Annotated in this window: 62 protein-coding genes (1 of these 62 running past the window's edge); 17 read left to right on the plus strand and 45 right to left on the minus strand. The window is 65.2% G+C overall.

Features of this window, described 5'->3' with window-relative positions; translation table 11 throughout:
* On the plus strand, positions 1-871 hold an 871-nt coding region (locus AB7P10_RS13875; RefSeq protein ID WP_428294430.1), incomplete at its 5' end, for a DNA-binding protein.
* 79 nt (positions 872-950) lie between these two features.
* On the opposite strand, the gene AB7P10_RS13880 is transcribed toward AB7P10_RS13875, so the two are convergent.
* From AB7P10_RS13880 to AB7P10_RS13900, 5 genes are all read right to left on the minus strand, one after another.
* Complete coding sequence (locus AB7P10_RS13880) at positions 951-1,874, minus strand: S-4TM family putative pore-forming effector (protein ID WP_428294431.1); 924 nt, start codon at positions 1,872-1,874, stop codon at positions 951-953.
* 45 nt (positions 1,875-1,919) lie between these two features.
* Entirely contained in the window at positions 1,920-2,780 is an 861-nt protein-coding gene (locus AB7P10_RS13885; RefSeq protein WP_428294432.1) for a nucleotidyltransferase domain-containing protein, read from the minus strand.
* Between the two features lie 374 nt (positions 2,781-3,154).
* A complete protein-coding gene (locus tag AB7P10_RS13890; protein WP_428294433.1) occupies positions 3,155-3,649 on the minus strand; it encodes a hypothetical protein in 495 nt (164 codons plus the stop codon).
* A complete protein-coding gene (locus AB7P10_RS13895) occupies positions 3,646-4,914 on the minus strand; it encodes a nucleotidyltransferase domain-containing protein (RefSeq protein ID WP_428294434.1) in 1,269 nt (422 codons plus the stop codon). Before AB7P10_RS13895 ends, AB7P10_RS13890 begins: the two co-directional genes overlap by 4 nt.
* Before the next feature lie 1,010 nt (positions 4,915-5,924).
* On the minus strand, positions 5,925-6,773 hold the full coding sequence (locus AB7P10_RS13900) for an ATP-binding protein (RefSeq protein WP_428294435.1): 849 nt from the start codon (positions 6,771-6,773) through the stop codon (positions 5,925-5,927).
* 202 nt (positions 6,774-6,975) lie between these two features.
* Between AB7P10_RS13900 and AB7P10_RS13905 the strand changes: the two genes are divergently transcribed.
* The 3 genes from AB7P10_RS13905 (at position 6,976) to AB7P10_RS13915 (ending at position 8,780) form a co-directional block, all read left to right on the plus strand.
* Positions 6,976-7,230, plus strand: a complete 255-nt coding sequence (locus tag AB7P10_RS13905; protein WP_428294436.1) for a hypothetical protein — start codon at positions 6,976-6,978, stop codon at positions 7,228-7,230.
* 117 nt (positions 7,231-7,347) lie between these two features.
* Positions 7,348-7,818, plus strand: coding sequence for a hypothetical protein (locus tag AB7P10_RS13910; protein WP_428294437.1), 471 nt, complete (start codon positions 7,348-7,350; stop codon positions 7,816-7,818).
* A 584-nt stretch (positions 7,819-8,402) separates the two neighbouring features.
* Positions 8,403-8,780, plus strand: a complete 378-nt coding sequence (locus tag AB7P10_RS13915) for a hypothetical protein (RefSeq protein ID WP_428294438.1) — start codon at positions 8,403-8,405, stop codon at positions 8,778-8,780.
* 209 nt (positions 8,781-8,989) lie between these two features.
* Here AB7P10_RS13915 and AB7P10_RS13920 read toward each other — a convergent pair whose 3' ends face one another.
* The 22 genes from AB7P10_RS13920 to AB7P10_RS14025 all read right to left on the minus strand — a co-directional run bounded on the left by AB7P10_RS13920 (position 8,990) and on the right by AB7P10_RS14025 (position 18,785).
* Positions 8,990-9,151 carry a hypothetical protein gene (locus AB7P10_RS13920; protein WP_428294439.1) on the minus strand — a complete coding sequence of 54 codons (162 nt, stop codon included), beginning with the start codon at positions 9,149-9,151 and terminating at the stop codon, positions 8,990-8,992.
* Positions 9,148-9,291: a hypothetical protein gene (locus AB7P10_RS13925; protein WP_156037835.1), complete on the minus strand. Its 144-nt coding sequence runs from the start codon at positions 9,289-9,291 to the stop codon at positions 9,148-9,150. The genes AB7P10_RS13920 and AB7P10_RS13925 overlap by 4 nt, the downstream gene beginning before the upstream one ends.
* Position 9,292: 1 nt before the next feature.
* Positions 9,293-9,469, minus strand: coding sequence for a hypothetical protein (locus AB7P10_RS13930; protein WP_428294440.1), 177 nt, complete (start codon positions 9,467-9,469; stop codon positions 9,293-9,295).
* Positions 9,470-9,472: 3 nt separating this feature from the next.
* Complete coding sequence (locus AB7P10_RS13935; RefSeq protein WP_428294441.1) at positions 9,473-9,760, minus strand: hypothetical protein; 288 nt, start codon at positions 9,758-9,760, stop codon at positions 9,473-9,475.
* Complete coding sequence (locus AB7P10_RS13940) at positions 9,757-10,014, minus strand: hypothetical protein (protein ID WP_428294442.1); 258 nt, start codon at positions 10,012-10,014, stop codon at positions 9,757-9,759. Before AB7P10_RS13940 ends, AB7P10_RS13935 begins: the two co-directional genes overlap by 4 nt.
* Before the next feature lie 10 nt (positions 10,015-10,024).
* Positions 10,025-10,711 (minus strand): glycoside hydrolase family 24 protein, encoded by a 687-nt coding sequence (locus AB7P10_RS13945; RefSeq protein ID WP_428294443.1) that lies wholly within the window; start codon positions 10,709-10,711, stop codon positions 10,025-10,027.
* On the minus strand, positions 10,711-11,418 hold the full coding sequence (locus AB7P10_RS13950; protein ID WP_428294444.1) for a hypothetical protein: 708 nt from the start codon (positions 11,416-11,418) through the stop codon (positions 10,711-10,713). Before AB7P10_RS13950 ends, AB7P10_RS13945 begins: the two co-directional genes overlap by 1 nt.
* A gap of 3 nt (positions 11,419-11,421) precedes the next feature.
* Positions 11,422-11,805, minus strand: a complete 384-nt coding sequence (locus AB7P10_RS13955; protein WP_428294445.1) for a hypothetical protein — start codon at positions 11,803-11,805, stop codon at positions 11,422-11,424.
* The gene (locus tag AB7P10_RS13960; RefSeq protein WP_428294446.1) at positions 11,802-12,176 is read right to left on the minus strand and encodes a hypothetical protein; all 375 of its coding nucleotides are present in this window, start codon (positions 12,174-12,176) and stop codon (positions 11,802-11,804) included. Before AB7P10_RS13960 ends, AB7P10_RS13955 begins: the two co-directional genes overlap by 4 nt.
* Positions 12,173-12,370: a hypothetical protein gene (locus AB7P10_RS13965; RefSeq protein ID WP_428294447.1), complete on the minus strand. Its 198-nt coding sequence runs from the start codon at positions 12,368-12,370 to the stop codon at positions 12,173-12,175. The genes AB7P10_RS13960 and AB7P10_RS13965 overlap by 4 nt, the downstream gene beginning before the upstream one ends.
* Positions 12,371-12,374: 4 nt before the next feature.
* Positions 12,375-12,617 carry a hypothetical protein gene (locus tag AB7P10_RS13970; RefSeq protein WP_428294448.1) on the minus strand — a complete coding sequence of 81 codons (243 nt, stop codon included), beginning with the start codon at positions 12,615-12,617 and terminating at the stop codon, positions 12,375-12,377.
* A gap of 12 nt (positions 12,618-12,629) precedes the next feature.
* The gene (locus tag AB7P10_RS13975; protein WP_428294449.1) at positions 12,630-13,460 is read right to left on the minus strand and encodes a major capsid protein P2; all 831 of its coding nucleotides are present in this window, start codon (positions 13,458-13,460) and stop codon (positions 12,630-12,632) included.
* 41 nt (positions 13,461-13,501) lie between these two features.
* Positions 13,502-13,654 (minus strand): hypothetical protein, encoded by a 153-nt coding sequence (locus AB7P10_RS13980; RefSeq protein WP_428294450.1) that lies wholly within the window; start codon positions 13,652-13,654, stop codon positions 13,502-13,504.
* Positions 13,655-13,803: 149 nt separating this feature from the next.
* Positions 13,804-14,412, minus strand: a complete 609-nt coding sequence (locus tag AB7P10_RS13985; protein WP_428294451.1) for a hypothetical protein — start codon at positions 14,410-14,412, stop codon at positions 13,804-13,806.
* Positions 14,409-14,951 carry a hypothetical protein gene (locus AB7P10_RS13990; RefSeq protein WP_428294452.1) on the minus strand — a complete coding sequence of 181 codons (543 nt, stop codon included), beginning with the start codon at positions 14,949-14,951 and terminating at the stop codon, positions 14,409-14,411. The genes AB7P10_RS13985 and AB7P10_RS13990 overlap by 4 nt, the downstream gene beginning before the upstream one ends.
* Positions 14,948-15,259: a hypothetical protein gene (locus AB7P10_RS13995; RefSeq protein ID WP_428294453.1), complete on the minus strand. Its 312-nt coding sequence runs from the start codon at positions 15,257-15,259 to the stop codon at positions 14,948-14,950. Before AB7P10_RS13995 ends, AB7P10_RS13990 begins: the two co-directional genes overlap by 4 nt.
* Positions 15,252-15,452, minus strand: coding sequence for a hypothetical protein (locus tag AB7P10_RS14000; RefSeq protein ID WP_428294454.1), 201 nt, complete (start codon positions 15,450-15,452; stop codon positions 15,252-15,254). The genes AB7P10_RS13995 and AB7P10_RS14000 overlap by 8 nt, the downstream gene beginning before the upstream one ends.
* Positions 15,427-17,442 carry a replication endonuclease gene (locus AB7P10_RS14005; RefSeq protein WP_428294455.1) on the minus strand — a complete coding sequence of 672 codons (2,016 nt, stop codon included), beginning with the start codon at positions 17,440-17,442 and terminating at the stop codon, positions 15,427-15,429. The genes AB7P10_RS14000 and AB7P10_RS14005 overlap by 26 nt, the downstream gene beginning before the upstream one ends.
* 146 nt (positions 17,443-17,588) lie before the next feature.
* The gene (locus AB7P10_RS14010; protein WP_428294456.1) at positions 17,589-17,798 is read right to left on the minus strand and encodes a hypothetical protein; all 210 of its coding nucleotides are present in this window, start codon (positions 17,796-17,798) and stop codon (positions 17,589-17,591) included.
* A gap of 356 nt (positions 17,799-18,154) precedes the next feature.
* Complete coding sequence (locus AB7P10_RS14015) at positions 18,155-18,316, minus strand: hypothetical protein (protein WP_428294457.1); 162 nt, start codon at positions 18,314-18,316, stop codon at positions 18,155-18,157.
* Complete coding sequence (locus AB7P10_RS14020) at positions 18,313-18,528, minus strand: hypothetical protein (RefSeq protein WP_428294458.1); 216 nt, start codon at positions 18,526-18,528, stop codon at positions 18,313-18,315. The genes AB7P10_RS14015 and AB7P10_RS14020 overlap by 4 nt, the downstream gene beginning before the upstream one ends.
* On the minus strand, positions 18,525-18,785 hold the full coding sequence (locus tag AB7P10_RS14025) for a hypothetical protein (RefSeq protein WP_428294459.1): 261 nt from the start codon (positions 18,783-18,785) through the stop codon (positions 18,525-18,527). Before AB7P10_RS14025 ends, AB7P10_RS14020 begins: the two co-directional genes overlap by 4 nt.
* A 438-nt stretch (positions 18,786-19,223) precedes the next feature.
* On the opposite strand from AB7P10_RS14025, the gene AB7P10_RS14030 reads away from it, so the two are divergent.
* Positions 19,224-19,781, plus strand: a complete 558-nt coding sequence (locus AB7P10_RS14030) for a DUF3693 domain-containing protein (RefSeq protein WP_428294460.1) — start codon at positions 19,224-19,226, stop codon at positions 19,779-19,781.
* Here the strand turns inward: AB7P10_RS14030 and AB7P10_RS14035 are convergent.
* Positions 19,711-20,421 carry a Crp/Fnr family transcriptional regulator gene (locus AB7P10_RS14035; protein ID WP_428294461.1) on the minus strand — a complete coding sequence of 237 codons (711 nt, stop codon included), beginning with the start codon at positions 20,419-20,421 and terminating at the stop codon, positions 19,711-19,713. The two genes, AB7P10_RS14030 and AB7P10_RS14035, sit on opposite strands and share 71 nt — an antisense overlap.
* A 312-nt stretch (positions 20,422-20,733) precedes the next feature.
* Between AB7P10_RS14035 and AB7P10_RS14040 the strand changes: the two genes are divergently transcribed.
* On the plus strand, positions 20,734-22,299 hold the full coding sequence (locus AB7P10_RS14040; RefSeq protein ID WP_428294462.1) for a sensor histidine kinase: 1,566 nt from the start codon (positions 20,734-20,736) through the stop codon (positions 22,297-22,299).
* 194 nt (positions 22,300-22,493) lie between these two features.
* Positions 22,494-24,035: a methyl-accepting chemotaxis protein gene (locus AB7P10_RS14045; protein ID WP_428294463.1), complete on the plus strand. Its 1,542-nt coding sequence runs from the start codon at positions 22,494-22,496 to the stop codon at positions 24,033-24,035.
* 85 nt (positions 24,036-24,120) lie between these two features.
* Here AB7P10_RS14045 and AB7P10_RS14050 read toward each other — a convergent pair whose 3' ends face one another.
* From AB7P10_RS14050 to mltG, 8 genes are all read right to left on the minus strand, one after another.
* Positions 24,121-25,632, minus strand: a complete 1,512-nt coding sequence (locus AB7P10_RS14050; protein ID WP_428294464.1) for a tripartite tricarboxylate transporter permease — start codon at positions 25,630-25,632, stop codon at positions 24,121-24,123.
* A 16-nt stretch (positions 25,633-25,648) separates the two neighbouring features.
* On the minus strand, positions 25,649-26,137 hold the full coding sequence (locus AB7P10_RS14055) for a tripartite tricarboxylate transporter TctB family protein (RefSeq protein ID WP_428294465.1): 489 nt from the start codon (positions 26,135-26,137) through the stop codon (positions 25,649-25,651).
* Between the two features lie 118 nt (positions 26,138-26,255).
* Positions 26,256-26,927 carry an ankyrin repeat domain-containing protein gene (locus AB7P10_RS14060; protein ID WP_428294466.1) on the minus strand — a complete coding sequence of 224 codons (672 nt, stop codon included), beginning with the start codon at positions 26,925-26,927 and terminating at the stop codon, positions 26,256-26,258.
* Between the two features lie 17 nt (positions 26,928-26,944).
* Positions 26,945-27,775 carry a TatD family hydrolase gene (locus tag AB7P10_RS14065; RefSeq protein ID WP_428294467.1) on the minus strand — a complete coding sequence of 277 codons (831 nt, stop codon included), beginning with the start codon at positions 27,773-27,775 and terminating at the stop codon, positions 26,945-26,947.
* 75 nt (positions 27,776-27,850) lie between these two features.
* Positions 27,851-28,222, minus strand: coding sequence for a PilZ domain-containing protein (locus AB7P10_RS14070; RefSeq protein WP_428294468.1), 372 nt, complete (start codon positions 28,220-28,222; stop codon positions 27,851-27,853).
* 132 nt (positions 28,223-28,354) lie between these two features.
* The gene (locus AB7P10_RS14075; protein WP_428294469.1) at positions 28,355-29,389 is read right to left on the minus strand and encodes a DNA polymerase III subunit delta'; all 1,035 of its coding nucleotides are present in this window, start codon (positions 29,387-29,389) and stop codon (positions 28,355-28,357) included.
* The gene (tmk, locus tag AB7P10_RS14080; RefSeq protein ID WP_428294470.1) at positions 29,386-30,045 is read right to left on the minus strand and encodes a dTMP kinase; all 660 of its coding nucleotides are present in this window, start codon (positions 30,043-30,045) and stop codon (positions 29,386-29,388) included. Before tmk ends, AB7P10_RS14075 begins: the two co-directional genes overlap by 4 nt.
* A 29-nt stretch (positions 30,046-30,074) precedes the next feature.
* Positions 30,075-31,082 (minus strand): endolytic transglycosylase MltG, encoded by a 1,008-nt coding sequence (gene mltG / locus AB7P10_RS14085; protein WP_428294471.1) that lies wholly within the window; start codon positions 31,080-31,082, stop codon positions 30,075-30,077.
* 146 nt (positions 31,083-31,228) lie between these two features.
* On the opposite strand from mltG, the gene AB7P10_RS14090 reads away from it, so the two are divergent.
* Positions 31,229-32,179 (plus strand): YgfZ/GcvT domain-containing protein, encoded by a 951-nt coding sequence (locus AB7P10_RS14090; RefSeq protein WP_428294472.1) that lies wholly within the window; start codon positions 31,229-31,231, stop codon positions 32,177-32,179.
* A gap of 14 nt (positions 32,180-32,193) precedes the next feature.
* Positions 32,194-33,036 (plus strand): NRDE family protein, encoded by an 843-nt coding sequence (locus AB7P10_RS14095; protein WP_428294473.1) that lies wholly within the window; start codon positions 32,194-32,196, stop codon positions 33,034-33,036.
* 13 nt (positions 33,037-33,049) lie between these two features.
* Here AB7P10_RS14095 and AB7P10_RS14100 read toward each other — a convergent pair whose 3' ends face one another.
* Together AB7P10_RS14100 and AB7P10_RS14105 are read right to left on the minus strand one after the other, a co-directional pair.
* Positions 33,050-33,907 carry a YbgC/FadM family acyl-CoA thioesterase gene (locus AB7P10_RS14100; protein ID WP_428294532.1) on the minus strand — a complete coding sequence of 286 codons (858 nt, stop codon included), beginning with the start codon at positions 33,905-33,907 and terminating at the stop codon, positions 33,050-33,052.
* A gap of 7 nt (positions 33,908-33,914) precedes the next feature.
* On the minus strand, positions 33,915-34,898 hold the full coding sequence (locus AB7P10_RS14105) for an alpha/beta hydrolase (protein WP_428294474.1): 984 nt from the start codon (positions 34,896-34,898) through the stop codon (positions 33,915-33,917).
* Between the two features lie 124 nt (positions 34,899-35,022).
* Here AB7P10_RS14105 and AB7P10_RS14110 point away from each other — a divergent pair, with 124 nt between their 5' ends.
* From AB7P10_RS14110 to AB7P10_RS14140, 7 genes are all read left to right on the plus strand, one after another.
* Positions 35,023-36,159 carry an iron-containing alcohol dehydrogenase gene (locus AB7P10_RS14110; RefSeq protein ID WP_428294475.1) on the plus strand — a complete coding sequence of 379 codons (1,137 nt, stop codon included), beginning with the start codon at positions 35,023-35,025 and terminating at the stop codon, positions 36,157-36,159.
* A 303-nt stretch (positions 36,160-36,462) separates the two neighbouring features.
* Positions 36,463-36,708, plus strand: coding sequence for a response regulator transcription factor (locus AB7P10_RS14115; protein WP_428294476.1), 246 nt, complete (start codon positions 36,463-36,465; stop codon positions 36,706-36,708).
* A 54-nt stretch (positions 36,709-36,762) separates the two neighbouring features.
* Positions 36,763-38,271, plus strand: coding sequence for a hypothetical protein (locus tag AB7P10_RS14120; protein ID WP_428294477.1), 1,509 nt, complete (start codon positions 36,763-36,765; stop codon positions 38,269-38,271).
* A 56-nt stretch (positions 38,272-38,327) separates the two neighbouring features.
* Positions 38,328-39,818 (plus strand): hypothetical protein, encoded by a 1,491-nt coding sequence (locus AB7P10_RS14125; protein WP_428294478.1) that lies wholly within the window; start codon positions 38,328-38,330, stop codon positions 39,816-39,818.
* A gap of 12 nt (positions 39,819-39,830) precedes the next feature.
* Positions 39,831-40,493: a glycoside hydrolase family 19 protein gene (locus AB7P10_RS14130; protein ID WP_428294479.1), complete on the plus strand. Its 663-nt coding sequence runs from the start codon at positions 39,831-39,833 to the stop codon at positions 40,491-40,493.
* Complete coding sequence (locus tag AB7P10_RS14135; protein ID WP_428294480.1) at positions 40,490-41,626, plus strand: hypothetical protein; 1,137 nt, start codon at positions 40,490-40,492, stop codon at positions 41,624-41,626. Before AB7P10_RS14130 ends, AB7P10_RS14135 begins: the two co-directional genes overlap by 4 nt.
* 291 nt (positions 41,627-41,917) lie before the next feature.
* The gene (locus AB7P10_RS14140; RefSeq protein WP_428294481.1) at positions 41,918-44,149 is read left to right on the plus strand and encodes a winged helix-turn-helix domain-containing protein; all 2,232 of its coding nucleotides are present in this window, start codon (positions 41,918-41,920) and stop codon (positions 44,147-44,149) included.
* A gap of 11 nt (positions 44,150-44,160) precedes the next feature.
* Here AB7P10_RS14140 and AB7P10_RS14145 read toward each other — a convergent pair whose 3' ends face one another.
* The 5 genes from AB7P10_RS14145 to AB7P10_RS14165 all read right to left on the minus strand — a co-directional run bounded on the left by AB7P10_RS14145 (position 44,161) and on the right by AB7P10_RS14165 (position 50,575).
* On the minus strand, positions 44,161-45,147 hold the full coding sequence (locus AB7P10_RS14145; RefSeq protein WP_428294482.1) for a rhodanese-related sulfurtransferase: 987 nt from the start codon (positions 45,145-45,147) through the stop codon (positions 44,161-44,163).
* Between the two features lie 32 nt (positions 45,148-45,179).
* Positions 45,180-46,274 (minus strand): patatin-like phospholipase family protein, encoded by a 1,095-nt coding sequence (locus AB7P10_RS14150; RefSeq protein WP_428294483.1) that lies wholly within the window; start codon positions 46,272-46,274, stop codon positions 45,180-45,182.
* Between the two features lie 33 nt (positions 46,275-46,307).
* On the minus strand, positions 46,308-47,108 hold the full coding sequence (locus AB7P10_RS14155) for an HDOD domain-containing protein (RefSeq protein WP_428294484.1): 801 nt from the start codon (positions 47,106-47,108) through the stop codon (positions 46,308-46,310).
* Between the two features lie 142 nt (positions 47,109-47,250).
* Positions 47,251-48,078, minus strand: coding sequence for an HDOD domain-containing protein (locus AB7P10_RS14160; RefSeq protein ID WP_428294485.1), 828 nt, complete (start codon positions 48,076-48,078; stop codon positions 47,251-47,253).
* A gap of 88 nt (positions 48,079-48,166) precedes the next feature.
* Positions 48,167-50,575, minus strand: a complete 2,409-nt coding sequence (locus tag AB7P10_RS14165; RefSeq protein ID WP_428294486.1) for a Tex family protein — start codon at positions 50,573-50,575, stop codon at positions 48,167-48,169.
* Between the two features lie 73 nt (positions 50,576-50,648).
* Here AB7P10_RS14165 and AB7P10_RS14170 point away from each other — a divergent pair, with 73 nt between their 5' ends.
* Positions 50,649-51,710 (plus strand): DUF72 domain-containing protein, encoded by a 1,062-nt coding sequence (locus tag AB7P10_RS14170; protein ID WP_428294487.1) that lies wholly within the window; start codon positions 50,649-50,651, stop codon positions 51,708-51,710.
* Here AB7P10_RS14170 and AB7P10_RS14175 read toward each other — a convergent pair.
* Together AB7P10_RS14175 and AB7P10_RS14180 are read right to left on the minus strand one after the other, a co-directional pair.
* On the minus strand, positions 51,688-53,070 hold the full coding sequence (locus AB7P10_RS14175) for an MFS transporter (protein ID WP_428294488.1): 1,383 nt from the start codon (positions 53,068-53,070) through the stop codon (positions 51,688-51,690). The two genes, AB7P10_RS14170 and AB7P10_RS14175, sit on opposite strands and share 23 nt — an antisense overlap.
* Positions 53,070-54,086, minus strand: partial view of a multidrug effflux MFS transporter gene (locus AB7P10_RS14180; protein WP_428294489.1) — the 3' portion only. The gene runs 201 nt beyond the window's last position; the window shows 1,017 of its 1,218 coding nt (coding positions 202-1,218); its start codon lies beyond the right edge, outside the window; it ends in the stop codon at positions 53,070-53,072. The genes AB7P10_RS14175 and AB7P10_RS14180 overlap by 1 nt, the downstream gene beginning before the upstream one ends.

Consider the following 54,086-nt stretch of genomic DNA (forward strand, 5'->3'; position numbering starts at 1 on the left):
CCGAGGATCACCAAACACCGTGGCGCCCATGCTCGATGCCTGGTACGCCACGTTGGGTAAACGCCTTCAAGCAGACAACGGCGAAGATGGCGCCGGCGAGCAGGGCAGCCTTCCCGCACCAGTGCTTCGAGCGGCCAAGGCACTGTGGGGGCGGGCGCAGCAACATGCCCAAGAACAGGCAGCCGAATCGTTGCGCATTGACCGATCCATGCTGGAACAACAAGTGGAGCGACTGGCGGCCACACGCAATGCGCTTGATCAAGAACAGCAGAAGCTCAAAGAGCGCTCCGAGGCGTTGGATGCAGCCCTTCAGGCGAAAGACCAACAGATCGCAGACCTGGTGCGTCAACTCACCGCCCTGCAAAAAAGCATGGTCGGCCGCGAAGGTGAAGTCGAGCAGTTACGAACTCAAATTGCCGCGACGATAAGCGCGCTGCAGGCCGAGCGGGGACGCCTCGATGCGCTTACCGAAGAACACAGGCAGGAGCGGGGGCGCCTGGAGCAGCGCGCTCACGACCAAGAAAAACGCCTTCTGGAAGACGTTGATCGCGCACGGCAGGAAACCAAGCGGTTGAAGCTCGTGCAGGAAAACGAGAGCCGACGAGCCAACCAGGAGTTGGCAAGCGCGCAAGAGCAGGTTCAATCGCTGCGCGTCGAGGTTGGAGCTTTGCGCTCAGAGAATACTGGTCTTGCCCGGGAAGTTCTTTCAGCCCGAGAAGACCTCCGCACGGCGCAATCTCAACAGGAGCAGTTCCGAAAGGACACCACTGCGTTGCTGGCGGACCTCAACTCGCGTATACCCAAGAACGTTGCAACCGCGGTACCTGCGGCCGCGAGACGATCTAAACTGAAGGCCACGCCAAGTCGCTAGGTTGACGAATCCAGGTGTCGGCGCGCTCATCATGGTCTCTCTGCAATCTACTGGGCGCGTTCCCTCCAACCGTTGAATGTCAAACACGAGCTCCTGATGCATTCATGCAGCGTTCGGCCTCATCGACAAAGTGCTCTGCACCAAAGTTCATTTGCGCCTCGTGGCGATTCCGGAGCGATTTGAAGACAAAGTCGAAAACGGGTGGATTGCGCTTTCGACCGTCGAATATTTCACCTTGCAGAGAACGAGCTTCATTCTCAAGGTTGGGGTCGGCAGGATTCTCGATGGCGTGACGCCATACCCGTTCGGCATGCTCGCGGAGTCGATCAAGACGATCAGCTGCCTCACGATGCTCGACCCATTGCTGATGTGACAACTTCAGCGTAGGCGCCATTGGCACCAGAACAATAAGCAGTAGGTCGGAGACCTGCAACCCAGCGACAATCCCAGCCCAGAACACCAGAATGGCCCCAGCCAACAGCAGCCCTGCCATCACCCCGGCGTAGCTACGGCGTTGTTGGGCGTCCCACCAGCAGTTGGTCCGCTGGCAAACAATACGTGCCAGAGATAGGGGGAGTCGCTGTACGGCTCGCGGATACCAATCGGTAAGGGGAGGCATCTTGGACGCCCATGTCTGGTAAAGCTGAGCTTGCTCGTGAACGAACTCCACCGACTCAGGGTTGCCGACTTTTGTCGCATCCCACCGCAACGCCAGCACATCGCAGTCAAATCGCTCCTGAACTCGTGCACCGGACTCGCGCAGGCGTCGCTGTGCAGGGCCCAGGTACAACGTGTCGAGAAAAAAGATGGTGGCACCCAAAGCCGCCACATACCCTTTCGCGTTTGGATCGAGGATGCCGAAGACGGCGACCAACGCAGCGATTGGCCCGCCGAGGATCAATTGCCACCCCAGCAGAAACTTGGCACGCGCGTAGATCTGACGTTGCGCAGCCAAAAACAGAAGCGCTCGATTTTCGTTTTGCAGCTTGAATATTTCGTTCATCGCAGGAGTTATGGTCGATTCGCTACATAAAGCAAAGCTTGGCGTTCAATAATTTCCGTTGAAAACCAAGTCCCACTGCCGATTCGCCTCGAGGAAATCACGTCGCTTTTCTGCAAGTGAAGCGGCCCGCGCATGCACAAGTGCGAACGAGGCAGCACGATAGAGTGTCTCGCGCTGCGCATAGGTGTCGTTTGGGCTTATCTCTCCAGCAATCACACACGGGTCCAGCAAGGCTCGACATTCCGTGGCGACTAGGTACTCGAAGAAATCCTCCAAACACCCGCCATAAGTTTTCCCGACCGGCGCTCCCAGACCTCCGGTGCAGAGGAGCATGTCGATGTAGAAGCTGCGAATGGGAAGAGGCTGGGTCCTCGCATGCTTCCACCACTTCAACAATTGAGACACTTTACGGAGACGGTTACCGCTACGTTCCTGATGGATTTCGAAATGTCGATCATGTGTTTCCGGACTGGTGCGAAGCCACCCTCCTTGACCATCAGGAATTTGGAAGACTGGCCGAGCACCCGTGAAGCCTAGAAACATCGCAGGCACCACATCAAGGCTTTGCCCCGAGCTGCCAAATACAAGCGAAGCTGCGAGCACATCGCGCCTCACATATGTAGACGGATACCGGTCGCCGAGATCAGTGACAAGTTTGTTCAAGATCGTGTCAGATGAAACCAGGCGACCACCCCAAATGAACTCTTCCTTTCGGAAAACAACCATGAAGTCCAGATCACTGAATCTGTGAATGGCAGTTTGACGCGCATGGCTGCCGATTTTTTTGGCACTGTGCAGCGCGAACGTCTTACCAAGACGCGTTCGAACCGACATGGCATGGGAGCGCGCCGCAGCAAGTGAGCCATCCTGTGGCTGGATACGACCGGCTAAGGCGACTAGGTTCATCTGAGGAGGAAGTTGAGTACGCATGGCCGCTCCCGTTCAGTCAAGCAGTGATCAGCGTTTGCGGCTTGATTGCGAGACGACGGATCCAGCCAAGGTCTGCGTGACCTTAGACGAACCGGAGCTATCCAAGGCGCGAGAGGCAGCGCGCTCGATGCCAGCGCCCGTTTGTGCAGGAGCACCCGCTTGACGCAATGCGGAGCCGGCGAGTGACTTCTGTGTCGCCGAGGAAGTCGAAGAACCGAGAGTTTTGCCTGCGACCGAAGCCACACGCGATGATGTGTGCTTGCTGTTGACTGCCATAATGGACTCCCGCGCCTCGATTCAAAATGCTTGCCAAACCTGAGGCTCAGTTTGGCAAGCAGGATTTCACGGCTTCACGCGCCCGTGAGAGAAGATCGCATTCGAAATTTTCCGGGCCTCCAACGGCACGGGATCTGGACGGGGTGGGCACCACCAGCCAGCCACTCGCGGCTCTCGAGCCACTCCTCGTAGTACCAAAGCCATTCAGCAGTCCAGGCGATATAGCTGTTATCGAGCTTGTGGTGCGGATGCCATTCGCAGTTTTTCGGCCACCAAAGGCACAGAAGACTGCCTCGCCCGTCGTGGTCGTACAAATGAGGAGGGCGCCGCCCCCCTGCAACTTCGACCAAGTCGGGCCGCAGCACGAACATTCGGGGCGGCTTTTTACCCGGGTACACCTGCAGCTCACAGTCGTAGAGGCGGCCAAAGAGTCCGGGTGACAGGCTGAATTTGAAACGGAGCAGCCGGCCTCCTTGCATTGACACTTTGCTTCCTGGCAGCTTGAGCTGGCGCAACTCCAGCGAGCGCTGCGCCAATGTCGGCAACGGCGTTTCATGCTTCGGGCTCACTGTGGTGATCCGAAATTGGTGTTGGCGTTGGCCGACATGCTTGCCAGACCGCCGGTAGCCGTGCCCACCAGAATACGACGCCCAGCTTGCTGCGTCACGGCGGTCGGGGCGGACGCATCGCGCACTGCCTGAGCTGCGCGAGAACCGAATGCGCTTTCGACCAAGCGTTTAATGTTGTCCCCGCCCACTCGCGCCTCAAGGCTGTCCAACAGTTCACCAATCTCCTGCTGGAAGCGAGCGTGCCAGGCCAGAAACGCCTGCTGCTTCTGTGGACTGTCCATTGATGAAGCCAGGTCATCACCAGGCGCCCAGGGATTGGGAAGCAACCAGCGCTCTAGTCCGTTACCCAGGATTTCGCGGCGAAAACCCCTGACCATGGCATCAATGATGTCCAGTAAGAGATCGAGTTCCGTGTCGTGCGGTACCGGTGCCAACTGCGCGTAGGCTTGCGCCATCAGCGTCGTGATAAACAGGGACGATGGAGACAAATCTTCTTGTCCTGCCGGGGAAGCGCCGAAGCTAATGTTGCGATGCACCTTCATCAACTGCACGAAACTGCACAGCAGCCGCAGTGAGACCTCCTGCACGTCTGGCAAAGGCACAACCTCTGAGCGCAGCGCTGCGTCGGCGGTATGCGCTTCCCGGATGATGTGCGTGAGTACGGCTTTCACGCTGGCCGCCTCGTTGAAGCCGCGCACTATTCCCCGCGGGTTCGTGGGCACGAACGTCATCAATTGCCGGTCAGGAATCCTTGAGTGCGTCTCTCCGCCAACAGGAATCGAGACAATAGGGTCTTCGATCACTGGTGCCACATCCACGCGCACTCCATCGCTGTAGACGAGGGTGACACACCGATCCCAGCGCTCTATCTTCAGGCCATGTGCCCTGGCGTAGCGGCTGAGCACCGTGTGAAGATTGTTGATGAGTTGCCTGGCACCAGACACTCCAGGATAGACACCATGCGCTCTGCGCTGTAGCAAGAGAACGGCATCGACGTCAAAACCCTGCTCACGCAAATGCAAGGGCCGAACTAGGGTCCCGATCTGCCGGGAGCCCTGGCCGTAAACCTGGATGACCAGGTCGCCGAATTCGGGGCTGTCCGTCAGAAAATTGCCGATGGATTCGTACGATCGGTCCAGTGCTTCTACTTGGGTGGCCGATGGCAGGAACACGCCAGCGATCAAGCGCGTAAGGTCGTTGAATTGGCGTGCCGCGCGTGGTGAATGCGGCCGACGGACAGGCACAGGAAAATTGTCTCGTTGCATAGCGAGCTTCCAAGGGTCAATGACGCCATTCCAGGGAAGCCCGCATTCCTATTGTTGCTCCGCAGCACGTATGGCACACTGCGGGCTTGTAATCGTCTGGCGGTAACGCTGGGCTTCAGAAACCACCTTGGCGTCAGTCACTGGTGGTTTCTTTTTTTGTAACGAAGACACTATATCTGGTGTCTTGAACACGTGCAAGCCACTACCGGTAGCGTTTGAGCCGGCTTCTGCTCCCAACTGGCGGCAAGTAGTCTTGAAGTCATTTGGTTGGGTACAAGCTGCACAGATCTGCTAGTATTTTTCGCAGAATGAACGTTTCGCAGCCGCGCTAAAGTGGTCTCGATGCTCGAAATCTCATCTTTTCCAACATGCCAAGACGCCTGACAGCAGCTGATGTTTGCGCTGTGACCGGATACACACGGGACGAGCTACATGCGACTCTGAAGGTTCTTCACCCTTACCGTGAAGAGCAGCCTGCTCCACGCGTTGCTCGAGAGTTCACTGCTAGAGACTTGGTGGTTTTGAGCGTTACGCAGGTTTTGGAGCATCGCTTGGGTATGCGTAGAACTGCGCTCGCGACCCTGGGTGCTCCTTTGCGTTCGGCACTGACAGGGCCTAAGACGGCCAGCAAGAGGGCGCGTCTCGTAATTTGTGTCGAACCGCCAAGCGTGGAATACGTGGACCTATCCATCACGGAGAAGGAGGGCATCGTTATCGCGCTCGGCCCGGTTTTTCAGCGTGTTGATGGTTATCTGTCCTATGACGCACAGCCGCAGTTGCCGTTGGCACCGGATTTGTTGGTCGCCAAAACTAGGGCTGGAAGTTAACAGTGCCGGCATGACCCAGGCGGTCACGCCTCGGATTTTTCGGCAGGGTGGCTCGAAGAGAATCAACCAGGAAATTCAGTTGGGAGACCGTGTCGCAGAAGTTGTTCTGGCTGAGGGGGCTGCGGTGGAAGTTGGGGCATTGTGTCGCGGTCAGCCGTTTCTACGCTGGGGATTTATGTCGGCTCAAAAGTCTTCAGCAGATGCCTGGAGTGTGGCGGCGATTACTGGAAAGAACTGGTCAGCCTCCAGTGGTTGGTGTTGCTGCAAAGTGCTCAGGGCCCTCATAAATTCTTCGGGACGGCGACCGAGTAACGCAAACGATTGGCTGGCCACGGGCAGACTGGGGATGACTCTAACGCGCTCTTGCTGCAGTTTCTGGAGCACCCACTGCACGTAATCTTTTCCCAACGGCGGCAACTCGACCGAGGTTGCCCCCAGGAACGCAGTTTTGTCCCCCACTGTCAAACCTTCGATCTGGGCTCGGTTTGACCCGGTGCCAATGAAGATGAAATGGCCGGGGGTGCTGGGGCGAGCGTTGACTGCATCGCGTGCTGCCTTAAAGGCATACAGGAGTGCGAGGCCAGCATCCGAGGTGAGCATGTGCTGGACCTCATCGACGATGTAGACCAGATCGGTTTTGACTTTGTCCACGATTTCCACTGCTGCTTGCGCGATGGTGGCACCTGTTGGAGTGCCGAGGTCAGCGACCTGGAAGTCAAACGTCACGCCTGCGGCGCGGCGTGACTGATTTCTAGTCGAGCTTTGCAGGTCTTTCAGCGACGAGCGCAGAGCGGCGTGGACGAGTTTGCTCGGACTAGCTGTGACTTCGGACCACAGGTCCACGTAGATCACAACTGCGCCGGCATTCTCTAGCGTCGGTATCAGGTCCCGGAGCAGGAAGGTGGTTTTCCCGGTGCGGCGCGGGCCGGAGAGGAATAGGCCGGAACGAAGGCTCTGGTCGAGGACGTTGGGGTTCAATAGCTGGGTGGCGATGTCGCGGGCGAGTTTGGGACGGTGGTGAATGAGACTCATGTCCCTTCCTATCGGTTGTGAGCAGTTATCCATTCTGCATAGGTGTCGCTAACTTGCGATCTCGGCCCTTGGATCACGACATCTGAAGAACAAGTGCCACAGATGATTGTTTGCGATGGTGACATCCACACGAACTTTACGAACTTGACGAATATACCGAAGTGATCGAAAATGTAGGCTAGAGCTGTTAGTGAATCAGGTCGTGAAACATCACGGACTTTCGCCACCCTGGGATGCCATGGGGTTTTCTGTCGACGACGAGATTATTCCCCGCGATGGCACCTTCGCGCCGTTTGAGCCCTTGAAAATCGCTCAAGTCATGACGAAGGCGTCTCTGACGGTGCGCGCCACTACCGTTTTCGGGCAGCTCACCTGCGTTGAAAGGCTTCAAGGTATGTGGCGCGAAATCCTGCCATTTTGGGTTAGCGTAACTGCAATTGATCGAGCAAATAGGTGAGATCGCCCGCGCTTTCTGGCCTCGCAGCAAGGCCAGACCAAGCCGCACCGGTTCTTCGGCAATCGCAAGGCCGACACGCGCAACGCACCCTGAACGAGTGCTCAAGACTCAATCGCCATGAACTCATTGACTTCTCCTTTTTCTGTTGCACTTGAATCTCTCAACCCACGGCATCCCAGTACGTTTGATCTCTACGCGAGCGAGGCTCAGACCACCGTGTTGCTACGCGATGGTGCCGAATACAGGCGCCAACGCATCAATGCCTCGGACATGATCACGACTGAAGAAGCGGCTGAGCTGAGCGGCACAACCCGCGTGACGGTCAATGCTTGGATCAAGGGTGGGCGCTGCATTGGTGTGACGCATTTGCGTCGAGGCTTCAGGATTCCGAAATGGCAGTTTGAGCCCTACGTCTTCCCAGTGATTCAGGCGCTGTCTGAAGCCTTGAGCACCAATGATGGGTGGGTATTGCTGTCGTTTTTGGAAACACCGCATGAGGCTCTTGACGGACTGGCGCCACGCATTGCCCTAGAGCAGGGCGTGCCTGGACGGCGCATTGTTGAACTGGCAACCGCAGAAGGGCACTGATCTGGCAGAAAGTCCGGAGTCTGGCACTGTGCGAATTGCTGCTCAGGGGCACTTGAAAAAATGCGCTCAGAGGCCTGATTGAGTTCATCACGCCTGCGCAGGACGTGTCCGACGATCAGCCGCTTGCCTTGCTTGCGCGACTCTTCAAGAGCCAGATCCGTTGGAGCTGAAGAAGTTGGGAGGGCACCGGCTTACACCATGCGTTGGCCAGAGTCGCTGCGGTCTGATCGCGAAAGGCGCAGCGATCTCGATTGTGTGGGCAGCGCGCTTGATCGCTACTGCGTAACTCATTGAGGGACAAACCATACGCTGTGCAGCGTATCGAGTGCTTTGCACTCGTGGTCCCGTCATCTTCGATGCTAGCCACGCATCGAGGTGAGCTCTGTTGAAAAGAATTTGGCTTAAATATCTCAAGAGATTTAGCTAAGCATCCTGCCGGGAAGGTTGTTGCTGGTTGCTAATGATTCGCGGCTTTAACTTTACATAATATACATCGTGGAACATGGCCCGGATGGCCCGGCTTTTCCGCGCTTTGCTCGCACCGGCGGTGCGCTACCTTGGTGGCCTTTTCACAGGGGGAAAGCATGTTTCTGGCACCGCGTCAACTGCCGCCGCTTGAGGCGCTGTTGCACGATGTTGGACAGCCCACACCGGCCGCGCTAGGCCGGCTGCTGGGCGTCCACGAGCGCACCGTCTTCCACTGGCTGGCCAAGGGCGAAGCGCCCCGGCCGGCCGGCCTGGCGCTGTTTTGGGAAACGTCTTGGGGCCGCTCGGTGGTCGAGGCCCAGGCCGTCAACGGGGAGCGCTGGGCGCGCGGCCAGGTGCACGCGCTGGAACGCGAAAACGCCACGCTGGAAGCCCGCGTGGCCTATCTGGAGAGGGTCGGTCAGTTCGGCGCGGCGAACGCGCCCACGCTGGCCCCCGTCACTTCTTGGAGAAGCGGCCCAGCCGGTTTCGCTTGACCTTGACCGTGATCGTGCGGCACGAACGGCACGGGGACTCACCCCCGGCCTTCGTGCCTTTTCTTTTTGCGCGCTTGGCCTTGGTTTTCACTTCGCCTTCGCCTTCACGATGCGCCCGCCCTTGGCGTAGCGGAAGCCCTTTTTCAGACGGCCCTTGCCCTTGGTGGCGGTCGACTTTTTGACGGTGCGTTTCTTGGTTGCCATGGTGTTCATGCTCCGGGTGGTTGTGCCCCGGCCCACTGCTTTTTGATCCATTCACGGACGCCAGGCAGCTGGCCGATGACGAGGGCGGCCAGCAGTGCGCCGGCCAGGACGATGACGGCCTCTCGGCCGACCTCGGGGACTGATGGGACGATGGCGCGCAGCTTCACGGCTTGCGCTCCAAATGGGCAACGCGGGTCTCCAGGCGGTCAACATCGGCGCGCAGCCAATCCAATTTTGTCGACACCACACCCCACATGACGGCCCCATTCACCAGGGCCGTGACCGCGATGCTCACCAGCTGGCTCATTTCACTCGGCCTTCGGTTTCTCGCCCAGGAAAATGGCGGCCAGGCCGGCCGCACCAGCCACCACCTGGCCGGCCAGTTCGATGGTGCCGGGCGGCAACCCGAACACCAGGCCCAGCACAGAGACACCGGCCCAGGTCGAGGGCTCACGCAGACGGTTCAAGACGTTGATGAATTTCATTTTTCAGTCCCACAGGTAACGAAGAAAGTCCTTTGCAGGACAGGAGAACGAGGCCGCCCAGGTGTCACCTTTTGCCCGGTCAATCTCGCATTGCGTTTTGTTCGTGGCCGGGATGCCGACCACCTCGCCGACACCCACCACCACACCCGACACCGCGCCGTCCACCAGATCGACCGCAGCGCCGCCGATGGCCGATCCCAGGCCCGCAGCCCCACCGGCGCGCGTGGCGGCCCACACGAGCGCACCCAGCACCGCAGCGCCGGCAATCAGGTATGGGGTGGTGATCTTCATGCGCCGCTGGCCTGATAGACCATCTTTCCATCGAAGTAGTAATTCCCGCTCGGGTCGATGGCCGTGCCGTTCTCGAAATAGCGCCAGCCGTTTCCGAACGAGCCGCCCCCGGACTGGAAGATTTCATCCACCCAGCTGGCCGGCTTGCCGGTGTCGCTGGGCTTGTTGGCCTTGGGTGCCTGGCTGCGCCAGATCATGTACACGGCCAGGCCGGCCAGGCCCAGCACGATCATTTCGGTTTGCTGCAGTTTCATGGTGTGCGCCTCATGCGATGGAGCCGCCGGCCGACGCGAATACCGCGCGCGCCGTGGCGAGAGAGATAACGGGTTGACCGTATGGACTGCCGGGCATGCTGGCCCACTCGGTGGCGATCTTTTTCACGGCCACATCGAAGCGGCCCGCCTTGGCGTCCTCGAGCGCGCCGCGCGCCGCGATGCGGCCCACGATGGCGCGGTCCTGGCTGGCCGGCGTGAAGTCCGTCAGGCCCATGATGCGGGCCGTTTCCTGCCAGGTGCTGTAGAGGAACTGTCCGGCACCCGCTGCCGTGCTGGTGATCGACCGACCGCCCAGCGTGCGCGTGATCTTGCGATTCGGGTGCGCGGCGAAGGAATCGAACAACTCGCCACCGAACAGCGTGCGGTAACCCTCCGGGCCTGCGGTGCCCTCGCCGCGACGAATGACGGCCACCAGCGCGCGCACGTTCGGGTGCAGCACATCGGCCGCCGTCACGGTGCGCATTTTGTTCAGGTTCAGGCTCATGGTGATCGTGTCCCACACTTGGACGGCCGACTGGCCGACCTCTTTCAAAACTTCCTCGGTGCTGGTCCACAGGCCCGCCCCGCCCTGCTCTATTTCCTGCTCCAGCGCTGCGGCTTCCTCGGACGTGCGCAGCATCAGCCACCCACCCACAGCGAGCAGGCCGGCGCTGGCGACGAGGATCGATGCGCGCATCACAGCAACGAGTAACGGCAGTTTCGCAACTGGCTTGCGGTTCCAGCTGACGACGAAATGAAGAAGAGACCCAGCCCCGGCGCAATGCGGGTCGGAACCTCGCGCCGCAGCGAAAACACGTTCGTGGTCGATGCAATCGCAAGCCGCGAATGCGCCAAAACTTCACCGTCTGCCACGTTGGCCGGGGCGGTCGCCTTTGCGATGAACGATTGATACATGGCACCGGCCGATGCATCGTCGGCTTCCATGCTCCAGATGATCGCGCCGTTCGGATTCGCGCCCGCCGCGAAGATGGTCAGCGGTGTATTCGCAGCGATCGTTGCCACGCTGCTCCAGCTCGCCCCCGGCAGTCCTGGCCGGTGCTGCAGACTCAGCGCCAGCAGCGTGGCCGCGTCCAGGGCCAGCGGCACGCTTGAGACGATGCTGGTGTCCCCCACCGGTGGCGTGTCATACAGCACGCGGTTGCCCAGGCGCACCACAAATTGAATTGCCTGCGTGGTCGCGCTGGTGATGGCGATGCGGTCGAACGTGCCCAGCCCGAACGTTTCGGCATAGCCTTCCTTCACGCCCGGCGCTTCCGCCACTTCCGCGCCATTTTTGTACCACTGCACCGTTACCGGGTCGGTGGCTTCCATGAGCCGGAAAAAGTCGCCCGGCTCGTAAAACTCCAGGCGCTGGCCCGCGTTGATGATGAGTGTTTGAAGCATGGATCAGCCCCGTTTGTTGAGCACGTACAGGGCGGCCACCACGGCAGCGGCCAGCACGATGATGGTGCGGTTGTCGATGGTCTTGTCCTTGTCCGTGCTGGCCTGGCTGTAGGCATCAGCGACAAGGGTTTGCGTGCGGCCGATGAGCGATTCGCCCACGTCCAGCAGCTTGGTAAAGCCTTCCAGGCCGATGGCATTCGACAGATCAACCGTGTCCAGTGCGCGCGAGACAATGCCGCCGTCCGTGACAACGTTTCCGCTGCCACTGATGCCGATGGTTCCGGCCGTGACGCGGTTGTCTTCGGTGGAGCTTGCGCTCTTGGAACTACCCCCAATGCAAGGGCAGTGATGACCCTGCGCGCGGCGCTTTTCCTGATAGATGTTCACGGCAGAGCCTTCACCAAAATGAACCCCGCGCCCACCTGGCGCGTGATCCGGTATCCATGTTTTTTTGCGCGCTGCACCAGGCCCCGGCGCACCGTCTGGAATCCAACTTTTCGGCACCCCCGCGCAATGGCCTGGCACTCCACAGCGCGCAGCCCTTCGGCCGTCATGCCCTGGCCGGTGCCGGCCGCCGCGTGAATCCAGCCCACGGCATCCGTGAAACTGACCGAGAGGTACAGCGCGCCCGTGTCGGTGTGCAACTCGAAGCACTCCCCCGCAGCTGCTGCGCCCTCGGGCGTTTCGATGCCCTCGGGGTCCAGGCCAGCGCAGGCCGCGAAGGCCCGCGCCGCCTGTTCCCGCGTGGTCGGGGTCATTTCTTGCGCTTGAAGTAGCTGATGGCCACCAGGCCGCCGATGAGCAAGGCCACGATGGGCAGGTATTGCGCCATGTCGCCCGCGCCGCCCGCGTTCAAGCCGCCCGATCCGAAATTGACATTCCAACCGCTCTCGTTCGTGGTGGACGAACCCGAAGGGCCACCACCACCCGCGCTTGCGCTGATCGGCATCATGGTGTCAGTCCTTCAAAGCGAAGACGGCCACGACGACGCCCAGGCCGATCAGCAGCACCATGCCCTGACTCATGCCGAACATGCTCGTAGAGGCCACCGCCTGCGGCTTGCCTTCGTTGTACATGCCCAACGAACCCAGCGCCTGCAGCTGCAGTTTCTGAATCTCGTAAGGCTGCGTGAACTTGGCATCGGCGGCCGACTTGACCACCGACCCTGCCACGTCTTGGAACCAGTCTTCCCAGGCCATGTGGGGCCCCATTTACAGGTTGCCCAGCGGGTCGAGGTATTCCACCAAGACCGTGCCGGAGCCGGCAGCACTGAACGCGATCAGCCATTCCAGGCTGCGCGCGTCGCGGGTGTCGAGCGCCTTCTTGATGTTGCCGTCCAGCACGAAATCGACGGTGTAGACGTTGGCCTGCGGCACGCGGCCGGCCTTGGTCTGATCGAACGAGTTTTCGGCCGCGATGGACTCGTGCACGATCAGGCCGTCCTGCTTCACATCGACACCGGTCACGGTGCCGCTGTGGAAGATGTGCACGCGCTTGATGATCGAACCGCTGTTCGGGCCGAAGGGCAGATTCATCGGCAGCTTGCCGCCGGTGGCCTGACTGAACGGGTAGGCCAGGATTTTGGAAATCAGGCCCGCGAAGGGTGCAGCAGCGCCGGCCTTGTCCTTTTGCTGCGCGCTCTCGATCAGGATGGGCGTGAGCACCGGGGCGGTCGCGCCGGCAATCGTCACTTCCGTGGTGATGTTGCTGATGCCCAGCGACGTATCGAACGCACCGACCATGCGGTCCAGCTCCGAGATCATCGAGTAGTCGGCGAACTGCACATCGAGGAAGGCCACGTCCGTGGCTTCGCCACGATAGGCGTTGATCGACTGCAGCTGTGCGCCGGTGCCTTCGATGATGACCTTGCCATTGGCCTTGACCTTGAGCATGGACAGCATGGCCTTGGTCAGCGCGGTGCCGCCCAATTTCAGGCGGAAGTTTTCCAGCGTGCGGCCGGGCGTGACTTGGTTCGTGGCGGTGCCGGTCGGCACAACGTTGGAGAACGGCAGGCCGTAGCGGGTGAGTTTGCCGACAGACATGTTTTTTCCTTGAAGGTGGTCGGGGTGGTCGGGTCAGCGCTTTACAGCACTTCCTTGACGTAGGGGGTGCGGCGCGCCACAGCGACAGCGCCCACCGCCACCGCAGCGGCCTTGCCCATCGAGCCGCCGTACTTCCACGCGGCGAACAGCACAGCGGCAGCGATGCCGTATTTCATGAGGGTGGCTTGATCCATTTCGGTTTGTCCTTGAGGGTTTGAACAGGTGCACATACAGGGTCGCCGCGCCGGTGAACGCCCTGCGCTTGCGTGGCCTCAATTGGGCGAAAAAAAACCGCCCGTGTGGGCGGCTGTAACCGGTACAGGAAAACCGGGGCAACTGCGGCTCAGAATTTGAGCTTTCCTGTTGTGACCTGCTTTGTCAGGCGGTCGCTGATTACGAATTCCAGCGCCTTCAACGCGCCCAACTGCTCTACCGGAATCAGGGTCTTGCGGTGCATGTAAAACACGTCCTCGCCCCCCATCGAAAAGCACACGTAGCGCGTGGCGTTGCCGATGGCCGTCTTGTCGGCTTCGGCCCATCGCTGAGAAATGGCGAAGATGCTGATGCCGCGCTTCAATCCCCGGCGCAGCAAGATGCCCCAATTGCCCGGGGCCTTGCTCGGCGTGGTCACATCGGCCAATTCTTCCGCGATGAAAACCAGCGGCTCCACGTAGCGGCCGGCGTACATCACGCACGCGCAACAGAAGTCAAATTCCGCCTTGAGGTCGCCCCCTGCGACGTAGGCCAATTTCATCGGGCCGGGCTTCTTGATCGCGGCCAGCAGCGCGGCGCGCGTGGTGATCTTGGTGAACCCTCGCACCTGGCTCCACTGGTCTTCCGGGTCCCACGCGATGATGCGTTTTTCGGCCTTGACCTGGCGCAACGTCCATGCCGTTTTGCCGGAGCGCGAGGCCCCGGCGATCACGTTCAACTCGCCATCGATCGTCTTCATGCCGGACCCACCACGCCGCCGAACGTGACTTGTTTCGACTCGGCCGGCGCTGGCGCTGCAGGCGGTGCCGCCAGGTCGATGCCGGTCGCACTCACCGCCGCATCAGGCTTGCGCCGCGCGATATCGGCGAGGTCATGCTTCACGCCCTTGACGGTGGCAAAGGCGAGCGGGCCGATGATGATCGCGCACGCGATTTCCTCGCCGTACTTCCCCATCATGCCGTCTTGCATCCAGCCGTACTTGTCGCACACCTTCGCCACCGCGCCGGCCGCCAGGTCGGTGGTTTCGTCGGTGTAGATCGTGGGCAGGCTCGGGAACATGGGCGAGAGCACGCCCACGGCCATTTTCACCAGGCCGGCAATCTCGGCGGCCAGGTCCGGACCCTCTTCCTTCTCCGGCTCCACCGGCTGGCCGGCCAGCACCTGGCCGCCGGCCGCCACTTCGAGCGCGGCCAGGTCGGACGCCTGTTCCTGGCTCGTGGCGTTGCCGGCCTCAATGTCGCGCTCCACCTGTTGCGTGTCGGTGCTGCTGGGCTTCATGCTGCACCCCCACCCAGGAACTGCAGGGCATCGGCCAGGCCGGAGCGCTTGCGCGCGACCGGTACGGGTGCAGGCGCGGACACCACGGCCGGCGCTGGTGCCGGCGTGGCGGCCGGCTTCGCCGCGGCGAACGGGTAGCGCTCCACGAACGCGGCCACGCGCTCGGGGTCCGGACCGACGCGCAGCTGCTGCCTGCACGTCGCGGTGCAGAAGCCGAACGGGTGGCCGTTCTTGTCGTTGGTGATGCGCATGCCGCCACTGGTGCCACAGGTCGGGCAATCGATGTAACCGAGCACGCCCTTATCCATGGTTGCGCTCCAACTCGCTGGGGCGGAATTTCTTTTCCACGTCCACCGACTCGCCATCCTTCACGCCCTCAATGCGCACCATCAACCAGCCACCGCCCACACCGGGCAGCTGCTGGGTGATCCGACCCACCAGGCCCGCATACGGCCCCGCCTTGATCCGCGCCACATCATGCAGCTGAAAAATATCCTTCATGGTCTACCCCTTCAAATGGCCCCCCGGCCCCCGAATTCCAGTTGTAGCGCCGGTCCAGCTTGCGCCGTAGGCGCTTGAGCGGTGCGAATCGACCCGCTGAAACTTCCAAAGTACTCCTGTCCAACGTGTCGAGCATCGGCGTCGCCGTGCAGTTATTGACACGGGTCCAAGGCGGCAGCGCTTCGCGCAGCCGCTCCTCATCCTCTCGGCGTTTTTGCAGCTGCTCGATTCGCAAAGCCATGTCGCGCGCGGCCTGCGCGTCCATGGCGTGAATCAGGCCCTGCAGCCGCTCGCAATGCTGCTCGATAGCGTCATCCGCGCTGCCCTTGCTGATGACTACCCACTCCGTGCGCTCGGACTGAATCGCAGTCATGGCCGGCCGGAAATAGCCGCCACCAGCCACGCCGCGCGCCACCAGATGCGCAGGCGCGGCCATGGGCACGCGCCCTGCCCCCACCACACCCACGATGCGCGGCTGCGATGCCTCGCCGTACCGGTTTGCTTTCTCGCGCTGCTCCATGAGCATGCGCACCGTCCAGGCCGCGCGCTTGCAGGTCGGGCCGCCCTGCGTCATGACGTAGCGCTGCCAGGCGACAGCGCGTTTTTCGTCCGGCTCCGTCAGCTTGAGATTGACCGCGGCCGCCGCATCGCGCAGCGTGTCGGCCACCGTCGCCACGTCGCCCAGGTTGTCCGGGTTGAGCCGGCGCAACTCGCGCCACACCGTCACAGGCGGCCCGCCTATTTGCTGGAACTGACGGATGCCCCACACCCGCGACCAGGCCACCACCGCGCGCGACGTGCGCTCGATGTTGTTGCCGAACAAATCCACGTCCAGGCCGAAGCCGTCAACGCCCTTGGCGATGTACTTCGCGATGTAGGCCGCCGCGCTGCCCTTGCTGCTGTCGATGGCCTCGATCTTCACGCGGTGCGCCCGCGCGCCTGGCTCGTTCGGGTGATCATTTTCGAGGAAGTACCGGCGCAGGCCGGCATCGAAAACCGTCACCGCATCGGTCGGCAGCTTGCACAGCTTTTTCAGCTGCACGCGCTCGGTCATCGGCGCAAAGAAACACAGCACATTCCAGTGCGGTGTGGCGTCTTGGTGCGGCTCGGTGGTGCGAAAGCCATAGACCCTCAGGCCCTGGCGCTCCCACCAGGCGCACAGCCGCCGCCACTGCTGCGCCAGGTACTGCTGCGCCGCGCGCGGCTGGGTGCCATCGTATTTTTTGTTTGCGATTGGCGCGCCGTTGCTGGTGTGCTTCCACTTGTGCATTCGGCTGGGGCACGTCAGCACGGCCCAGCGCTTCACATGGCCCAGGTCATCGGCGCACAGTTCGAAGCCGGAAACGCGGGTCATCAATTCGCCACGGCGAATCGTCGGGTTCGATACGCTGCGCTCGGCCACTTCCAGCAGCGTCATTTCGTCGCCGCGCTCGCTCACCGCCAGCGTGTGTTTCAGCATGGCCGCGTTCGCCGCCTGGCGCTTGGTCGCTATGTCCAACGACTCCCGGCTGATGTACGGGTCCGCGCGGCCGTTCACCAGACCCAGGCGAATGGCGCAGCTTTCCACCGTGCGCGCGTGCGCCTTGCGGAACACCCGCCGCCAGAACACCGGATCGCGCAACCGCGCCAGGCGGCCCCGGTCGGTCATGTCGGGGCCATCGGGCCAGAGGTCGGCCACGCCACGGCAGGCCATCAACCAGCGCGCCGTCTGCACCTGTTTGTGCAGGATGCACCGCGCCAAATATTCGGCCGGCATGTGCGCCCACACGACGCGGTAACGGCCCTCAATGTCGGCATGGTGGTCCGCGTGGTCGCGGGCCTCTTGGTCGGCCAGCTGGCACAGGTCGGAATCGCCCATGTTCGGGCGGATGCCGGCGCGCCTGCCGCGCTCCAGTTCGTCGAGCCGGCGCGTCAGCCACACATCGGCCGCGCCGTGCGTGCGGCCCTTGCCGGCCAATTCCTCAACGATGCCGCGCCAGCTGGCCGCCATCTTGTCGGCCCAGCGCTGTGGCAGCGCGAAGAGCCGCGGCTGCGCCCAGTGTGGCGACGTGGGAACGGCCACCAGAGGCGCAACCGCAGCGGCCCCCGAGAAGCCGCTGATGCTGGCGAATGGGCCGATGCCCGAGCCCTTTTTCTTCACCGCGCGCACCTACCCGCCAACTCCACCAGCCACGCGGCCAGCTGGGGGGGGGTGTGCTCGCGCTCGGCCTTGGTTATCTCCGGACGATCCGCGAGGCGCGTACCGTCCTGCCGCCGGCCGCTGGTGCCCACCACATGCGAAGCCCGCTCGATGCTGAATGGATAGCTCGGAATACCCGAAGGCTCGCACCCCACGATGTAGAGCATCGTCCGTTTCTCGGCTCGGTGCCCCCACCAGTTCTGACATATCGGCATGGTCCACCCGCCCCACGCATCCCGCTCCCCTGGCTGCGGCAACTGCTGATCCCCCCATAGCGTGGAAGCGTTTGGATGCTCCAACACGCCGCCCCACGCACGGACCTGCGCAACGGCCCACCGCGCCAATTCCTTTTCATCGGGTCGAGGGTTCGCCATATGGCGCAGTCTGCCCCACGCGCGACAAGGCGGGTGCGCCACGACAGGCACGCCGCCAGGCCATCGGCGCGCGTCGCGCTCGGCGTCCCACACGTCGCACTGCGGCATGGTTTTGTAGGTGCTGTCAGCACGCGCGAACAGGACCGCGATCACGCGCCCTGCCCCGCCTGCTTGGCGTTCGCCTGCGCCCACCGCTTGTCCCATTCCGCGCGAATGGCCGGCGGCAGCTGCGCCCAGCCCACCGGACGCGGCCAGGCGTTCCCCCCGGTCGGCACCAGCACGCCGCCAGCGTTGACGCGCCACGCCCTCATGCCGCCCTCGCCTGCTCGCGTTCGTGCGCGATCAGCGCGGCCTCGGCCGCCATGTCGCCGCCCACGGACAGCGCGCCCCAGGCGTCCGGGGTCATCACCTCGCTGTGAATCACCGTGTTGAACAGCATGACTTCGAACAGCACGCCCAGGCCCTTGCGCGCCGGCTGCACGACGATGGCCTTACCGTTACCGAGCTTGACGGTGGTTTTCATCGCATGCCCCCGGTGCAGATGCCCAGGCACTGGCCTTCGACCGGCCCGTTACAGCCGCTGGCCGCGCACGCGGGCGCGCCGGCCTCGCGGTTGATGCGCCTGGCGCTGGCGGTGCCCTCGGACACCAGGGGGATGCGCCGCTGCGCTTCCGGCTCCACCGTTGCCGTTACAGGCGCGCCGGCCAGGGCGAACCCCTTACGGATGGCCCGCATGTGCTGGCCCGCCGTCGCGTTGATGTGTTTTTTGATGTTGCGCATTGCGGCTGCGCAGGCCAATTCAATTGCCGTGCTCATATGGCCACCGGGACCAAATCGCCGAAATCATCCACCACCGCCAATTGGCCGCCGCTCAAATTCCAGGGCGACGAAACGGACGCGATGACGCTGTAATAGCGCCGGTCTAGCGTGTTTTTCCAATACTCGAATTTGACCCGGTACGCGCACCCAGCGCGCCCCGTTAATTGAAATGACATGGCCCCGCCTTGATTCCCCGATTGCCTTCAAAACGAAGGCCGGGACAGCCCGAAGGCATGGGGGGGAAATCAAAAAAGCTGCCCCGGCGGACCGGACTTTACTGGAACCCATTCGTGTAGGGAAGCCCTTCGTGTGCTGGAAGGCCAAACCCGGTTCGCGTACCCTAACGGTTACAGGCAATCCGCCCGGCCCATTCCCCCTTACGGAAAGCGAGTTATCCACATGGCTATCAACATGGTTTCTCTATTGGACAACGCCAAAGTTGCCCACAGGTTGCCCAGCGACTACAAGTTGGCCTTGGTGCTGGGCATCGATCAGAAGTCCTTGAGGAATTACAGGGACAGCAAGACCCTGCCCGACGCTCGGGTATTGGTAAAGCTTTGTGAACTTACGGGTGATGACCCGGCGATTTTGCTGGCCGAGATCGAGGAACAGCGGGCCAAGACCGACGAGGCCAAAGCCCTTTGGCACCAGATCGCCGCCAGGCTGCAATCGGCCGCCGCTGCTGGCGTTTTTTCAGTGGTGTTTTTGATCGCCGCGATGGGCGGTTTGCCTATGAGCGAGGCCAGCGCGAGGGCTCAATTCGACAGCTTCATTTCCTATACATCGTGGAAGATAAAACCGCCGCCTCGGAAACGGCCCTGCAGCCCGCAAGCCGCCTGGAACGTCCCCGCCAGGCAGATGGCAGGCAGGCATGCGCGGGCGCCGGTCAGTAGCGGGCTTCTGGGCCGGCAGCGTCCGTCGTGGTCAGCATGCCATGCCAGCGGTCGACCTTCTTGAACAGGCCTTTGTCGATCAGGATGGCAATGTGCCGGGCGACGGTCTCGCGGCGTGCCCCCAGCACATTTGCCAGTTCGGTATGACTGGGGATGCGAAACGACGCGCTGCCCGCTTCCGCGGCGATCAGTTGCAGCGCTGCGGCCACCTTGGTGAGGTAGCTGTCCTCGCGCAGCAGACGTGACCAGTCGGCCATGATGCCCAGGAACTCGGCAATCGTTCTGTAGATCGCCTGCTGAAAGGGTTCGTGGTGCATGGCCAAGTCCCTGACGGCCCGTACATCGATTTCACAGACGCGCGTCGGGGTGATGGCGGCCAGGCTGAGCAGTGCCGCTTGCCCGAAAGGCTGTGTGAACCCGATCAGGCGCCCCTTGCCCATCAGCAGGATGGGCTTGCCCTCGTCACCCGGGCGGCTTCGCAAGCCCTTGAGCAGGCCCACCTTGACCACACCCAGCATCTGCCCCTGGGTGCCCTGGATCTCCAGCATCTCGCCGACCGCCACTGTGCGCTCGCGAACGAGGGAGCGGAAGGGTTCGTGTTGCGGCAGCGGCAGCACGGCAAAAAGGCAGCGACCTCGCGTCGAACAATGCTCACAACGTGGCATCACGCCCGGTCCGTTCGTCCGCTGGGAGGGGTTGCTCATGCGTACGGGAAGCTCTCGGAAGTCCTTGCTGGGTCACACGGCAAAAGCGTCACCGGGCCGAAGACGCTTCGCGGGTGGCGCCATCACCGCTCGCGCGAGGCCCATGGTAGCGGGGCCGGGGTCGTGAGCGGACCACAGGCATACAGACGTGTGCGCGTCTCATCACAAAGCATGTTGATTTTGATAGCAGGTCGCCGTCTGCGTGTCGATGATCCAGGTCAGGCGGGGCATGAGCGTGCCCGACGCCAATGCATGCCGGGCTGCCCGGGCGGCCTGAGGACCCCACCCACCCCTGAACAAGGAGTCGACCTTTTGCTCGATGCCAACGACGAACTCGGCGACCTGACCTCCTGGTTGCTGATCCTGGAGAAGATCGTTGAGCAAAGCGCCAACATGGTGGTGATCACCGACGCGGAGCAGCACATCCGCTGGGTGAACCAGACCTACACACAGATCACCGGATGGACGCTGGACGAGGTGCAGGGCAAGACGGCGGGTCAGCTGCTGCACGGCCCATTGACCAGCGATCTGGCGAGTCGGTTCGTGCGCGATCGCCTGAGACAGGGCATGGCGGTGTCCGGTGTCGAGACCGTCAACTATCGCAAGAACGGTGAGCCCTATACCGTGCTGCTGAACATCGAGCCCATCCGCGACAGCCAGGGCCAGGTGCGGGCCTACTTCTCCATCCAGAGCGACCTCAGTGAAAAGCGGGCTCTTGAACGCACCAATGCCCGGTTGCAGCACCATCTGCAGGTCGCCCAGCGCCTGGCGCGGCTCGGCCGCGTCGAATTCAACCCCGACGGGGGCACCATGCAATGGTCCAGCGAGGTGTACACCATTCTTGAGCTGCCCCGGGACGAAGCGCCCAGGACTTTCAAGGCCCTGCTCGGCTTCGTCTGCCCCGAGGCGCAGCAGGAGCTGCAAAAGCGGCTGCAGCGCATCATGCGAAACGGCGACGAGTTCGACCATGAGCTGCCCATCACGACCCACAAGGGGCACCGCCGCTGGGTCCGCTGCCGGGGGGTGCCCGAGCGGCACGGCAACAACATCAGGCCTCCGGGCACCTGGACCATCCAGGACGTGACCGTGTACAGGGAACTGATTGAGCAAAAAAGCCTGAACAACGCTAAGTTGCAGGCCATGGTGGACGAGCCGACCTGCAACCTCGAAGAAGCCAACCGATCACTGGAGGCGTTCTCGCACGCGCTCTCGCACGATCTGAAGAAACCCGTCCGGCACATGGTCAGCTATGCCGAGATCGTGCAGGAGTCGCTGGCCACCGACGATATCCCGTCCGCCCAGGCCTACTGCCAGAAGATCGTCGCCGCAGGCACGCGGCTGCAGTCGCTGATCGACGGCATGCTGGCCTTCTCCCGCATGGGCCGGCGCGGCATCAGCCCAACCTGGGTCCGCATGGCCGACCTGGTCGACGACTGCCTGGGCGAGGTGGCGGCGTCCTTTGGCGGGCGCCGGTTCTGCGCCACGGGTCAGGACACGCTGCCCGCAGTCTGGGGCGACCCCGTCCTGCTGCGCGAGGTCTGGATCAACCTGATCGACAACGCCTTCAAGTACAGCGGCCACCAGGCGCTGACGCGGCTGGATTTCACCCATGCCAGTTCGGACAGCGGCTGGACGCTGTCCCTGCGCGACAACGGTTGCGGCTTCAGTCCTGCCATGCAGTCGCGCATCTTCCAGATGTTCGCCCGCGCCAACCCGGATGCGGCCATTGCCGGTGACGGCATCGGCCTGGCCCTGTGCCAGCGCATCGTGCAGGCGCATGGGGGCCGCATCTGGGCCGAGTCCGCGCCGGGTGACGGCTCGGTCTTTCACGTTGCCCTTGCGCGCCGCTCGCCGGGTGCGAACACGGGCACGCCCTGATCCGGGCTTCGCGCGGCGCTTCCAGTGAGCGTTTGATCACAATGCCGGCGGATAGCGGGAATTACCGATCTTTTCCGCGCTTCAGAGCGCCCTGCCCCCGTCGATGCTGTGGTTTCAACGATCTCGTGATCCACGAATTTTCATGCCTCGTCCGTGGTCCTCGAATCGCCAACCAACCCAACCAAGGACAAGAAATGGGTGTGCTCTCAAACCTCAAGATCGGCAAACGACTCGGCCTGGGCTTCGGCGTGATACTGCTGCTCATCGTCGGCATGGCCGCCACCGGCTTCGTCGGCGCTGCCAGGCTCTCCGCGGAAAGCAGGACCATCTACGAAGACCGCACCGTGCCACTGGGCGACCTCGCCACCATCTACCAGTTGATGGTGACCAACCGCGTGCTCGTCATGGACACGTTGCTCGAGCCGAAGTCCCTGGAGCAGAACCAGGCCCAGGTGCAGGCCAACGCGGCGCGCATCGGCCAGATCTGGGAACGCTATGTGGCGACCCGGCTGAGTCCGCAGGAGGCGCAGCTGGCACAGGCCTATGCGCCGGCCCGCGCCGCCTTTGTCAACGAGGGTCTGCAGGCGGTCCTGGCGGCGGTGCGCAACGGTGATCTCGAGGGTGCGCGGCGGATTTACAGCGACAAGCTCGAACCCCTGGCGCGCACCGCGATCGGCCTGTCCGACCAGCTCATCCAGCTGCAGATCGAGGTGGCCGAGCAGGAGTTCAAGCGCGCCAAGGAGCTCGAAGCGCTTGTCGAGATCGTGATGGTGGCTGCCGCGGCCTTTGCACTGCTGCTGGGGACGGGCCTTGCCATCGGCATCACGCGCTCCATCACGCACCCGATCAACTCGGCGGTGAATGTGGCGCAGACGGTGGCAGCCGGCGACCTGACCTCGCACATCAACGCCAGCGGCAAGGACGAGACTGCCGACCTGCTGCGAGCTCTCAAGGCCATGAACGACAGCTTGGTCGACGTGGTGGGCGAAGTGCGAGGCAACGCCGAGAGCGTGTCGACGGCCAGCGCACAGATCGCGCAGGGCAACGCCGACCTAAGTCAACGAACCGAGGAGCAGGCCTCGGCGCTCGAGGAAACCTCCGCCTCCATGGAACAGATGGGCTCGAGCGCCAGCCAGAATGCGGACAATGCCCGCCAGGCCAATCAGCTCGCATCCAGCGCAAGCGCGGTGGCCAGGCAGGGTGGCGCGGTCGTGAGCCAGGTGGTCGAGACCATGCGCGACATCAACGACAGCAGCCGCAAGATCAGCGACATCATCGGCGTGATCGACGGCATTGCCTTCCAGACAAACATCCTGGCCCTGAATGCCGCGGTGGAGGCGGCGCGGGCCGGCGAGCAAGGCCGGGGCTTTGCGGTTGTGGCGGGTGAAGTGCGCAACCTGGCCCAGCGCAGCGCGGAGGCGGCCAAGGAGATCAAGGTGCTGATCGGGGCCAGCGTCGAACGCGTCGAGCAGGGAACGGCGCTGGTCGATCAGGCCGGCACCACGATGCAGGAAATCGTCTCTTCGATCCAGCGCGTCAGTGACATCGTGGGAGAGATCAGCAGTGCCAGCGTCCAGCAAAGCGCCGGAGTCGGTCAGGTCGGTGAGGCGATCAGCCAGATGGACCAGGCCACTCAGCAAAACGCCGCGCTGGTCGAAGAGTCCGCAGCAGCGGCCGCCAGCCTCAGAACCCAGGCTCATCGGCTGGTGCAAACGGTGGAGCGGTTCAAGCTGTAGACCGCGCCATCAAAAAAAAGCCCGATCCGCTGTGGGAGCGGATCGGGCAGGTGTGTGGCCGGGGCAAGGCATGCCTGCCCCAGGGTCATTCCTCCACGAAAGCTTCCTCGCGCTTCTTCTTGATCGATGGCGAGACCACGACAACCAGCAGCAGCACCGCCGCAGCCAGCAGCGAGGCCGAGATGGGACGCGTCACGAAGACGGTCCAGTCTCCCCGTGAGATCAGCAGCGCGCGGCGCAGGTATTCCTCCATCATGGGCCCCAGGACCAGACCCAGCAGCAAGGGAGCCGGCTCACAACCCAGCTTGATGAAGATGTAGCCGATGAGACCGAACAGCGCCACGATCCAGATGTCGAACACGTTGTTGTTGGTCGAGTACACGCCGATGGCGCAGAACAGCACGATGGCCGGGAACAGCCAGCGGTACGGCACGGTGAGCAGCTTGACCCAGATGCCGATCAGCGGCAGGTTCAGGATCACCAGCATCGCATTGCCGATCCACATGGAGGCGATCAGGCCCCAGAACAGCTCGGGGTTCGAGGTCATGACCTGCGGACCGGGCTGGATGTTGTGGATCGTCATGGCACCCACCATCAGCGCCATCACGGGGTTGGGCGGAATGCCCAGCGTCAGCAGCGGGATGAACGATGCCTGCGCACCGGCGTTGTTGGCGGCTTCGGGCGCCGCGACACCGCGGATATTGCCTTGACCGAAGGGGACTTCACCGGCCCGGAGCTTGGTCTTCTTCTCGATCGTGTAGGCGGCGAAGGCCGACAGCACCGAGCCACCGCCGGGCAGGATGCCCAGCATGGAACCCAGGGCCGTGCCGCGCAGCACCGCAGGGATCATGCGCTTGAAGTCTTCCTTGGTGGGCATCAGGCCCGCCACCTTGCCGGCAAACACGTCGCGCTTGCTGTCGCCATGGGACAGGTTGTTGATGATCTCGCCATAGCCGAACACGCCCATCGCAATCGCCACGAAGCTGATGCCGTCGGTGAGTTCGGGAATGTCGAAGCTGAAGCGCGCCACGCCCGAATTCACGTCGGTACCGACCAGGCCGATCAGCAGGCCCAGCACGATCATGGCCAGTGCCTTGACCAGTGAACCCGAGGCCAGCACCACGGCACCGATGAGGCCCAGCACCATGAGCGCGAAGTACTCGGACGGCCCGAAGCTCAGGGCCACCTCGGTGAGCGGCGGCGCGAATGCGGCGATCACGAGGGTACCCACGCAACCGGCAAAGAAGGAGCCAATACCCGAAGCCGCCAGGGCCGGGCCTGCCCTGCCCTTGCGCGCCATCTGGTAGCCGTCGATCACGGTCACCACCGAGGACGATTCACCCGGGAGGTTGACCAGGATGGCGGTGGTGGAGCCGCCGTATTGCGCGCCGTAGTAGATACCGGCCAGCATGATGAGCGCGGCCACGGGTGGCAGGCCGTAGGTGGCCGGCAGCAGCATGGCGATGGTGGCCAGCGGGCCGATGCCCGGGAGCACGCCGATCAGCGTGCCCAGCAGACAGCCGACAAAGGCGTAAATCAGGTTCTGGAAAGTGAAGGCGACGCCGAAGCCCAGCGACAGATGTTCAAGAAGTTCCATGGAAAGTGTCTCCGGATCAGGCGGTCAGGAACGCAGGCCACACCGGGAACTGCAGGTTCAACATGTATACGAAGGCGCCATAGCTGCCCACGGCCAGGATGGTCGCCAGGATCAACGACTCCTTGATGCTGGAGTTCGGCCGGGCAAAGCCGGAAATGATCACGAGGCCGTAAATCGCAACGATCAGCCCCATGGCCGGCAAGCCCACCGGGGGGAAGCCGACAAGCAGCGCGCCAAACGCGAGGTTCGCGCCCAGAATGAAACACAGAGGACGCCAGGCGATCGCCCCGATCGGATCGCCGTCGGGTGCCTTGCTGCGGAACGACGTCGCGGTGATCACGACACCCAGGAAGGCCAGCAGGATGCCCAGCATCAGCGGGAAGTAGCCCGGCCCCATGCGGGCGGCTTCGCCGACCGTGAAATTGGTGGCACCGACGGCGAACGACACGCCGACGATGGTGAACATCATTCCCGAAAAGAAATCCTTCTGACTGGCCAGCTTCACGGCGTCTCCTCATTGTGTGGGTCAGCCGGCGATTTTGATGCGTCCCGGCCGTCCGGCCCATGTGGGTTACACCTACTTTGCCCCGGCGCGAACCCTGCTTCCGCCGCGTGCGTGGCGACTACCACTTGCCTTTGGGCTGGCGCGCGCGCACGAAGGCCGCAATGATTTCCGCTGACGCAGCGCGGTTGGCACGGTGCGCAAAATCGATGGCGGTGAGCCCCTGCTGGTTGCGCAGCAAGGGATCGGCGCCCTCCTCGAGCAGCAATTTCACCACCCCGGGCTGGCCGTAGTGGGCCGCCATCATCAGCGGCGTCGTGCGATTGGGTGACTCGGCGTCGATGTAGGCGTGGTGTTCCAGCAGCAGGCGCACCATGGCAGGGCTGGCCTCGCCCGCATGGGTGGCCGCATAGTGCAGGGGTGTCCAGCCCGTCTTGTTGACTTCGGCCTTGCGCGCGATCAGACGGCGCATCAGCTCCAGCCGGCCCTTGATGGCCGCCATCATCAAGGGGCTCTCGTCCTTGGCGTTGCGTGCCTCAATGTCCACCGATGGTTCGCCGACCAGATAGTCGGCCACGCCCAGCGCCCCGTCCCGGATGGCCAGGTACAGCGCGTGATCACCCGCTTCATTGCGCGTGTTCAGGTCAAAGCCACGCTGCGCCAGTTGCCGCACGACCACCACGTTGTCCTGCTTGATGGCCATGAAGAAGTCGTCGAACGAACTGGCATGCAGAGATGAGGCGATTCCGAGGAAAACTGAAAATATCAGTTTAAAAACAATGCTGAATTTCATATTTTTTATGTGATACATCAAGACATGTCAGGTGTTGCCAGGCGGGCGACCCGATCAAACAGGTGTTCGAAGTTGAGGCTGGTGGCCCGTGCAACGGCCTCCACCTCCAACCCCTTGATCTCGGCCACCTGCCGTGCCACCCACGGGACCCAGGCGGGCGAGTTGGTCTTTCCACGATGGGGAACCGGAGCCAGATAGGGGCTGTCGGTCTCGATCAGGGTGCGGTCCAGGGGGACAAAGGCAGCCACCTCGCGCAGATCGGCTGCGTTGCGGAAGGTCAGGATGCCGGAGAACGAAACGTAGAAGCCCAGATCCAGCGCCGCACGAGCGACATCCATGGTTTCGGTGAAACAGTGGAAGACGCCCCTGGCCACAGGCTCTGACCGACCGGAGCCCGACCCAAACCCCCCCTCTTCCTTGAGGATCTCCAGCGTGTCCTCGGACGCACTGCGGGTGTGGATCACCAGCGGCAGACCCGTCTGGCGGCCCGCGCGGATGTGGGTGCGGAACCGCTCGCGCTGCCATTCCATGTCGGCCACGGTGCGCTCACCCAGGCGGTAGTAGTCGAGCCCGGTTTCGCCAATGCCGATCACCCTGGGGCGCGCGGCGCCGGCCAGGAGGTCGTCCAGCGTGGGTTCACGCACGTCTTCGTTGTCCGGGTGCACGCCCACGGTCGCCCAGAGGTGGTCGTGCGCGCGCGCCAGTCCGTACACATCCTCGAACTCTTCCAGTGTGGTGCAGATGCACAGCGCGCGATCCACCTGGGCCTGTGCCATTTCGTCAAGGATGTCCGGCAGGCGCGACTGCAGTTCGGGAAAGCTCAGATGGCAGTGGGAGTCGGTGAACATGGCAGGAGGAACAGCATGAAAAAAGCCGATGGGCACACCATTGTGCGCCGCATCGGCTGGTGGGGCTGCGCTGGGTCAGAGCGTCTGGGTGGCGCGGTCCGAACCCAGATTGGAGCCCAGGATTTCCTCGATCTTGAGCTTGAGCTGGCGCGATTTCTCGTCGGCCGGAAACCGGATGCCCACACCCTGGGTGCGCGCGCCCTGCGCTTTGGGTGGCGTGACCCAGGCCACCTTGCCAGCGACGGGGTAGCGCTGCGGGTCATCGGGCAGGCTGAGCAGCACATAGACGTCGTCCCCCAGCCGGTACTCGCGCGACGAGGGGATGAAGATGCCGCCATCGGCGAACAAGGGGATGTAGGCGGCATACAGGGCCGCCTTCTCCTTGATGGAGAGCTGGATCACACTCGGCCGCGCCGTAGCGGACGATGGAGAGGGGTTGGTGCTCATGGTGGATGAGTTTAGCGGCAATGGGCTCGGGCTCGGCGACCGACAAGGGCTTGAGAAGCCTTCAACAGCCGGGAGTTTCCGTGACAAATCGCCAGTTGCACGACTTCTCCGGTCAGCGGCCGGCGTGGGGCCTCAGGCGGTCGCGCGGGTGTTGCCGCTGGCCAGCACCTGCCGGGTGCGGGCGGCCCAGGCCTCTTGCGTCAGCCCGGCGTTGTAGGGGTGCTCCACCGTGCGTGCGGCGCTCATGAGTTCGCGCGACCACTGAGCCAGCGCGCTCCAGCGCGGCGCGGGGGGCAATTGCTCGGCGGGGAAGAAGCGCGCGGGCGCACCCGACGCACGGGCCATGAGGTCGTGACACAGTTTCTGCAACACCGCGAGCTGCTGTGCCGGCGGCCAGCCGGCGAGCGTGCCCCAGTCGCCCCGGGCCAGCGCCTGCGGCAATTGGGCCCAGGTGGCGCCCTGCAGCCCAGTGGCCGCCCAGGCCAGCGCGTCGTCGGGGCGTCCGCCCGCCGCCTGCAGCCACACTGCGGCCTGCTCGCGGCCTGCCGGTTTGCCCTGCGCACTGGCCTGCTGCACCAGCCAGTCCAGTGCATCCGAACCGCTCGGCCACAACATGGCATGGCTCTGGCAGCGGCTGCGGATGGTGGGCAGCAACTGATGTGCCGCCTCGGTGGCCAGCACGAACCGCACCTCGCCAACGGGCTCTTCCAGCGTCTTGAGCAAGGTGTTGGCCGATTCGACGTTCATGCGCTCGGCCGGATGCACCAGGATCACCTTGGTGCGCCCGCCCGAGCGCGTGAACTGCGTGAAAGCGACGGCAACGCGTGCGGCCTCGACGCGGATGAGCTTGCTGGCCTTGCGCTTCTTGTCGTCAATGTCCTTCTGCGCGCCCTCGTCCAGCGGCCAGCCCAGTTCCAGGCTCAATGTCTCCGGCATCAGCACGCACAGGTCCGCGTGGGTGCGCACGTCGATGGCGTGACAGCTGCCGCACACACCACAGGCGCCGTCGGCGGTGGGCTGTTCGCACAGCCAGGCGCGTGCCAGCGCCAGCGCCAGTTCGTACTGGCCCAGACCGGATGGGCCCGCCAGCAACAGCGCGTGACCGCGCTGCGCCAGCAGTCCGCGCAGTTGTTCTTGCAGCCAGGGTGCCAGCGTGGAAGGGGTCATGCGCTGGCTCCGGCTGGGCGCAGCCAGCCGCGTTGTTCGACGGCTTCGCGCACCTGCCGCCAGACGTGCTCCCTGGGCTGGTCGGAGGCGATACGGGCGAATCGCGCGGGGTCGCCGGCCAGGCGCTGCGCATAACCCGCGGCCACGCGCTCGAAGAAGGCCTGGGGCTGCGATTCGAATCGGTCAGGCACCCGGGCCGAAGCCAGGCGCTGCGCCGCCACGGCGGGGGGCAGGTCGAACCACACGGTCAGATCGGGCTGGCGCAGTGCCGTGCTGTCCGGGCGCGACTGCACCCAGCGTTCGAGCTGTCCCAGCACGTCGAGATCAAAGCCCCGGCCACCACCCTGGTAGGCAAACGTGGCGTCGGTGAAGCGGTCGCACAGCACCACGTCGCCGCGCGCCAGGGCGGGTTCAATCACCAGCCCCAGGTGGTCGCGGCGCGCGGCGAACATCAGCAGTGCCTCGCTCAGCGGGTCCATGGCGTCGTTCAGCACCAGTTCGCGCAACTTTTCGGCCAGCGGTGTGCCACCCGGTTCGCGTGTGAGCACCACGGTGCGCCCCGCCGCGCGGAACGCGTCGGCCAGCGCGGCAATGTGGGTGGATTTGCCCGCGCCGTCGATGCCTTCGAAGCTGATGAAGAGACCGGAAACGGACATGGACGGGGATCGGGGGATACGACGGAACTTCAGCGACGCAGGATGTAGCGCCGCACCGCCGCATTGTGCTCCTCGAGCGTGGCGCTGAACTGGCTGGAACCATCGCCGCGCGACACGAAGTAGATCGAGTTGGTGGCCAGGGGCTGCACCGCCGCCATCAGCGATGCCGCGCCCGGCATCGCAATCGGTGTGGGTGGCAGGCCGGCCCGCACATAGGTGTTGTAGGCACCATCGGTGGTCAGGTGCTTGCGCCGCAGGTTGCCGTCGAAGCGTTCGCCCAGGCCGTAGATCACGGCCGGGTCTGTCTGCAGTCGCATGCCGATGCGCAAACGGTTGACGAACACCCCGGCAATGCGGCGGCGGTCGCTGTCCAGACCGGTCTCCTTCTCCACGATGCTGGCCAGCACCAGCGCCTCGTCGGGGGAGCGCAGCGGCGAATCGGCATCGCGCTGGGCCCAGGCCTGCTCCAGCCGTTTCTCCATGGCTTGCGCGGCCTGTTTGAGCACGCTGGAAGCCGGCGCGCGCGTCACCACGCGGTAGGTGTCCGGGAAGAAACGCCCCTCGGGGTGCCGGCCTGGGTAGCCAATGAGCGCCATGATGTCGTCCTGGCTCAGGCCTTCGATGTCCTGGGTGAGATCGGGCGCGCTGCGCACGGCCTGCAGCACCTGGCGGATGTTCCAGCCTTCGAGCAGGGTGATGCTGCGCAAGGCCTGCTCGCCACGCACCAGCTTGGACAGCAGCGTGCGCGGCGTGGTGCCGGCATCGATTTCGTAGGTGCCGGCCTTGATGTCGCGCGCCTGGCCCGACAGCCTGAACCAGGCATACAGCAGTTGCGGCGGGGCATTCACGCCGGAGGCGGACAGCCGGTCGGCCACCACCTGCGCGGAGGCCCCGGGTTCGATGGTGACCAGCAAGGCCTTCTGTTGTGGCGCGGGAGCCGCCAGCGACAAGGGCTGCTGCAGCCACCACATGCCCGCCACCGCGGCCAGCATGGCAAGCAGCAGGGGAAACACCACCAGCAGTTTCAGGAGACGCATCACAGGGGAGACAGCCCGGCAGGGGTATGTCGAAACGGCTCGGCAAGGGAGCGGGCCGGCCATGATAATCGACGGCTCCTGCCCCGCAGACACCCGATCTGCCCACTGGTGCGCCGCGGGCCACCTTTCATCGAAACTGCCCCGCCATGAACGCTTCAGCCCTCCCCACACAGCCGTTGGCCAGCGGCGTTGCGCGCCTCACGCACCTGGGTGTGATCCGCGTTCAGGGTGATGACGCGGCCGCCTTCCTGCAAGGCCAGCTCACCCAGGATTTTGTCCTGCTGGAGCCGACGCAGGCCCGCCTGGCTGCTTTCTGTTCCGCCAAGGGGCGCATGCAGGCCAGCTTCGTGGGCGTCAAGCGCAGCAACGACGAGATCCTGCTCGTGTGCAGTCGGGACTTGCTCGCCAGCACCCTGAAACGCCTGTCCATGTTCGTGCTGCGGGCGAAAGCGAAGCTGAGCGACGCGAGCGACGCCTTTGCCCTATTTGGCCTGGCCGGCGATGCCGTGCCACCCGCACTGCCCGCCGCGCCGTGGAGCCAGTGGCGAGATGGGGCGTCCAGCGTGGTGCGCCTGTACCCGGCTGACGGCGTGGCACGCGCGCTGCAGGTCGCGCCGGTGGACGCACCCGCGCCCGCAGCCCCTGCCTTGCCGGACGCGCTGTGGCACTGGATGGATGTGCGCAGCGGCGTGGCCACGCTGAGCCAGCCGGTGTTCGATGCCTTCGTGCCGCAGATGCTGAACTACGAATCGGTGGGCGGCGTGAATTTCAAGAAGGGCTGCTACCCCGGCCAGGAGGTGGTGGCGCGCAGCCAGTTTCGCGGCACCCTCAAGCGCCGCGCGTACCTGGTGCACGCCGACGCCGAGCTCGCGGCCGGCCAGGAGGTATTTCTCGAGAGCGATGCGGAACAACCGTGCGGCACGGTGGTGCAGGCGGCGGCGCACCCCGAGGGAGGCTTCGATGCGATCGTGTCCCTGCAGACCAGCGCGGCCGCGCAAGGCGGTCTGCGTGCCGGCGGTGCCGACGGTGCCGACGGTGCCGACGGCCCGAGCCTGCAATTGCAAGCCCTGCCCTACCCCCTGCTCGACGACATCTGATCGCCGGCTGTCCGATGTGTCTGATTGCGTTCGCCCTGCACACCGACCCCGCGTGTCCGCTGCTCATTGCGGCCAATCGCGACGAATTCCTGGATCGCCCCACGGCGGCCCTGCACCGCTGGGCATTGCCGGATGGCACCGAGATCGTCGCCGGGCGCGACCTGCGCGATGGCGGGACCTGGCTGGGGCTGAGCCCCGGCGGCCGCGTGGCCATGCTCACCAATGTGCGCCAGAGCCAGGCCGGCCCTGGCGCGCGCAGCCGGGGCGAACTCGTCACCCGCTGGCTGCAGGGCGGCGATGACGTGGACGGGCTGGCCGAGACGATCGACCCCGGCGCCTATGGCGGCTTCAACCTCGTGGTGGGCGATTTCCATCGGGCCAGCTGGAGCTGGCTGAGCAACCGCGACCCGCAGCATCCGCACGAGCAACGCACCCCGAAGCTGCACCGTCAGGCCCTGGGTGCGGGACTGTACGGTCTGTCCAACGCCAGCCTGGACACGCCCTGGCCCAAGACCGTGCGTCTCAAGCAGGCACTGGGCGAGTCGCTGGCGCGGCTGCAGTCACCGGAGGACGGCATCTGGATGCATCCCCTGGCTGCGCACTTGACCGAAGCGGCGCCGGCCGCCCCGGGAGATCTGCCACAAACGGGCGTGCCGCCCGACATGGAACGCGCCCTGTCCAGCCCGTTCGTGCGCATGTCCGACCGCGCCTATGGCACGCGCAGCAGCCTGGTGGTGCGCGCTCTGCCGCGCGCGCAGGCCTGGGACGTGCAGATGGACGAATGGACCCACGACCACAAGGCGCCGCTGGCCAGGCTCGATGCGGCCCGGCACCGGCGCGAAACCCTGATCTGGTGACGGCCTGCGGGCCCTACAACTTCGCGACCATCTCCTGGTGCCCGATGCCGGCCTCTTCGAAGGGCGCCCCACGCCGCTCGTAGCCCAGCCGGGCGTAGAAGCCTTCGGCGCTGCTCTGGGCATGCAGCATCACCTCGGTGTCGCCGCGCGCGCGCGCCACGTCCATCAGCGCGTGCAGCACATCGCGACCGAGCCGCCCGCCGCGCAGGGACCGCTCCACCGCCATGCGGCCGATGCGTGCCACGCCCGGCTCGTGCGGCAGCAGCCGACCGGTGGCCACGGGCCGCCCCAGGCGGTTGTAGGCCACCGCGTGCACGGCCACCGCGTCGGCCTCGTCCCACTCCAGTTCCTTGGGGATGCGCTGCTCTTCCACGAACACCGCCGTGCGCAGGCGCTGGGCATCGCCGCCGAGTTCGTTCCACGGCCCGACCTGCACGCGGGTCATGGTCTCGCCGGCTTCGTAGCCGTTGAGCGCCGCCCGCAGCGCATCGGGCACGGGCCGGGACTTCTGGGTGGCGGGATCGGCGAACACATAGATCAGCTCACCGCTGATGAGGTGTTCGTCGCCGCGGAAGATCGCACCCGTGAAGGTCAGCGAGGAATTGCCCACGCGGCTGCACTTCATGGCAACGTCGATCTGCTCGTCCACCCGCGCCGAGGCGTGGAAGTCCACCGTGGCCCGGACCACGTACAGATCGCCTTCGAGCTGCTCCATGGTCTCGAAATAGGGCAAGGCCAGCGCGCGCCAGTAGTCGGTGACGGCGGTGTCGAAGTACATCAGGTAGTGCGCGTTGAAGACGATCTTCTGCATGTCCACCTCGGCCCAGCGCACGCGCAGCCGGTGGAAAAAGCGGAAGTCGGACCGTTTCAAACCCATTTCAATCGTCTCCAAAGGCCTGGCGCAGCGCACGCGCCGCGTGGTTGTGGGCGGTCATCGCCTCGGGGATGGCGCGACCGAAGTTGATGAAGCCGTGGACCACGCCGGCATAGATTTCCAGGTCCACCGCCACGCCCGCGTGGCGCAGGCGGTCGGCGTACATCACGCCTTCGTCGGTCAGTGGGTCGCACTCGGCCAGGCCGATCCAGGCCGGCGCGACGTCGTCGAGTTCGCGCACGTGGCCGTTCTCGTCCACGCCATCGAGCGGCGCGAAGCGCCAGTCGTCGCGGTCGGCCTCGCTGCGCAGGTAGTGACCGAAGAAGTAACTGATGTGGGGTTCCTCCAGCAGGAAGCCGTGTGCGAAGGTCTGGTGCGTGGCCGTGTCCTGGTGCCCCGCGCAACCGGGATAGAACAGGCATTGCAGCGCCAGCGGCCAGCCGGCGTCGCGCGCGGCAATCGCCGTGACGGCCGCCAGCGTGCCACCCGCGCTGTCGCCGCCCACGGCGATGCGCGCGCCATCGAGGCCCAGCGCTTCGGCCTGCCCGCGCAACCAGGCCAGGCTGTCCCAGGCGTCGTGCACCGCGGTCGGAAACTTCGCCTCGGGCGCCAGCCGGTAGTCCACCGAGAGCACGGCGCAGTTCGCCAGGTGGGCCAGGTGGCGGCACAGCGCCTCGTGGCTGTCCACGCTGCCCACCGTGAAGCCGCCACCGTGAAAGAACAGCAGCACCGGCAGCGGCCGTGCCGAGGCCGGCGCGTACAGGCGCGCGGGCAGCGCATGGCCGTCACGCGCCGGTATGCGCAGGTCGTCCACGCGATCCAGTGGCTGGCGCGGTATCTCGAGCACGCCCGCGCCCGCTTCGTAGGCGGCCTTTGCTTCGGCGGGCGGCAGTGTGTGCAGCGGCGGATGGCCCGCGCGTGCGATGCGGTCCAGCACACCCCGCATGGCGGGCGTGAGCAGTGAGCGGGGATCGTCGGGATGGGCCATGGGATGCGATTGTGGCTGTCTTTTGGGCGACCGTCGCAGGTGCCCGTGCCATGGCCACATGCACGCACGGCCCGTATAGTTTTCCACCTGCGGCCCGCGAGCCGCCACCACCACGGAGACATGCATGGCACAGATTCTTTACGTCACCAACATCCTGATCGACTTCGGGGCGCTGGCCCAGTTGCAGGCCGAGTGCGAGCGCGTGGGCATCGGCCGCCCGTTGATCGTCACCGACGCGGGCGTGAAGGCCGCGGGCCTGCTCGACAAGGCGGTGGCCGCCCTGCCCGGCCTCTCGCCCGCGGTGTTCGACCAGACGCCGTCCAACCCGACGGAGGCCGCCGTGCGCGCCGCCGTGGAGGTGTACCGCCAGGCGGGCTGCGACGGACTCATCGCGCTCGGCGGCGGCAGCGCCATCGACTGCGCCAAGGGCGTGGCCATCGCCTGCACGCACGAGGGCCCGCTCAAGATCTACGCCACGATCGAGGGCGGCTCGCCGAAAATCACCGAGCGCGTGCCGCCGCTTATCGCCATTCCCACCACCGCAGGCACCGGCAGCGAGGTGGCGCGTGGCGCCATCGTGATCGTGGACGACGGGCGCAAGCTCGGATTCCACAGCTGGCATCTCGTGCCGAAGACGGCGCTGCTCGACCCGGAACTCACGCTGGGCCTGCCGCCCATGCTCACCGCCGCCACCGGCATGGACGCCATCGCGCACTGCATGGAAACCTTCATGGCGCCGGCCTTCAACCCGCCCGCAGACGGCATCGGCCTGGACGGCCTGCAGCGTGGCTGGTCCCACATCGAGCGCGCAACGAAAAACGGCCAGGACCGCGACGCGCGAATGAACATGATGAGCGCGTCCATGCAGGGCGCGATGGCCTTCCAGAAAGGCCTGGGTTGCGTGCATTCGCTCAGCCACAGCCTGGGCGGCGTGAACCCGCGCCTCCACCATGGCACGCTCAACGCCGTGTTCCTGCCGGCCGTGATCCGCTTCAACGCGCAGGCCGAATCAATGCAGAAGGAGCAGCGCCTGCAGCGCATGGCGCATGCGATGGGGTTGTCCAGCGGTGGCGACGTGCCCGAGGCCATCCGGGACATGAACGCGCGCCTGGGCCTGCCCACGGGCCTGGCGGCCATGGGCGTGACGCCCGATCTGTTCGACCGCGTCATCGCCGGCGCGCTGGCCGACCATTGCCACAAGACCAATCCGCGCATCGCCAGCGCGGACGACTACCGGGCGATGCTGGTCGCATCCATGTGAGGCAGCCTTAGCCCGAAGCGCCCCCGCGGCGCGAGGCACCCACTGCCAGCTTGACGGCGCGGCCGATGGCCGCCGCCGCATGACCCTGCCTGATGTCGCTCACGCGACAACAGACAGGGTCATCGATTCATGAGATTTTCTTGATCCGTCCATCACGGCGTGCGCGCGCCTGCGCCACACACTGACTGCGTCCCCACACCACGGTCACCGCCCTGCCAGTGACCAGGCCTCGGGGCAACGAGCCACCTGTTCGCCAAGGAGCTGGCATCTGGCGCGAACGCAGTTCCAACCGGGAGAGAACCGATGACGGACCCACACGCACACATCCATTGCAGCGACACGGCATTGACCGTGAGAGAAACCGAGATCCTCGACTTCATTGCCCGCGGCCTGACGTCCAAGCAGATCGCGCGCGAACTCAACATCAGCCCGTACACCGTGAACACCCACCGCGACAACCTGCGTCGCAAGCTGGGCGTGCACAACGGCGCGCAACTGGCGTATTGCCAGGCCACGCGCAGCGGCGGCGCGTCTCGCACTTCCCTGTGATGGCGCGGCAACGCCGTCACGCGACCCATCCGAGGAATCCACAGGAGTTCGACCATGCCCTCTCCCATTCCCTACTCACCGTCCCTGGTGCTCGGCGCCATCGTCGACCAGGCCGCGATGGACAACCTGCTGGCGATCTCCGCGGCACAGGCTCCCATCGACGCGGCGCAGGAAACCCTGAACTCGTTCATTGCGATGAAGCGCAGCCTGGAAATGACGGCGCAGGAGCTCATCAACATGGACATCAATCCGAAGGACCTTCTGAAAAAGATGCACGACGTCGATGCCGACGTGGACCGCGCCGCCACGGCTTACGCCACGACGCGGCTGGAGCAGGAACTCAAGATGCAGCCTCTGCGGGCCAAGACACGGTTGGTCAACTCCAGCATCGAAAGCCCGGTTGACTACAACCGCACCAAGATCAAGTCCATGCCGCTGGCGGCGGATTCCCTGAAGATGGACGCACAGTTCTTCTCTTTCGACGAGAACGACGAGAGCGACAGCAACACACTCTCCAACATCAAGTCGTACGTCAGTGCCTCCACCTCCATCCTGGGCAGCGGCGCCTCCTTCGAGATGGCCAAGACCGCAGTCAACCAGGTGAACAAGCAACGGCAGCTGCACAAGATCGCGGGCACCCTGGTGGTCACCGCGTCCTGCACCCACAAGGAAGCACAGGTCCTTGCACCCTTCTACATCGACGTGGACAAGGCCGTCAGGGCCTGGAACCGCATGTTTCCCGATGCCAAGGACAAGATCGCGCTGGACCCGGTGGCCATGCAGCAGATCGCCGAGCAGATTGGCACGGCGGCGGAGAAGTCGTTCCACATTGTCTCGGGCACCACGCTCGGTTCCAGCTTCGTGGGCATGGTGCACGTCCTGCAGACCCAGGACACCCGGAGCAGTCAGGACGTCGAGTCCCGGGCCAAAGACCTGCAGTTCAAGCTCTCCCTGGGCGCGGCCAAGGCTGGGCTCAAGGGCGGTTTCGGCATCGACAAGGACGTCGGCAGGGACCTCAAGGCCTTGCTGAGCACGCAGGACATCACCTCGCACGTCACCTTGATCACCGCGGGCTACATCCCGACGCTGAAGTCGAATCAGGTGTCCATCGGTGTGAAGCAGTTTGCCAACTTCGACCCGAACGCCATGATGACCGACCTGCTCAAGCTCTCGGACTACACGGCGTCGGAAAACCAGACGGTGCAGCAATCGGCGACCTCCGCGCGCACCAAGGGTGAGTTCGTGCAGCTCAAGACCGCCGCCATCACCAGCGTGATGCAGGGTCTGTCGGCCCTGGACGATGGCCAGAACAAGATGCTGGACATCGCGTCGATGATGGTCGCGTTCGAGGACTACGTGAAGGCCGCCACGGGCACGGACGAGAACGTCAAGATCGGGTTGCCGATCAACTACTACACCAAGCCGATCACACGCAGCCAGCTCGCGCAGATGTGGGTCGGCAAGTACTACCCCAACAAATTCCTGGGCATCTCGGGCGACGACACCGTGCGGGTCGTGCCGCCCAAGCCCGAGGCCAGCGGCGATGCATCGGCTTCGCAGTGAAGCACCTGGCACCGCAGATTCCCTGAACCCCCATCCGAACTTTCCGGGAGCATCCCATGCCCTCCACCATCCCCTATTCACCTTCGCTCGTGCTCGGCAGCATCGTGCACCCGGCCGCCATGGACACCCTGCTGGCCATGGCGGCCGTGCAGACGCCCATCGACGCCGCGCAGGACACCCTCAACTCGTTTCTCTCGCTCAAGCACAGCCTGCAGATGACGGCCGACGAGTTGATCAACATGAACATCGACCCCAAGGACCTGCTGGGCAAGATCAGGGACATCGACACCGAGCTGGACAAGGCGGCCACCGCCTACGCCACGACGCGCATCGAGCAGGAGCTCAAGATGCAGCCCTTGCGCGCCAAGGTGCAGCAGGTCAACGCCAGCCTGGAGAGCCCGATCGATTTCAACCGCACCGTTCCCCTGCCACTGCCACTGGCGGCCGACACGCTCACGATGGACGCGCAGTACTTCTCCTTCGACGAGAACAAGCAGAGCGCCGAGAACACGGTCAGCTCCATCCGCCAGTTCATCAGCGCGTCGGGTGCCCTTGGTGGCACCCAGGGATCGATCGAACTGGCCGATTCCGCCGTCAAGCAGATCAACAACCAGCGCCAGCGGCACAAGGTCGAGGGCACACTGGTGCTCACGGCCAACTGCACGCACCGCCAGGCGACGCTGCTCGCTCCGCTGGTGCTCGACGTGGACAAGGCGATCCGCGTGTGGAATCAGCTGTTCCCGAGTGACCAGGACAAGATCAAGATGGAGCGCGCCTTCATGGCGCGCACGGCCAAGGAGGAAGGTGTCGCGGCCGAGAAGTCGTTCAGCATCATCTCGGGCGCCACCTACGGCTCCAGCTTTGTCGGCATGGTGCACGTGCTGCGCAAGGAAAAGACGGAGACCAGCCAGGACATGGAGGCCGATGAATCCGTGCTCCAGATTCAGGCCGAGCAGGAGTCGTGGTGGCGGTCCTCGGCCGGCGGCCTGGGTGAGGATGACGACACGGCTTCTTCCAGCAAATCGCTCCTCAGCCGCCAGGACATCACCTCACACGTCACGGTGCTCACCTCGGGCGTGATCCTGGGCATCGAGGGCGTCGACGTGCAGACGGCCGTGCGCGCCTTTGCCGCCGAGGAAGGCGAAGGCGGGACGATGGCGGCGCTGACAGCCCTGGCCAACGCCAACAGCGGCGAGTTGCAGTCTGTCCAGGTTGCGGCCACGGCCGCGCGCACCGGGCAGGATCTGGTGGACCTCAAGAAAGCCACCGTGACCGCCGTGATCGGCAAGCTTGGCGAGATCCAGGGTCAAAAAGTGCGCATGCTCAATATCGACTCCCTGATGACCGCGTTCGACAACTACGTTGACCGCGCGCGCGCGGGCGGCATCGGCGTGCCGATCAATTACTACCTCAAACCCATCACGCGCAGCCAGCTGGCGCAGATGTGGCTGACCAAGTACTACCCGGGCGAGTACCTCGCCCTGGCGGGCGATGACAGCGCTTTCGCGGCGGCGAATCCGGGTGGAGACGCACCCGCGCAGGGTTGATGGGGATCGCGCATGAACGCCAGCGACCTTGCCAGCCTCACGGCGCGTCCAGAGACCGACGTGGCCACGTGGGTGCAGCCCATCGAAGCGGCCATGAGCGAATACGGGGTCGACACGCCCGAGCGCCAGGCCGCTTTTCTGGCGCAGATCGTGCACGAATCGGATGGTCTCGCGCGGCTGGAGGAAAACCTCAACTACAGCGCCTCACGCCTCACCGCCGTCTGGCCGCACCACTTCTACCTCCCACCCGACGATGCCGGCACGCGGGAGGATGCCAGCCAGTACGAGCACCGACCCGAACTCCTGGCCAATCTGGTCTACGCCGGACGGCTGGGCAACGGCCCATCGGCAAGCGGTGACGGCTGGCGTTTCCGCGGCCGCGGTCTGGTGCAACTGACAGGTCGCACGCTCTACACCGAGGCCGGCGAGGCCATGCAGATCGACCTCGTGAACCAGCCCGACCTGCTGCTCGAACCCATCCAGGCCGCGCGTGCCGCCGGCTGGTACTGGCGCCGCATCGACGGCAACGCGGCCGCCGACCAGGCCACGCCCGCCGCATTCCAGCGTCTCACGGTGGCCATCAACGGCGACCTGATCGGTCAGGATCACCGGGAGGCGCTGTGGCGGCGTGCGCAGACGCTGCTGGGGGTGAGCGGCGCGCAGGGCGTTTCATGACGACATCGTCGCGTCTGACGCACGGCCTGGGCGCCCTGCTCTGGTTGCTGGCCTGCATCTGTGGCGGCCCGGCTCAAGCCCAGGCGGTCGCGCCGGAGACGACCGACCCCGCTCGCCCGCGGGTCCTGGAACTGCAGGGAGAACTCGAGGCGGACAAGATCCTGGTCGTGCGGGTGGAAGGGTTGGCCGAATGGGCCACGGCACCGGGCCATTCGCCATGGCGCCTCGTGCCCTACATCAATGGGCTCCCGCTGCAAGGCTTGTATCCCCTGGCCGTGAACCTGCATGCCGCCACGGTGCAGTTCCACCTGCGCATCACACCCCAAAACCAGGCCACCTGGATCCGGGTGCTGAGCCCGTTGACCCTGAACCACCCGGTCGACTTCAGCATCGGCCCGGAAGAACAAGACCCGTTCGACACCGTCTTCACGCGCCCCGGCCACCCCGCGCTGCTGACAGTCGTCAACCCGCGCTGGCTGGCCTTGGCGGCGGGTGTGCTGCTCGTCTTCGCGTTCTCTTTTTGCGCCTTGGCCACCAGGACCGATCTGCTCATGGAGCGGACGACTTCCACGCAAGGGGCTGATGCGCTCAGCTTCAGTCTGGCCAAGGTCCAGCTGGCGCTCTGGTTCTTCGTCATCTTTGGCTCGTTTCTCGCGATATGGCTGGTCACGGGCAACTTCAACACAATCGACAGCTCCCTGGTTGCCACGCTGGGCATCAGCGCCGGCACCGCCGTGGGAGACGCCTACATCAAGAGCGCCAACCCGCCCGAGACGCCGCCCGCCGGACCCGCGGTGCGGCCCGACTGGGCCGCGAAGCGTTTCGTGCGCGAACTGATCTCGGACAGCGAGGGCTACTCGATCTACCGCTTCCAGATGCTGGCCTGGACCGCGGCTCTGATCGTCGTCTTCCTCGCGGACGTGAGCGACGACCTTGCCATGCCCTCCTTCAGCCCCGAACTGCTGTACCTGCTGGGCCTGAGCACGGGCACGTATGTCGCGAACCGGATGCCGGAGATGGCACAAACCCGGGCGCGATCCAGAGCGGCCGCAGCAGCTGTCACCACCCCGGATGCGCACCCGGGTCAGGGGCATCCCGTTCAGCCGGGCGCAGGCCCCTTGACTCCCGCGTGAAAGGGTTTTCGTGTTTTCAACACGATCTGGAAAGATCGCACGGGGAGAACGCCGCGCCTACGGCCGACAACCGATAGTGCATCAGCAATAAATGAAATATAAAGAAGTCATTTTCAGACAAGAATCAGCTGTAAATAAGCCATAAAAGACTCATATCTGACAACTTGACCCGCGGCATCAAGAGCCACCGGGGTCTGGATGGTGCAAGAACGACGCGAGGACGCCAACCTCATCCCTTCACCTCAATTCGGTTGAGTCAGAACGAAGCCAGCCTTTCACGAGGATCGAGCCATGAGCGAAAACACCAGGGTGCGGCATGAGGAGTTTCATTTCAACAATTGCGTGATCCGCAGCGACACCCGGGAACTGCTGAAGGACGGTGTCGCGCAGCCAATCGAACGCCGGGCCTTCGACCTGATCCTGTACCTGCTCAGACAGGACGGCCGGGTGGCCAGCAAGGACGAACTGCTGGAGCACGTCTGGGGCAACCGGTGCGTCTCGGACTCGGTGATCGCGCAAAGCATCATGAAGGCACGCAAGGCACTGGGTATCACCGGCAAGGAACCCGGCCCGATCAAGACGGTGCACCGCGTGGGGTACCGCTTTGTGGGGGACGTGCGGCGGCCTGAATCTGCGTTGCACCCTCGCGCGCCGGGGCATGCGCCACCGAAACCGGTGCGCATCCTCTGGCTGCCCACCGAATGCGATCAGATGCCGCCCGGCCTGTCGTGGGTCCGCTATGGGCTGATCTCCGTGGCCACACAGTTGCTGCAGTCGAATGGCGTGGCCACCTTCTCGGTCGGTGAGTCCATCCAGGCCTGCGAAGCCGCTCAGACGGAAAGCTCCGTCGAGGCCTTGTCCGCGCTGCTGCGGGTGGAGCGTTGCGGGCTGGGCGTGGTCCACAGTCGCCTGGTCGCCAACGCAGGCGAATACCGGCTTGAATGGCGGATGACCTTGGGCGCGACGCACAGCGCCAACAGCGTGACCGGGTGCTCTCCCGCGGAGATGACGCTGATGGCGGCCAACGAAGTTCTGATGTGGGCGCGCCTGAATTCGCTGCAGGCGGCATCCAGCGCCCCCGACCAGCATTTCTGGAAGGAACTGGAGAAGCTGATTCTGCAGGCCGAATCCCTGCACCTGACCGATCAGCTGGCGCCCCTGCTGGCGCCCTGCGTGAGCGCCGCGGCATGTCCAATCCAGGCCCTGGCCGAATTGCTCTGGATTCAGGCCCAGCGCGCCGATCCTCAAGCGCCAACCCTGACCAGAACGCTCGTCGAGCGGGCACGCCAGACGGAGGAGACCGAGTACGCCGGCTGGGCCGAACTGTGCCTTGGCCTGTACCACCTGCACACGCTGCTGCCCGATCTGGCCCGCCAGGAGGTGCGCAAGGCCCTGCCGATCGTGCGCAGCGAGGCCATTGGCCAGTTTCGTGCCAGGGCACTGCTGCTGGCCGCGCAAGTGCTGGCCGCGGTGCAAGAGACGGAAGAAGCGCATGCGCTGCTGCTCGAGGCGGAGCAACTCATAGAGCACGCCCCGGCAAGCCACCTTGCCTGCGCTGCCCAGCGACTGCGATGCGAGCTGGTGTGCCTGGGCATGCAGATTGCCGCGTCCGCGCGACCTTTCGCCGAGGCGCTGGCACATGCCCACCGCATGGGCTTCCAGGCACACGCCGCCTGGCTGGAGGCCTTCAGCGCCCTGCGGTGCTGCGTCGAGGGAGATTTTGATCAATGCCATCGGCACCTGGACGCAGCGATCACCGCCAGCGAGCACAGCGGCGCAACACTGGTCCAGATCTACGGCGTACTCCAGCTCGGCAACTTGCTGGCGCGCCAGGGCGATCAGGGCGGTCTTGAACAGTGCCTGGTTCGGCTTTCGCGCGCCACCTTGCGCAACGCCCCGCTGGGAGCGGCCACGTGGCGCTGGTTGCGCGCCAGGTATCTGATGCTCGCCAACCGGGCCCCTGAAGCGCTGCCCCTGGCCGAACACACGCTGCACGAAATGGCCGATCTTGGCCTCTGGTGGCCCGAGGACAACTGGTTGTTCGTCGCGCAGGTGGCGCTGCGCAGTGGCAACCCTGCCTCGGCCCGACGCTTGCTCGCACGCCTGCAGCAAAAACCCCGCGCTCGCCACCGAGCGACCTGCCTGGCGGTGCAGGGCATGCTGGCGTGCTACGCGGGCGAACCCGCGACCGCGCTGCCTTTTTTCGAACAGGCGCACGAGCTTGCGAATCAGACGGTGATGGCCCACGTGCTGCTGTTCGGCCTGGCCTGGCTGGCGCTGGCCCAGGGGCACTCTGTCAGGCCCGAACTGCTATCGGCATCCGGGCACTGGCGAGACCGGACGCCGGCGGGCCGGCTGGTGCGGGCTGCGGCGGAACACCGCGTCCGCTGGACCACCCGCAGGCCATACCGTCAGGTGCTGGCGCTGAGCACCGGCACCGACCATGGCACGCCCCTGGTGTCGGATGTTTGCGAAGTGCAAGATGCCCACCTGAGCACCACCTGCCTGCCGATGCCGGTGTGAGGGACTTCCCCTCAGAGCCTCTCGGGCGGCGTGGCCTCCACGGCGCCATCGGGGCCACCCATGCGCGCGCCGACATGCAACTGGCCTCGCAACTCGGCCAGCTCCACCTGGCGCTGCCGTTCGGCGAGGCGGTCCTTTTCCTGCGGGGTGCGCTTGTCGTGGCAGTGGGCGCAGCTCACGCCCTTGACGTAGTGCGGTGAAGCCTTCTCCTCGGGACCGAGCGGCCAGCGGCATGACCGACACAACTCATGCGGCCCCAGCGCCAGCCCGTGGCCCACGCTCACGCGCTCGTCGAACACGAAGCACTCGCCCTGCCAGGTGCTCTGCTCGGGTGGTATTTCTTCCAGGTATTTGAGGATGCCGCCCTCGAGGTGGTAGACCTCGTCGAAGCCACGCATCTTCATCAGCGCGGTCGACTTCTCGCAGCGAATGCCCCCGGTGCAGAACATCGCCACCTTCGGCTTCCTGCCTTCGCCCCGCAGCGCCGGCTGGGCATCCAGCCAGGCGGGCAGCTCGGTGAAGGTCTTGATGTGCGGATTGACCGCGCCCTGGAAAGTACCGATCGCCACTTCGTAGTCGTTGCGGGTGTCGATCAGCAGCACCTCGGGATCTGCCAGCAACGCGTTCCAGTCTTTCGGCTTCACGTATTGCCCGACGGTCCGGGTCGGGTCCAGCCCCGGCACCCGAAGCGTCACGATCTCTTTCTTCAGCCGCACCTTCATGCGGTGAAACGGTGGCTCGTCGCTCCAGGACGCCTTGTAGGGCAGGTCGGCCAGACGCGGGTCGGCCCGAAGGTAGTCCAACACGGCCAGCACGCCAGCCTCGTGCCCGGCGATCGTGCCGTTGATGCCTTCGCGCGCGAGCAGCAGCGTGCCCTTGACGCCGTGGGCCTCACAGCAGGCCAGCAAGGGGGCGCGCAATTCGACATGGTCGGGCAGCTCGACGAAACGGTAGAGCGCAGCGGTGAGGTAACGGGGGGCGGAGGACGCGGATGGCATGGCGCGATTATCCCGCGCCACCCCACCAGGCATCACAGGGGCTCGATGCGCGAGAGGTCCGGCCGATGCAGCCACTGGGCGAATTCGTCGGCAAGCTGCTGCGCGGCGCGGGTGGCGCCGCTCCAGGCCTGCATGCGCGCGGCAAGATTCTGGCCGTAGCGCGTGAAGTCCCCCCGGTCCGGCAACTTGGCATTGGGCAGCCTGGCGATCCAGGCGGGGTCGGGTGCGAGCACCAGCATGGCGTCCAGCGCCGGGCTGCTGCGGTGGCGCCCCCTCCAGGCCTTGTCGAGCCAGCCGGGCACGACGGCCTTCTGGAAGTGCGGGTACAGCACGATCGGGGCATCTTCGGGAAGGCGATAGCGCAGGTGCAGGTGGTAGTCGGTCAACCCGCCGTCCCAATAGGTACCGGCTGGCGCACCCTGGATGTTGCGGACCGGGCGCAGCATGAAGGGAATGGAGCAACTGGCCTGGAGCGCCTCCATGAAGTTGTCGGCCCGCATCGGCACCTGGCGCGTGCGGTAGTCCTGTGTCGCGAAAGGCAACGGACTCACACCCCCCGATCCCGGCGGTTCCGACGAGAAAACCACGCGCTCGAGCCAGGCACCCAGCGCCTTTCTGTGAAGCGCGTTGGTGGCGAATGCACCCAGGTAGCCCAGCGGGGTGCGCAGCGCACCCTCACGCTGCAGCAGCAGGCGCCCACGCGAGGCGACGATGTGCAAGGAGTAGCGCGGATGTCGCAGCACCTCCTCCACCCGCCCGCCATAGAACAGCTTCAGGTTGTCGGCGAACCGGCCGCTGATCTGGTCCGCGGTGAGCCGGCGCTGGCCTGGCGGCAGTTCGTAGTGCTGCGAGATGTAATCGCGCTCAAGCCGTTCAAACGCCGCCACGGTGTCGCCCAGGCAGGCCGTGGCCATGCGCCACGCGCCGATGGAGGCGCCAACAAGGTGCACGGGCTGCGTGCTTTGCGGCAGCCATTCACCGAACAGGAATCGGTCAATCGGACCGAGGATCAGCCCCTTGGGGCCACCCGCCGCGGCGGGGATCACGCCCACGTCCTGCGGGCGCAGGCCGTGTTGTTCAATGTGTTGCCGGGCTTTGGGGCCGGCATGGAGACGAAGCGCTTGCATAGGGCTGCGATTGTGGCGCAGCCCTCGCGCATGTCACTGCGGTTCGGACTCCTCGGTGACTTCCGTGTGACGCGAGATGGAGGGAATCTCCTCGGCCACCACCGTGTCGGGGTCGATGCCCAGCACCAGGCCCACCGGATCCGGGTAGGTGTTGATGAGCAATTCCGAGCGCATCTGCTGTTCCTCTGCGCGGGCGCGCCAGGACCCGATGTGGATCACGCCGGCGATCGGCTCGTACACGTCGTTGTCGAACGGCGCGGTCTGGTGCTCGATGGCATTGACCATGCGCTTGGGGAAATGCCATTCGCGCGCCAGCGCCGCGCCCACCTCCGCGTAGCTGTAGCCGAACAGGCCGCGTTCGGCCTTGGCGCGCTTGAGGTCGAGCATGGGCACGCTGCGGTCCAGGTCGATCATGGCCTCGGGCATGCCCACGTGCATCACCAGTTCGCCAATGCCGTGAATGAGGCCGGCGGTGAACGCCGTGTTCTCGTCCATCTTGATCGGCAATGCGATGTAGCGCGAGAGGTTGGCGGTGTTGAGGCTGTAGCGCCAGAACTGGTTGAGGTTGACGCCGCCCACGGTGTGGAAACCTTCGCCGAGCGAGGCCGCGATCACCAGCGCGCGCACCTTGATCAGGCCCAGCACGTTGATCGCGTCGCGGGCGGTGCAGACCGAGCGGTGCAAGCCGAAGAAGGCCGAGTTGGCGGTCTTGAGCAGCTTGGCGGTGAGCACCGGATCATCCTCGATCAGGGACGCGGCCAGCAGGGCGTCGACATCCTCCTGATCGAAGGTTTCGATCAGCTTGCGCACCACTTTGGGGGCCGAAGGGAGCACGTTTGGCTGCTTCAGGAGTTTCTCGAGCTGCATGGCGGTGGGCCCTTCGGTTGGTGCGATTCCGTTGTGGGAGGAGTTAGGTCATTCATCGTCCGGGCCGCGCGGCACTTGAGAACTTTTTCCGCACAAAATTCATCGGTGGCTAGTCGATGAAAGCGCCCAGCGCCTGGCTGAACGACCACTCCGTCGGGTCCTTGCCCAGCACGCTGTCCAGGTCCAGGCCCAGGGTGAGACCCACCATGTCAGGGAAGGTCGCTGCCAAGCCATCCTCGTCGAGCTGGATTTCCTCGGCGCGGGCGCGCCAGGAAGCGATGTGCAGCACGCCACCCAGGGGGTCGTAGTTGTCACCGTCGAAGGGCGCGGTCTGGTTCTTCAGCGCCGAGACGATGCTCTGCGGGAACTGCCACTTTTCGGCCATGCCGGCACCCACCTCGGCGTAGGTGTAGCCCAGCGCGGAGCGCTCCACGTCGGCGCGGCGCAGGTCCAGCGGCGGCGTGCCCATGTCGATGGGGCCGATCACGTCGGGCATGGCGATATGCATGATCAGGTCGCCGATCGCGTGCACGAGGCCGGCCGTGAAGGCATTGCCCTCGTTCTGGCGCAGCAGCGTGGCCAGCGAGCGCGAGATGTCGGCCACGCGCAGGCTGTACCGCCAGAACTGCACCATCTCGACGCCGGGCACGTTTTTGAAGCTCGAACCCAGCGCGGCGGCCATCACCAGCGAGCGCACATGGGTCATGCCCAGCAGGGCCACCGCCTCCTCGGCGCTGCCGATCTGGCGGCTGACACGAAAGAAGGCCGAGTTCGACAGGCGCAGCACGCGCGTGGTGAGCGCCGGGTCGGTCGCCACCAGCTCGGCCACGCGCTTCGGACTGGGGTCGTCCTTGTTCATCTCCGCCAGCAGGTCGGAGACCGTGCGGGACATGGCGGGCAGCGCGCGGGGGTAGTTGAGGAGGGCTTCGAGTTCCATGGGGCTGTGAAGTCCGGTTCAGGGGTTTTTCCGATTCCTCTTCTTATCGGCACCCACCCCCCCCGACTTGAGCCCGTCACACCCCTCGTCAGCGCCCGTTTTTCAGCTTCGCGAAGGCCGACGCCATGGCCGAGGGCACGGCAGGCGTGGCCTGCCCCTGCCCGCCCGGGCGGCCCGGGCGCTGGCCGGCGCCGCGCGCGGGTTCGAAGCGGTTCTCGCGCGCGCCACCGGATGCCCCGGCGCCGCGCCCGGGCGCCTCGCCCAGCTTCATGGACAGGCCGATGCGCTTGCGCGCCACGTCCACTTCCATCACCTTGACTTTGACAATGTCGCCGGTCTTGACGATCTCGCGCGCGTCGTTGACGAATTTATGTGCCAGCTGGCTCACATGCACCAGGCCGTCCTGGTGCACGCCCAGGTCCACGAAGGCGCCGAACTGGGCCACGTTGCTCACCGTGCCTTCGAGGATCATGCCTTCGCGCAGGTCGCTGATGTCATCCACACCTTCGTTGAAGCGCGCCACCTGGAAATCGGGGCGTGGGTCGCGGCCGGGCTTTTCCAGCTCGCTGAGGATGTCCTTGACCGTGATGACGCCAAACCGGTCATTCGCAAACAGCTCCGGGCGCAGCGTCTTGAGCATGTCGGCGCGGCCCATGAGGCTGGCCACGGGCTGGCCGGTCTTCGCGATGATCTGCTCGACCACCGGGTAGGTTTCCGGGTGCACTCCGGTCATGTCCAGCGGGTTGTCGCCACCGCGGATGCGCAGGAAGCCCGCGCTCTGTTCAAAGGTCTTCGCGCCCAGTCCGGCCACGTCCATCAACTGCTGGCGGCTCCTGAACGCACCATGGGTTTCGCGCCAGCGCACCACGGCCTTGGCCACGCTGGCCGAAAGGCCGGACACCCGCGAGAGCAGCGGCACGCTGGCGGTGTTCAGGTCCACACCCACACCGTTCACGCAATCCTCCACCACCGCCTCCAGCGTGCGCGCGAGTTCGCTCTGGTTCACGTCGTGCTGGTACTGGCCCACGCCGATGCTTTTCGGGTCGATCTTCACCAGCTCGGCCAGCGGGTCCTGCAGGCGCCGCGCGATGCTGGCCGCACCGCGCAGGCTCACGTCCACGTCGGGCATTTCCTGCGAGGCGAATTCGCTGGCGGAGTAGACGGACGCGCCCGCCTCGCTCACCACCACCTTCTGCACCCCGCCCTGCCCCGCCTTCTCCAGCAGCTTGATGAGGTCGGCAGCGAGCTTGTCGGTTTCACGGCTCGCGGTGCCATTGCCGATCGCGATCAGGTTCACGCCGTGCTTGCGCGCGAGTTGCGCCAGCGTGTGCAACGCACCGTCCCAGTCGCGCCGGGGCTCGTGCGGGTACACCGTGGCGGTGTCCACCAGCTTGCCGGTGGCATCCACCACCGCCACCTTCACACCGGTGCGGATGCCCGGGTCCAGGCCCATCACCACCTTGGGGCCGGCGGGCGCGGCCAGCAGCAGGTCGCGCAGGTTGTCGGCGAACACCTTGATCGCCACGCTTTCAGCGCTTTCGCGCAGGCGGGCGAACAGGTCGCGCTCGCTGGAGAGCGAGAGCTTGACGCGCCAGGTCCAGGCCACGCACTTGCGCAGCAAGTCGTCGGCCTTGCGGCCCTGGTGGCGCCAGCCCAGGTGCAGTGCGATGCGGCCTTCGGCGAGGGACGGCACGGCGGCCGTTCGGGCGGCGCCTGTCGAAGCCGGCGTGTCCACGGGCTCCGGCAACACCAGTTTCGCGTCCAGGATTTCCAGTGCGCGACCGCGGAACACCGCCAGCGCGCGGTGCGAAGGCACGCGCGAAATCGGTTCGTCGTAGTCGAAGTAGTCGCGGAACTTGGCCACTTCGGGCGCGTTGGCGTCCTTGCCCGCCACGAGCGTGCTCTTGAGCAGGCCTTCTTTCCAGAGCCATTCGCGCAGGGTCTGCAGCAGCGCGGCGTCTTCGGCCCAGCGCTCGCTCAGGATGTCGCGCACGCCGTCGAGCACGGCCGGCACGGAGGAGAAATCGGCGCCGGGTTTGCCGTCGTCCAGCACCTCGGGCGGCTTCGTGAATGCGGCGGCCTCGGTGGCCGGGTCCAGCGTCGGGTCGGCGAACAGTCGGTCCGCCAGCGGCTCGATGCCGAACTCACGCGCGATCTGCCCCTTGGTGCGGCGCTTCTGCTTGTACGGCAGGTAGAGGTCCTCGAGCTCCTGCTTGGTCGGTGCGGCGGTGATGGCGGCGCGCAGGGCGTCGGTGAGCTTGCCCTGTTCGTCGATGGCCTTCAGCACGGCCGCGCGGCGGTCTTCCAGCTCGCGCAGGTAGTCCAGCCGGTAGGCCAGTTCGCGCAACTGCACGTCGTCCAGCCCGCCCGTGGCCTCCTTGCGGTAGCGCGCGATGAAGGGCACCGTGGCCCCACCGTCCAGCAGCTCGACCGCCGCGAGCACCTGTGATTCCTCAACCCTGATTTCTGTGGCGATCTGCCGGATGATCTGCTGCATGCGCACCCATGTGAAAACACGAAGCGCGAAAGTTTGCCACAGGCGCCGGGGCTAACATGCCGCTCATCCCACCATGCAAGACGACCTGTTCGGCGACCCGCCATCCCCGCCCCCCGCCGCGTCCGCGCCACCACCCGCGTCCGCACCTCGCCAGCGCGCGACGGAGGTGGCACCGGCGGCATCCGATCCCTTGATGCAGGCGCTCGCGGCCGCCCTGCCCCCGCATGTGCGCCTGGGCACCTCGTCCTGGACCTACCCTGGCTGGGCCGGGCTGGTGTGGGACCGTGAATACCCCGACGCCCTGCTGTCCAGAGAAGGACTTCGCGCCTACGGCCAGCACCCGTTGATGCGCACCGTGAGCGTGGACCGCGGCTTCTACCGCCCGCTCACGCAGGACCAGTACGCGCGCTTCGCGGCCCAGGTGCCGGACGACTTCCGTTTCGTGGTGAAAGCACCCAGCCACGTCACCGACGCCCTGGTGCGCGGCGAGGACGGCCGTGGCCTGCAGCCCAATCCGGCGTTTCTGGACGCGGCGCTGGCCACGCAGGATTTCGTCGCGCCCGCGCTCGCGGGCCTGGGGCACAAGGTGGGCGCGCTGGTGTTCCAGTTGAGCCCCATGCCCCGCCACCTGCTGCACAACCTGCCACTGGTGTTGCAGCGCCTGCGCAAGCTGCTGCTGGCACAACCCGCGTTGGCACCCACCGCGCCCGACGGCGTGCTGGCACTGGAGGTGCGCGACCCGGAATGGCTGGACCCGGCCTTCATGCCCGAACTCGCCGCCGTGCTGCGCGAGACTGGTGCCACCTGGTGCCTGTGCCTGCACGCGAAGATGCCGCGCCTGGCCGACCAGTTGCCCCTGTTGCGCCTGCTCTGGCCCGGGCCCATGGTGTGCCGCTGGAACCTCAATCCCCTGCACGGCGCGTATGGCTACGAGGACGCGCAACGCGAGTACAGCCCCTACGACCGCATCCACGACGTGGACGACGAGACGCGCGCACTGCTGGTGAAGACCATCGCCGGCATCGCAGGTGCGGGGCAGAACGTGTTTGTCACCATCAGCAACAAGGCCGAGGGCTGTGCGCCGCTGTCGGCGCGGGCGCTGGCGGAGGGGCTCAGCGGCTTGCGCGCACCCTGAGCGAACTGCTCACCCCCGCCATCAAGGCACACCCCGCCGCCAGGCACAGCGCCACCGTCTCGCCGCGCCCGTCGTGCTGGTTCCAGACGGCGTAGATGGCCGCCAGCATCACGGCGCCCAGCGTTTGCCCCGTGAGCCTGGCCGTGCCCAGCATGCCGCTGGCCGCGCCGCTGCGGTGCACCGGTGCCGTGGTCACGATGGTGTGGTTGTTGGGCGACTGGAACAGCGCGAAACCCGCGCCGCAGAGCGCCAGGCGCCAGCCCATGTCGAAAGCGGTTGCCTGCTCGGGCCGCAGGCCCGCCAGCAGCAGGCCGGTGGCGAACACCAGCATGCCGATGCCGCCCAGCCAGCCTGCCGGGTAGCGCCCGATCAGGCGGCCGGCGACCGGCGCCACGAGCACGGTGGCCATGGGCCAGGCCGTCATGATCAGGCCGGCCTCCATGTGCGAGCGCCCCTGCACTTCGAGCAACAGGAACGGCATGCTGACAAAGGCGAGCATCTGCGCGCTGAACGCGCCCAGCGACGAACCCATGGACAGCGCGAAGACAGGCATGCGAAGCAGGTCCAGCGGGAACAGCGGCGCGGCCAGATGCCACTGCCGGCGCAGGTACACCACGCCCACCGCCACGCCCGCCCCCAGCAGCGCCCAGCCCAGCAAGGTGGCACTGTGGCCGGCACCGCTGCGCACCCCCAGGTAGTCCGCGCCGACAAAAACAAGCGTGAACATGAGCACGTTGAGCAGCACGTCCAGCAGCGAGAACTGGGGCGCGGCCGCGCCGCCTTGCGGGTTGGTGGGCAGCGCGCGGCGCCCCATCCAGAGCGTGAGCAGGCCCAGTGGCACATTGAGCGCGAACAGCCAGGGCCATGACGCCACCGACAGGATGGCCGCCGCCACCGCCGGCCCCGCCATGGTGGATGTGGCCACCACCATGGAATTGACGGCAATGCCCCGCCCCAGGCGCGCGCTGGGGTAGATCAGCCGCACCAGCGCGGTGTTCACGCTCATGATGCCGGCCGCGCCCAGGCCCTGCAGTGCGCGCGCCGCCGTGAGCATGGGGAGCGAGGTGGCCAGCATGGCCGCGACCGATGACAGCATGAACAGCGCCATGCCCACCAGGTACACGCGCCGGTAGCCCAGCCGGTCGCCCAGCGCGGCCAGCGGCAGCAGCATGACCAGCGAGGCAATCTGGTAGGCGTTGACGACCCAGATGGCCTGCGAGGCGGGCGCGTTCAGTTCGCGCGCAATGCCCGGCAGGGCCAGGTTGACGATGCTGCCGTCCATCACCGCCATGGCGATGCCCAGCACGATCACCCATACGGCCCGCCCTCGCTGGGGCGAAGGCAGGCCGTCTTGCGGCATCAGCCCTGCACCCTGGTGGGCAGGGGCGCCGCTCTCCCGGCGCCGCCCAGCGTGATCCAGGTTAGTGCGACGCCGGTGAGCGCGCCGCAGGCCATGCCCACCACCATGGGCAGGGGTTCACCGTTGGCGAACAGGCTCACGATGCCCATGGCCGCCGCGCCACCCAGCATCTGCAGCGTGCCCATGAGCGCGGACGCGGTGCCGGCGATGGCACCGTGTTTTTCAAGGGCCAGCACCGAGGTGGTGGGGATCACCAGGCCCATGAATCCGCTGGCCACGAAATACAGGGCGATCAGCACCCACAGCTGGTCACCGCCCGCCAGGTAGTACGCCAGCAGCAGGCCCATCACCACGCCCGAGGCACTGGCCGCGCCCTTGACCACATTCACCAGACCAAAGCGGCGGCCCAGCAACGCCGTGCACTGGGCCGCGCCAAAAAACGCGGCCGCATTGACCGAAAACGCCAGGCTGTATTGCGTGGGGCTCAGGCCGTAGTGGTTGATCATCACGAACGGCGAGCCCGCCAGGTAGACGAAGAAGCCGGCCAGTGCCGTGCTGGCAATGCCCACCAGGCCCAGAAAGTGCCCGTCGCGCAGCAACACGCCGTAAGAGCGCAAGGCGCTGCCCAGGCTGCTTTCCAGACGCTGGGCTGGCGGGCGGGTTTCGTTCAGCGCGCCATACACCAGCGCCAGGCCGGCCACCGCCGCCAGGGCCACGGCCCAGAACACGCCACGCCAGCCGGTCAGCGCGATCACGCCGCTGCCCACCAGCGGCGCCAGAATGGGCGAGACGCTGAACACCAGCATCAGCAGCGACATGATGCGGGCGGCCTCCGTACCGGTGTGCAGGTCGCGCACCACGGCGCGCGGAATCGCCATGCCGGCGGCCGCGCCCAGGCCCTGCAGAAAGCGCAGCACCACCAGGGTCTGCACGTCGCTGGTCATCGCGCAGCCCACGCTGGCCACTGCAAACAGGCCCAGACCGAAGTACAGCGGTGGCTTGCGTCCGACCATGTC

Source organism: Hydrogenophaga sp. (genome assembly GCF_050182545.1).
Taxonomy (GTDB): Bacteria; Pseudomonadota; Gammaproteobacteria; order Burkholderiales; family Burkholderiaceae_C; genus Hydrogenophaga.

Bases quoted from the DNA above. Each gene is read 5' to 3' on its own strand.
- AB7P10_RS13880 (WP_428294431.1), bottom strand. From the start codon at position 1,874: ATGAACGAAATATTCAAGCTGCAAAACGAAAATCGAGCGCTTCTGTTT.
- AB7P10_RS13885 (WP_428294432.1), bottom strand. From the start codon at position 2,780: ATGAACCTAGTCGCCTTAGCCGGTCGTATCCAGCCACAGGATGGCTCA.
- AB7P10_RS13895 (WP_428294434.1), bottom strand. From the start codon at position 4,914: ATGCAACGAGACAATTTTCCTGTGCCTGTCCGTCGGCCGCATTCACCA.
- AB7P10_RS13900 (WP_428294435.1), bottom strand. From the start codon at position 6,773: ATGAGTCTCATTCACCACCGTCCCAAACTCGCCCGCGACATCGCCACC.
- AB7P10_RS13910 (WP_428294437.1), top strand. From the start codon at position 7,348: ATGAACTCATTGACTTCTCCTTTTTCTGTTGCACTTGAATCTCTCAAC.
- AB7P10_RS13915 (WP_428294438.1), top strand. From the start codon at position 8,403: ATGTTTCTGGCACCGCGTCAACTGCCGCCGCTTGAGGCGCTGTTGCAC.
- AB7P10_RS13925 (WP_156037835.1), bottom strand. From the start codon at position 9,291: ATGAGCCAGCTGGTGAGCATCGCGGTCACGGCCCTGGTGAATGGGGCC.
- AB7P10_RS13930 (WP_428294440.1), bottom strand. From the start codon at position 9,469: ATGAAATTCATCAACGTCTTGAACCGTCTGCGTGAGCCCTCGACCTGG.
- AB7P10_RS13935 (WP_428294441.1), bottom strand. From the start codon at position 9,760: ATGAAGATCACCACCCCATACCTGATTGCCGGCGCTGCGGTGCTGGGT.
- AB7P10_RS13940 (WP_428294442.1), bottom strand. From the start codon at position 10,014: ATGAAACTGCAGCAAACCGAAATGATCGTGCTGGGCCTGGCCGGCCTG.
- AB7P10_RS13945 (WP_428294443.1), bottom strand. From the start codon at position 10,711: ATGCGCGCATCGATCCTCGTCGCCAGCGCCGGCCTGCTCGCTGTGGGT.
- AB7P10_RS13950 (WP_428294444.1), bottom strand. From the start codon at position 11,418: ATGCTTCAAACACTCATCATCAACGCGGGCCAGCGCCTGGAGTTTTAC.
- AB7P10_RS13960 (WP_428294446.1), bottom strand. From the start codon at position 12,176: ATGACCCCGACCACGCGGGAACAGGCGGCGCGGGCCTTCGCGGCCTGC.
- AB7P10_RS13965 (WP_428294447.1), bottom strand. From the start codon at position 12,370: ATGATGCCGATCAGCGCAAGCGCGGGTGGTGGTGGCCCTTCGGGTTCG.
- AB7P10_RS13970 (WP_428294448.1), bottom strand. From the start codon at position 12,617: ATGGCCTGGGAAGACTGGTTCCAAGACGTGGCAGGGTCGGTGGTCAAG.
- AB7P10_RS13975 (WP_428294449.1), bottom strand. From the start codon at position 13,460: ATGTCTGTCGGCAAACTCACCCGCTACGGCCTGCCGTTCTCCAACGTT.
- AB7P10_RS13980 (WP_428294450.1), bottom strand. From the start codon at position 13,654: ATGGATCAAGCCACCCTCATGAAATACGGCATCGCTGCCGCTGTGCTG.
- AB7P10_RS13985 (WP_428294451.1), bottom strand. From the start codon at position 14,412: ATGAAGACGATCGATGGCGAGTTGAACGTGATCGCCGGGGCCTCGCGC.
- AB7P10_RS13990 (WP_428294452.1), bottom strand. From the start codon at position 14,951: ATGAAGCCCAGCAGCACCGACACGCAACAGGTGGAGCGCGACATTGAG.
- AB7P10_RS13995 (WP_428294453.1), bottom strand. From the start codon at position 15,259: ATGGATAAGGGCGTGCTCGGTTACATCGATTGCCCGACCTGTGGCACC.
- AB7P10_RS14000 (WP_428294454.1), bottom strand. From the start codon at position 15,452: ATGAAGGATATTTTTCAGCTGCATGATGTGGCGCGGATCAAGGCGGGG.
- AB7P10_RS14005 (WP_428294455.1), bottom strand. From the start codon at position 17,442: ATGGCGGCCAGCTGGCGCGGCATCGTTGAGGAATTGGCCGGCAAGGGC.
- AB7P10_RS14010 (WP_428294456.1), bottom strand. From the start codon at position 17,798: ATGCTCTACATCGTGGGGTGCGAGCCTTCGGGTATTCCGAGCTATCCA.
- AB7P10_RS14015 (WP_428294457.1), bottom strand. From the start codon at position 18,316: ATGAGGGCGTGGCGCGTCAACGCTGGCGGCGTGCTGGTGCCGACCGGG.
- AB7P10_RS14020 (WP_428294458.1), bottom strand. From the start codon at position 18,528: ATGAAAACCACCGTCAAGCTCGGTAACGGTAAGGCCATCGTCGTGCAG.
- AB7P10_RS14025 (WP_428294459.1), bottom strand. From the start codon at position 18,785: ATGCGCAACATCAAAAAACACATCAACGCGACGGCGGGCCAGCACATG.
- AB7P10_RS14030 (WP_428294460.1), top strand. From the start codon at position 19,224: ATGGCTATCAACATGGTTTCTCTATTGGACAACGCCAAAGTTGCCCAC.
- AB7P10_RS14035 (WP_428294461.1), bottom strand. From the start codon at position 20,421: ATGAGCAACCCCTCCCAGCGGACGAACGGACCGGGCGTGATGCCACGT.
- AB7P10_RS14045 (WP_428294463.1), top strand. From the start codon at position 22,494: ATGGGTGTGCTCTCAAACCTCAAGATCGGCAAACGACTCGGCCTGGGC.
- AB7P10_RS14050 (WP_428294464.1), bottom strand. From the start codon at position 25,632: ATGGAACTTCTTGAACATCTGTCGCTGGGCTTCGGCGTCGCCTTCACT.
- AB7P10_RS14060 (WP_428294466.1), bottom strand. From the start codon at position 26,927: ATGAAATTCAGCATTGTTTTTAAACTGATATTTTCAGTTTTCCTCGGA.
- AB7P10_RS14065 (WP_428294467.1), bottom strand. From the start codon at position 27,775: ATGTTCACCGACTCCCACTGCCATCTGAGCTTTCCCGAACTGCAGTCG.
- AB7P10_RS14070 (WP_428294468.1), bottom strand. From the start codon at position 28,222: ATGAGCACCAACCCCTCTCCATCGTCCGCTACGGCGCGGCCGAGTGTG.
- AB7P10_RS14075 (WP_428294469.1), bottom strand. From the start codon at position 29,389: ATGACCCCTTCCACGCTGGCACCCTGGCTGCAAGAACAACTGCGCGGA.
- tmk (WP_428294470.1), bottom strand. From the start codon at position 30,045: ATGTCCGTTTCCGGTCTCTTCATCAGCTTCGAAGGCATCGACGGCGCG.
- mltG (WP_428294471.1), bottom strand. From the start codon at position 31,082: ATGCGTCTCCTGAAACTGCTGGTGGTGTTTCCCCTGCTGCTTGCCATG.
- AB7P10_RS14090 (WP_428294472.1), top strand. From the start codon at position 31,229: ATGAACGCTTCAGCCCTCCCCACACAGCCGTTGGCCAGCGGCGTTGCG.
- AB7P10_RS14095 (WP_428294473.1), top strand. From the start codon at position 32,194: ATGTGTCTGATTGCGTTCGCCCTGCACACCGACCCCGCGTGTCCGCTG.
- AB7P10_RS14105 (WP_428294474.1), bottom strand. From the start codon at position 34,898: ATGGCCCATCCCGACGATCCCCGCTCACTGCTCACGCCCGCCATGCGG.
- AB7P10_RS14110 (WP_428294475.1), top strand. From the start codon at position 35,023: ATGGCACAGATTCTTTACGTCACCAACATCCTGATCGACTTCGGGGCG.
- AB7P10_RS14115 (WP_428294476.1), top strand. From the start codon at position 36,463: ATGACGGACCCACACGCACACATCCATTGCAGCGACACGGCATTGACC.
- AB7P10_RS14120 (WP_428294477.1), top strand. From the start codon at position 36,763: ATGCCCTCTCCCATTCCCTACTCACCGTCCCTGGTGCTCGGCGCCATC.
- AB7P10_RS14125 (WP_428294478.1), top strand. From the start codon at position 38,328: ATGCCCTCCACCATCCCCTATTCACCTTCGCTCGTGCTCGGCAGCATC.
- AB7P10_RS14130 (WP_428294479.1), top strand. From the start codon at position 39,831: ATGAACGCCAGCGACCTTGCCAGCCTCACGGCGCGTCCAGAGACCGAC.
- AB7P10_RS14135 (WP_428294480.1), top strand. From the start codon at position 40,490: ATGACGACATCGTCGCGTCTGACGCACGGCCTGGGCGCCCTGCTCTGG.
- AB7P10_RS14140 (WP_428294481.1), top strand. From the start codon at position 41,918: ATGAGCGAAAACACCAGGGTGCGGCATGAGGAGTTTCATTTCAACAAT.
- AB7P10_RS14145 (WP_428294482.1), bottom strand. From the start codon at position 45,147: ATGCCATCCGCGTCCTCCGCCCCCCGTTACCTCACCGCTGCGCTCTAC.
- AB7P10_RS14150 (WP_428294483.1), bottom strand. From the start codon at position 46,274: ATGCAAGCGCTTCGTCTCCATGCCGGCCCCAAAGCCCGGCAACACATT.
- AB7P10_RS14160 (WP_428294485.1), bottom strand. From the start codon at position 48,078: ATGGAACTCGAAGCCCTCCTCAACTACCCCCGCGCGCTGCCCGCCATG.
- AB7P10_RS14165 (WP_428294486.1), bottom strand. From the start codon at position 50,575: ATGCAGCAGATCATCCGGCAGATCGCCACAGAAATCAGGGTTGAGGAA.
- AB7P10_RS14170 (WP_428294487.1), top strand. From the start codon at position 50,649: ATGCAAGACGACCTGTTCGGCGACCCGCCATCCCCGCCCCCCGCCGCG.
- AB7P10_RS14175 (WP_428294488.1), bottom strand. From the start codon at position 53,070: ATGCCGCAAGACGGCCTGCCTTCGCCCCAGCGAGGGCGGGCCGTATGG.